Source organism: Bradyrhizobium sp. CCBAU 11430 (genome assembly GCF_028128855.1).
GTDB classification, from domain to species: Bacteria; Pseudomonadota; Alphaproteobacteria; order Rhizobiales; family Xanthobacteraceae; genus Bradyrhizobium; species Bradyrhizobium ottawaense.
Map to the genome: position 1 here is coordinate 1 of NZ_LBJV01000050.1, position 57424 is coordinate 57424.

Below are 57424 nucleotides of genomic sequence, written 5' to 3' on the forward strand. Positions count from 1 at the left end.
CCGCCGCCGGTGGCTCGACCGGCACCCCCGCCGCAGCCGCGTATGGCCGTTGCACCACCACCCCCGCCGCGCCCGGCCGCGCCTCCACCGCGCCCCGCACCCCCACCGCCGGCGGCCAAGAAGTGCCCGCCGAACCAGCCCAGGTGCTAGTCAAGTGTTAGTCACGTGCTAATCAAGTGCTAGTCGGGCGTTAGGGAGCGGCCCGGTCTCCAGGGAAAGGACCTCTCGCGGGCGAAATCCGCCCCCGAAAGGCCCTTATTTCCTTGCTTCTGGCCGAAATGGCGCTATACAGCGCCGCATCTCACACGGAAGCATGGCTCACAAGGCCGTCCGGTGGCAGCCGGGGCGACAACGCTCCGTTTTGCTCACACGCTTCCGGAGGAACCAACCGGAGAACTAGAACGATGGCGCTACCCGATTTCACCATGCGTCAGCTGCTTGAAGCTGGCGTGCACTTTGGTCACCAGTCTCACCGCTGGAATCCGAAAATGGCTCCGTTCATTTTCGGCGCTCGCAACAACATTCACATCGTCGACCTCGCGCAGACCGTGCCGATGCTGCACACGGCCTTGCAGGCGGTCAGCGACACCGTCGCCAAGGGCGGCCGCATCCTGTTCGTCGGCACCAAGCGCCAGGCGCAGGACGGCGTCGCGGACGCTGCCAAGCGCTGCGCGCAGTATTTCGTCAATTCGCGTTGGCTCGGCGGCACGCTGACCAACTGGAAGACGATCTCGGCCTCGATCAAGCGCCTGCGTCACCTCGACGACGTGCTGTCGGGCGGCGATGCCAGCTCCTACACCAAGAAGGAGCGTCTGACGCTTCAGCGCGAGCGCGACAAGCTCGACCGCTCGCTCGGCGGCATCAAGGACATGGGCGGTCTGCCCGACCTGATCTTCGTGATCGACACCAACAAGGAAGACATCGCGATCCAGGAAGCCCAGCGGCTCAACATCCCGGTCGCCGCGATCGTCGACACCAATTCGGACCCGAAGGGCATCACCTATGTGGTGCCGGGCAATGACGACGCCGGCCGTGCGATCGCGCTTTATTGCGACCTGATCGCGCGCGCTGCCATCGACGGCATCTCCCGCGCTCAAGGCGATTCGGGCATCGACGTCGGCGCCTCGGCCCATCCGCTCGCTGAAGAGCTGCCGGCAGCTTCGTCGAGCGGCTTCCAGGGCCTCGCAGGTCCGCGCGGCACCGCCGACGACCTCAAGAAGCTCCCGGGCGTGTCGGGTGCGATCGAGAAGAAGTTCAACGACCTCGGCATCTTCCACTTCTGGCAGCTCGCCGAGCTCGATCACGACACCGCGCACACGATCGGCGAAGAAGTCGGTCTGCCGAGCCGTGCGGACGCCTGGGTGGCCAAGGCCAAGGCGCTGACCGCGGAAGCGGAATAGTCAAGAGAGCGATGGGTTGGCCGGACAAGTTCCGGCCACCATTTCAGTTGACGCGAATCCCTGAGATGGACCGCGGCGGGGCGCTTCGATGCCACGCCGCGGCGAACCAGCAGGCACAAAGGATTTTCAACGATGGCAACGATCACAGCTGCGATGGTCAAGGACCTGCGCGAGTCGACCGGCGCGGGCATGATGGACTGCAAGGCCGCGCTGACCGAAAACGACGGTAACATGGAAGCGGCGCAGGATTGGCTGCGCAAGAAGGGCCTGTCCAAGGCTGCCAAGAAGTCGGGCCGCGTCGCGGCCGAGGGCCTGATCGGCGCCCTGACCAAGGGCACCAAGGGTGTCGTGGTCGAGGTCAACTCCGAAACCGACTTCGTCGCGCGTAACGGCCAGTTCCAGGGCCTGGTCAAGATGGTCGCCCAGGTCGCATTCGACGCCGGCTCCGATGTCGAGAAGATCAAGGCCGCCAAGGTCGGCGACGTCACGGTCGAAGCCGCCATCAATGACGCGATCGCCACCATCGGCGAGAACATGACGCTGCGCCGCGCAGCTTCGCTCGAAGTGAGCCAGGGCGTGGTGTCGAACTACGTCCACGGCGCGGTCGTCGAGGGCGCCGGCAAGATGGGCGTGATCGTAGCGCTGGAATCGCCCGGCAAGGCCGACGAGCTCGCAACGCTCGGCCGCCAGATCGCGATGCACATTGCCGCCGCGAACCCGCTGGCGCTCGATCCGTCCGGCCTCGATCCGGCGGTCGTCAAGCGCGAGAAGGACGTGCTCGCCGACAAATATCGCCAGCAGGGCAAGCCCGAGAACGTGATCGAGAAGATCGTCGAGTCCGGCCTCAAGACCTACTACAAGGAAGTCTGCCTGCTCGAACAGGCCTTCATCCACGACACCGGCAAGTCGGTGGCGCAGGCGTTGAAGGAAGCCGAGGGCAAGGTCGGCGGGGCCCTGAAGATCGCCGGCTTTGTGCGCTATGCTCTTGGTGAGGGAATCGAGAAGCAGGAAAGCGACTTCGCGGCCGAGGTCGCTGCGGCCAGCGGCAAGAAGTAAGCGCCGGAACACCTCCTTCCGGCGTGCCGCCGGAAGCGGCGCCCGGACAAGGAAAGTGCTCATGTCTGATCCGGTCTATCGTCGCGTCGTGATCAAGCTGTCCGGCGAATATCTCGCGGGACAGCAAGGCTTTGGCATCGATCAGCCGACCGTCGACCGGGTTGCGGACGACCTGATTGCGGCCCGCAAGCTCGGCACCGAGGTCGCGGTCGTGATCGGCGGTGGCAATATCGTGCGCGGCGTCGAGGTCTCCGCCCGCGGTGTGTCGCGCCCGACCGGCGACACCATGGGCATGCTCGCCACCATGATGAACTGCCTCGCGCTGGAAGCGGCGATCGAGCGCAAGGGCACGCCGGCGCGCACACTGTCGGCCTTCGTGATGCCCGAGATTTCCGAGCTGTTCACCCGCACTGCGGCGCACAAATATCTCGCCGAGGGCCGGATCGTGCTGCTTGGCGGCGGGACCGGCAATCCGTTCTTCACCACCGATACGACCGCGGTGCTGCGCGCCGCCGAGATCGGCGCCCAGGCGGTTCTGAAGGCCACCAATGTCGACGGCGTCTACTCGGCCGATCCGAAGAAGGATCCGGCCGCCACGCGGTTTGACCGGCTGACCCATTCGCAGGCGATCGAGGGCGGCTACAAGGTGATGGATGCGACCGCCTTCGCGCTTGCCCGCGAGACGTCTCTGCCTATCATCGTATTCTCGATCGCGGAGCCGGGTTCGATCGGCGCGATTCTACGTGGCGTCGGCCACGGAACCATTGTCGCCGGCTGACCGCTCATCTGTCGCGCGCCTTCAGGGAAGGTCGCGGGAGCGGTCGCCGGGATCTTGAAGGAGAAACGTGATGTCCACGGGTACTTTCGACCTCAACGAAGTGAAGCGCCGCATGCAGGGCGCCGTCCAGTCCCTCAAGCACGAGCTCGGCGGCCTGCGGACGGGGCGCGCCTCCGCCTCGATGCTCGATCCGGTGCAGGTCGACGCCTATGGCAGCCACATGCCGCTCAACCAGCTCGCCACCGTCAGCGTGCCGGAGCCACGCCTGATCTCGGTGCAGGTCTGGGACAAGTCGATGGTCAAGGCGGTGGAGAAGGCGATCGTCGATTCCAACCTCGGTCTGTCGCCCGCGACCGAAGGCCAGGTGCTGCGCCTGCGCATCCCCGAGCTGAACGAGGAACGGCGCAAGGAACTGGTGAAGGTCGCGCATAAGTATGCGGAGGCCGCCAAGGTTGCCGCGCGCCACGTCCGCCGCGATGGCCTCGACGTCCTCAAGAAGCTCGAGAAGAACCACGAGATGTCCGAGGACGACCAGAAGCGCCACGCCGACGAGGTGCAGAAGGCGACCGACGGTACGATCACGGAAATCGACCAGTTGCTGGCCGCCAAGGAAAAAGAAATCCTCACCGTTTAAGGCCACCTTCAATGTCCAACGCCGCCGCGCCCGCAACGGAAGGACCCGACCGGTCCGAGGCGCCCGCGCACGTCGCCATCATCATGGATGGCAATGGGCGCTGGGCGGCCGCGCGCGGTTTGCCGCGTGCGGAGGGGCATCGCCGCGGCGTCGAGGCTCTGCGCCGCGTCGTGCGTGCCTCGCACGAGCTCGGCATCCGCTACCTCACCATCTTCTCCTTCAGCTCGGAGAACTGGTCGCGTCCGGCGAGCGAGATCGGCGATCTCTTCGGCCTGCTCCGCCGCTTCATCCGTAACGATCTCGCCAGCCTGCATCGCGACGGCGTCAAGGTCCGCATCATCGGCGAACGCGATGGGCTCGAGAGCGACATCTGCGCGCTGCTCAACGAGGCCGAGGAGCTGACGCGTGACAACACGCGCCTCACGCTCGTCGTCGCCTTCAATTACGGCTCGCGGCAGGAGATCGCGAAGGCGGCGCAGAAGCTCGCGCGCGAGGTCGCCGAGGGCACGCGCAATCCCGATACGATCGACGCCGAGACGCTGGGAGCGCATCTCGATGCGCCCGACATTCCCGATCCCGATCTCATCATCCGCACCAGCGGCGAGCAGCGCCTGTCCAATTTCCTGATGTGGCAGGCGGCCTATAGCGAGCTCGTGTTCGTGCCGATCCACTGGCCCGATTTCGACAAGGCGGCGCTGGAAAGCGCGATCGCCGAATTCGCCAGGCGCGAGCGCCGTTTCGGCGGCCTGGTCGCGAAAACCGCCTCGTGAGCGAACAAGACGCCGCACCGGCGGGCACCAAGCCTGCCCCGAGCAATCTGGTGATGCGGGTCCTCGCAGCGCTGGTGCTGGCGCCGCTGACCATCGCGGTCGCTTATGCCGGCGGCTGGTTGTGGGCGCTGCTCGTCACCCTGGTGTCGATCGGGCTGTTCGCGGAATGGCTGACGGTGGTGGGCGCGGGCTCGGCGGCGCTGACCGGGGCAGGGACGATCGTCATCGCGATGATGGGAGCTGCGGTCGCTTTTGGCGGGCTGAAGACGTCCGTCGTCGTCGGCCTCGTCGGCGGCGCGATCGTGACGCTGATCGCGCGCGGCAAGTTCATCTGGGCTGCGACGGGCTTTGCTTATGCAGCGGCAGCGCTGCTGGCCTCGATCCTGGTGCGAAAGGATCTCGTCAACGGCTTCTCCGCGCTGATGTTCGTGCTGCTGGTGGTGTGGGCGACCGACATCGGCGGCTATTTTGCCGGTCGCAGCATCGGCGGGCCGAAGCTCTGGCCGCGCGTGAGCCCGAAAAAGACCTGGTCCGGGGCGCTGGGCGGCTTCGTCGCAAGCCTTCTGGTTGCGGTGGGCTTTGCGGCTTGCGGGTTCGGAAAGATGGGGCCATTGCTGCTGGTCAGCGCCATCCTTTCGGTGGTGTCGGCATTGGGCGATCTGTTCGAATCCGCGGTCAAGCGGCGCTTCGGTGTCAAGGATTCCAGTCACTTAATTCCCGGCCATGGCGGGCTTATGGACCGCCTGGACGGTTTTGTCGCCGCCATCCTGGCGGCATGGATTATCGGCTTTCTCCGCCATGGTGTGCATAGCGCCGGAAGCGGTCTTATGGTTTGGTGAGGATATGAGCGCGGTCCCATTGCGTAATAACAAGGCTGCGGCGTCCAGCGTCCGCAGCGTCACAGTTCTCGGCGCTACCGGCTCGATCGGCGACAGCACGATGGATCTGCTGCGCGCTTCGCCCGAGCGCTATCGCGTCGAGGCGCTGACGGCGAACGGCAATGTCGAAGCGCTGGCAAAGCTCGCGAAGGAATTTTCCGCGCGCTTCGTCGCGATCGCCGACACCTCCAAGCTCGCCGAGCTCAAGGCCGCGCTCGCCGGGACCAGCACCGAATGCGGCGCCGGCGAGAGCGCGGTGATCGAGGCCGGCGCGCGTCCGGCCGATTGGGTGATGGCGGCCGTGAGCGGCGCTGCCGGATTGAAACCGGCGCTGGCGGCGGTCGATCGCGGCGCGCATGTGGCGTTGGCCAACAAGGAATGTCTGGTCTGCGCCGGCGATTTCTTCATGCAGCGTGCGGCCAAGGCCGGCGCCTGCATCCTGCCGGCCGATTCCGAGCACAATGCGCTGTTTCAGGCGCTTGCTTCGGGCAATCGGGATGAACTCGTCCGTGTCATCATCACCGCCTCGGGCGGCCCGTTCCGCACCTGGAAGCCGGCTGACATCGAGCAGGCGACGCTCGAGCAGGCTCTGAAGCACCCGAACTGGAGCATGGGCCAGAAGATCACGATCGATTCCGCGTCGATGATGAACAAGGGGCTCGAGGTGATCGAGGCGTCCTATTTGTTCGCGCTGTCGCCTGACGAGATCGACGTCCTCGTGCATCCGCAGTCGATCATCCACGGCATGGTCGAGTTCTCCGACCGTTCGGTGATGGCCCAGCTCGGCGCGCCCGACATGCGCACGCCGATTGCGCATTGCCTCGGCTGGCCCGACCGGATCAAGGGGCCGGCGGCCAAGCTGGACCTCGCCAAGATTGGCCAGCTGACCTTCGAGGCACCGGACTTCGAGCGCTTCCCCGGATTACGGCTGGCTTTCGATTCGCTCCGGACCGGGAAGGGGGCGACCACCGTCTACAACGCGGCCAATGAGGTCGCGGTCGCCGCCTTCATTGCCGGCAAGATCCGGTTCGGCGCGATCGCCCGGCTGGTGGAGGCAACATTGGATGACTGGATCCGCAGCGGGAACCAGGCGCCCCTGGCGTCGGCCGATGATGCAATCTCTGTTGACCATGTTGCTCGAAATAGAGCTGCCGCCCTATTGCCTCAAATTGCCTTAAAGGCATCCTAGATGGTTCGGGGCCAGGGCCTTGCGGCGCTGGATGAGGGAATTCGATGATCGACTTTTTTGTCCATAGTTTCAATACGTTGAGCCATGGGCTCCTCGGCTACGCGGTTCCCTTCCTGTTCGTCCTGACGATCGTCGTGTTCTTCCACGAACTCGGCCATTTCCTGGTCGCGCGCTGGGCGGGCGTTCGCGTGTTGACCTTCTCGCTCGGTTTCGGACCTGAGCTGGTCGGTTTCAATGACCGCCACGGCACCCGCTGGAAGATCTCGGCCATCCCGCTCGGCGGCTACGTCAAGTTCTTCGGCGACGAGAGCGAGGCCTCGACCCCCTCGGCCCAGACGCTCGCGGCCATGACGACCGAGGAGCGCGCCGGCAGCTTCCACCACAAGAAGGTCGGCCCGCGCGCCGCCATCGTCGCGGCCGGACCCATCGCCAATTTCATCCTGGGCGCGCTGATCTTCGCGGGCATGGCGCTGTATTACGGCAAGCCGAGCACGATCGCGCGGGTCGATGGCGTCGTCGCCGATGGCGCCGCGGCTGCGGCCGGCTTCAAGATCGGGGACGTCGTCGTCCAGATCGACGGCAAGCCGATCGAGAGCTTTGCCGACATGCAGCGAATCGTTGCGATGAATGCGGGTTCGGCGCTTGCCTTCCAGGTGAAGCGGGACGGCGCCATCATCTCGCTGACCGCAACGCCGGCGCTGCTCGAGCGCAAGGATCCGTTCGGCAACAGCCACCGTCTCGGTGTGCTCGGTGTGGAGCATAAATCTCAGGCCGGCGAGGCCTCGACCGCCCCGGTGGGCATCGGCGAGGCGCTCAAGATCGGGGTTGAGCAGGTCTGGTTCATCATCACCAGCACCTTCAAGTTCCTGGGCTCTCTGTTCGTCGGAAACGGCAATCCGAACGAGGTCAGCGGCGTTCTGGGCATCGCGAAGATGTCGGGGCAGGCGGCCAGCGCCGGGTTCCAGTTCGTGATCAATTTGTGCGCGGTGCTGTCGGTGTCGATCGGCCTGCTGAACCTGTTCCCGATCCCGCTGCTCGATGGCGGCCACCTGATGTTCTATGCGGCGGAGGTCGTCCGCGGCCGACCCCTGTCCGAGCGGACTCAGGAGATGGGGTTCCGAATCGGGCTCGGTTTAGTGCTGATGTTGATGGTGTTTGCGACCTATAACGACATCCTGCGGATGGCGGCATCTTGATGGAGGCTTTTTTGTGGCGTTGCTGATGAGCAACGTCTTGGAATGAAATTGAAATTACGGCGCTTTCGGCCGTTTGCGGCGTCGGTGAAATTGGCTACAAGCGGCCTGAACTTGGGGAATCTTCCAGACCGGCGTTGGGGTTGGGTCTGGCTCGGAATGATAAGGGCGCGTTGCGCGATGAAGTTTGGACTGCGACTCCGGGGGGGCTTGATCGCAACCCTGATCATGTTCGGCGCGCCGGTGATTGCCCCGGTCGGGGCTGTTTTTGTGTCTTCGTCTGCGCTCGCTCAGACCGTGCAGTCGATTTCCGTCGAAGGAAATCGCCGGGTCGAGGTGGAGACGATCCGCTCCTATTTCAAGCCGGGTCCGGGCGGGCGCCTGGATCAAGGCGCCATCGACGACGGCCTCAAGGCCTTGATCGAGACCGGCCTGTTCCAGGACGTGAGAATCAACCGCGGCGGCGGCGGCCAGATCGTCGTCTCCGTGGTGGAAAACCCGGTGATCGGCCGGATCGCCTTCGAGGGCAACAAGAAGATCAAGGACGAGCAGCTCACCACTGAAGTCCAGTCCAAGGCGCGCGGCACCTTCTCCCGCGCCATGGTGCAGTCCGACACGCTGCGAATCGCTGAAATCTATCGCCGGTCCGGCCGCTACGACGTGCGCGTCACGCCCGAGGTCATCGAGCAGCCGAACAACCGCGTCGACCTCATCTTTACGATCGAGGAGGGCGCCAAGACCGGCGTCAAGTCGATCGAGTTCGTCGGCAATGTCGCATTCTCGTCCTATCGCCTCAGGGACGTCATCAAGACCCGCGAATCGAACCTGCTGAGCTTCCTGGCCAGCGGTGACATCTATGATCCCGACCGCGTCGAAGCCGACCGCGACCTGATCCGCCGCTTCTATCTCAAGAACGGTTTCGCCGACGTCCAGGTGGTGGCCGCGCTCACCGAATACGATCCGGAGAAGAAGGGCTTCAACGTCACCTTCAAGATCGAGGAAGGATCGCAGTACCGCGTCGGCGCGCTCGACTTCCGCTCCAGCATTCCGAACTTCGATCCCTCGTCGATGCGCGCCTATTCGCGCGTCAATGTCGGCTCGCTCTACAACGTCGAATCGGTCGAGAAGTCGGTCGAGGAGATGCAGATCGAGGCCTCGCGCCGCGGCTACGCCTTCGCCGTGGTCCGGCCCGGCGGCGACCGCAATTTCGAGGCGCACACCGTCTCCGTCGTGTTCAACATCGACGAAGGTCCGCGCACCTATATCGAGCGCATCAACCTGCGCGGCAACACGCGTACCCGCGATTACGTGATTCGCCGCGAGTTCGACATCTCCGAGGGCGACGCCTACAACCGCGCCCTGGTCGACCGTGCCGAGCGGCGCCTGAAGAACCTCGACTACTTCAAGAGCGTGAAGATCACGACGGAGCCGGGCTCGTCGAGCGATCGCGTGGTCCTGATCGTCGACATGGAAGAGAAATCGACCGGCGACTTCTCGATCTCGGGCGGTTACTCCACCACCGACGGCGCGCTGGCCGAAGTCTCGATCTCCGAGCGCAACCTGCTTGGCCGCGGTCTGTTCGCCAAGGCGTCGGTGACCTACGGCCAATATGCACGCGGTTACTCGCTGTCGTTCGTCGAGCCGTATCTGCTCGACTACCGCGTCGCGCTTGGCCTCGACCTCTATCAGCGCCAGCAGCTGTCCAACAGCTACATCTCCTACGGCACCAAGACGCTCGGCTTCTCGCCGCGCCTCGGCTTCTCCTTGCGTGAAGATCTGGCGCTGCAGCTGCGCTACTCGATCTACCAGCAGGAAATCACGCTGCCGTACTACCTGGCGAACTGTAACAACAATCTGGGTACGTCGGCCTTCAATCCGAGCCCGGCCTTCGTCAATGCCAATGGCGGCGTTCCGGATCTCAGCTCGACCAACGGTCTCGGCTGCTACAGCGACGGCGAAGCTTCGCTGCCGGTGCGCAGGGAGCTCGCCAACGGCAAGACCCTGACCTCGGCGCTTGGCTATACGCTGACCTACAACACGCTGGACAACAACAAGAACCCCACCGACGGTCTGCTCGTCGACTTCCGTCAGGATTTCGCCGGCGTCGGCGGCGACGTCTCCTACCTGAAGTCCGTCATCGATGCGAAGTACTATACTCCGCTGGTGTCTGACATCGTCGGCCTCGTCCGCGTGCAGAGCGGCATGCTGAACAAGATGGGCAGCGATCTGCGCATGCTCGATCACTTCCAGATGGGTTCGAACCTCGTCCGCGGCTTTGCCCCGAACGGCATCGGCCCGCGCGATTTGAACCCCTTCGGTACGCAGGACGCCCTCGGCGGCACCAAGTACTGGGGCGCTTCGCTCGAACTGCAGATGCCGTTCTGGTTCCTGCCGAAGGAAGTGGGTCTGAAGGGCGCGGTCTATGCCGATGCCGGCGGCCTCTACGACTATAAGGGACCGACCGGCTGGACGACGACCAACGAAGTCAATGTACCGGGCTGCATCCCCTCGAGCATCAATCCGTCGTCTGCGGGCACCTGTACCGGCCTCGTCTACGACGACAGCAAGGTCGTCCGCTCGTCGGTTGGTGTCGGCCTGATCTGGCAGTCGCCGTTCGGTCCGCTGCGCTTCGACTACGCCGTGCCGCTCAGCAAGGGCAAGTACGATCGCACGCAGGAGTTCCGGTTCGGCGGCGGCACCACGTTCTAATTCGATCAGCACGGCACGATCCGGATCACTGGAACCGGTTTCCGAAAGGGATCGTGCCGATCCAAGAGATGGAGCATGATGCGGCTCGACCGCTTCATGCCGAAGCCGGACCGCGACGGGGTGGAATGGCGCAGCCGACCTTCTTCATAAAGCCGCCTGCCTCAACGCTGGCTGACATTGCCACGCTGACCAAGGCGCAGCTGGTCGATCCCGCCAGGGGCGACCACATCATCACGGGCCTTGCTTCGCTTGACGAAGCGGGCCCGATGCATCTGGCGTTCTTCGACAACCTCAAATACGCCGACGAGATCAAGGCGACCAAGGCCGGCGCTTGCCTGGTGAGCCCGCGCTTCGAGCCCCAGGTGCCCGCGCACGTGGCCGTGCTGCGGGTGGCGCAGCCGTTCCGGGCCTTTGTCAGGATCGCGCGGGAATGGCACGGCGAAGCGCTGAGGCCCCAATCCTGGGTCGGCAATGACGGCATCGCGCCGTCGGCGATCATCGATCCCTCGGCCCGACTCGAGGACGGCGTGATCGTCGATCCCCTGGCCGTGATCGGCCCGGATGTGGAGATCGGCAGCGGCACGGTGGTCGGCGTCGGGGCGGTGATCGGGCCCGGCGTCAAGATCGGCCGGGACTGCAATGTCGGCGCGCGCACCGCGATCCAGTGCGCCCTGATCGGCAACAACGTGCTGATCCATCCCGGCTGCTCGATCGGCCAGGACGGCTACGGCTTCATTTTTTTCGGCCCCGAGGGTCATCTGAAGGTGCCTCAGACCGGGCGGGTGCTGATCCAGAACGATGTCGAGGTCGGCGCCGGGACCACGATCGACCGCGGCAGCTTGCGCGACACCGTGATCGGCGAAGGCACGAAAATCGACAATCAGGTCCAGATCGGTCACAATGTCACGATCGGCCGGCATTGCCTGCTGGCCGCCCAGATCGGGCTCGCCGGCAGCCTGTCCATTGGCGACAACGTGGCACTCGGAGCGAAGGTTGGCATCAACAACCACCTCAAGATCGGGGACGGGGCCCAGGTGACCGCGATGAGCGGCGTCAAGGACGACATCCCGCCGGGCGGACGCTGGGGTGGTTTTTTCGCCAAGCCGACCAAACAATGGTTCAAGGAGATCATCGCGGTGGAGCGCTTGGTACGCGACAGCAGGGCTGATCCGAAGGATGAGGGACGGGAATGACGGGGGAATCACCTGTTAAGTTCGAGCTGGTGGACATCAATGCCATCCTCCAGACGCTGCCGCACCGCTTTCCGATGCTGCTGATCGACCGCGTGATCAACATCCGGGCCGACTACAGCGGCATCGGCATCAAGAACGTCACCTTCAACGAGCCGGCCTTCCAGGGGCATTTCCCGGAGCGACCGGTCTATCCCGGCGTCATGATGATCGAGGCGATGGCGCAGACCGCGGGCGTGATCGGCATCAAGTCGGTCGAAGGCACCGAGAAGCCGCGGGCGGTCTATTTTCTCACCATCGACAAGTGCAAATTCCGCAAGCCCGTGCTGCCCGGCGATACCATCGAGTATCACATGCGCTCGCTCGGCCGCCGCAAGGCCATGTGGTGGTTTCACGGCGATGCCAAGGTCAACGGGCAGGTGGTCGCGGAAGCCGACGTCGGCGCCATGCTGACGGACTGAGCGGCACGCGGCCCTCGCGACGGGCTCACGCGCCGCAATCGTAGCGGCCACCGGGGGCCTCGCGCTTAATGTTTTGGTTGAAGAACTGACCCATGGATGGCGCGCCCAGGAGACGGTCGGCGGTCTCGGCCGCGACGCCGCAATAGCGCGCATAGCTGCCGCCAGTCGCGACGATGAGGTCGTGATGCGCGCGGTCGTAGCAGACCCGCTGAAGCACAGTGCTGCGGCTGATGTCGCGGCATTCGAATGTCGCGAGGTCGATGCGGCGGCGTTCGCCGGTCTCGACCGTCTCGGACACGATCGGTGCGGCCGCGAGCTGTGCGAGCAGAAGTGCCAGGGCCCTGACCATGAAAGCTGAAGCTCCGCATGAAGTTGTTGAGGAGCCGGGACGACCGCCTCATCCGGCACTTGAAACCGGCAGAGATGATACGTCACTGGACAGATCGGGCATAGTCGCGCTAACCACCGGAAATCTGAGCGACTTCAACGCATAACCAGACCTTCTTGAAGAGTAAGATTGCTTGATGAGCAAGATTGATCCCACCGCACGGGTCGCGGACGGCGCCGTGATCGGCGAGGGCACCGAGATCGGGCCCTATTGCATCATCGGCCCGAATGTCGTGATCGGCGCGAACTGCAAGCTGATTGGGCATGTTACCGTCATCGGCCATACGTCGATCGGGGACGGCGGCGTGATCTCGCCGTTCGTGGTGCTCGGCGGCGCGCCCCAGGATCTCAGCTACAAGGGCGAGCCGACGAAGCTCGAGATCGGCTCTGGCTGCGTCATCCGCGAAGGCGCGACGATGAATGTCGGCACCATCAAGGGCGGCGGTCTGACGCGCGTCGGCAACGGCGGCTACTTCATGAACAACAGCCATGTGGGCCATGACTGCATGGTCGGCAACAACGTGATCTTTGCGACCTCGGCGACGCTCGGCGGCCACTGCGAGATCGGCGACGCCGTCTATATCGGCGGCCTCTCCGCAGTGCACCAGTTCACGCGCATCGGCCCCTACGTGATGGTCGGCGGGGTCTGCGGCGTACGCGACGATGTCATCCCGTATGGGCTCGTTAACGGCCAGTATGCGGTGCTCGAGAGTCTCAACCTGATCGGCATGAAGCGGCGCAAGTTCACCAGGCAGCGACTGGCGACGGTGCGCGGGTTCTACCAAAAGCTCTTCCATGGCCCCGGCACATTCGCCGAGCGGTTAGAGGCGTCCAGGCCGCTTGCAGGCGAAGATCCGGCGATCGCCGAAATCCTCGACTTCATCGGCAAGGGCAAGCGCCCGCTCTGTCTTCCTGCCCTCGCGAAGTGATTTTGGGATGGCCGCGGACATGACATCGGCGGCGTCGGACATCTCATCGCCGGTCGGCATCGTCGCCGGCGGCGGCGCGATGCCGTTCGCAGTCGCCGACTCGCTTGCCGCGCGCGGCATCACGCCGGTGCTGTTTCCGCTGCGCGGGGCCTGCGATCCCGCGCGGGTGGAGAAATTCCGCCATCGCTGGATCTCGGTCGGCCAGCTCGGTCGCGCGATGCGACTGTTCCGCGAGGAGGGCTGCCGCGACCTGATCTTCATCGGCACCTTGGTGCGGCCCTCGCTCTCCGAGATCCGGTTCGACGTCAAGACGATGCGGCTGCTCGGCAATGTCATCCGCGCCTTTCGCGGCGGCGACGATCATCTCTTGTCCGGCGTCGGCCGCATCCTCGAGCAGGATGGCTTTCGCATGGTCGGCATCAAGGACCTCGCCCCCGATCTCCTGATGCCCGAGGGCTGCATCAGTCGCGCCTGGCCCAGCGATACCAGCAAGACCGACATCGCGCGCGGCCGTGCGGTGCTGACTGCGCTTGGTCCGTTCGACATCGGCCAGGCTGCGGTGGTGATTGACGGCCATGTGGTCGCGGTCGAGGACATCGAGGGCACCGATGCGCTGCTCGCGCGCGTCGCGCGGCTGCGCGAGGAGGGACGCATTCGCGCGGCCGCCGGCCGCGGCGTGCTCGTGAAGGCGCCGAAGAGCGGCCAGGATCTGCGTTTCGACCTGCCGACGATCGGCCCGCGCACCATCGAGGGCGTCGCGGCGGCCGGCCTTGCGGGCCTCGCCGTCATCGCCGGCAACACCATCGCCGCAGAGCCGCAGGCGATGATCGCCCTCGCGGACGCCAAATATCTCTTCGTCATCGGTCTGCCGGCGTGATGCAGTCGCGCGATCCCAAGCGCAAGATCTTCCTGATCGCCACGGAGGAATCCGGCGACCGGCTCGGCAGTGCCTTGATGAAGGTCCTGCGCCAGCGCCTCGGCGACGGCGTGCAGTTCGTCGGCGTCGGCGGACGTACCATGGCGCGCGAAGGGCTGGAATCGCTGTTTCCGATCGAGGAGCTGTCAATCGTCGGATTTGCCGCGGTGGTGCAGCAATTGCCGAAAATTCTGCGGCTGATCCGCGAGACGGCCGACGCCGTGGCCGACGCCGCGCCGGACGCGCTCGTCATCATCGACAGCCCCGATTTCACCCATCGCGTCGCCCGCCGCGTGCGCGCGAAGAATCCTGCGATCCCGGTCGTCGATTACGTCTCGCCGCAGCTCTGGGCGTGGCGGCCGGGGCGGGCGCGGACCATGCTCGGTTATGTCGACCATGTGCTCGGTCTGCTGCCGTTCGAGCCGGAGGAATACCGCAAGCTTGGCGGACCGCCATGCAGCTATGTCGGCCATCCCTTAGTCGAGCAATTGCCCTCGCTGCGGCCGAACGCGGAGGAGCAGGCACGTCGCGACGGCGAGCCGCCGGTGCTTTTGGTGCTGCCCGGCAGCCGCCGTAGCGAGGTCAGGCACCATCTCGATGTCTTCGGCGGAGTGCTCGGCCGCTTGCAGGCGGAAGGCCACGCCTTCGAACTGATACTGCCGACCATGCCGCATCTCGAGGCCACCATCCGCGAGGGTATCGCGAGCTGGCCGGTCAAGCCAAGGGTCGTGACCGGCGAGAACGAGAAGCGCGCCGTGTTCCGCATCGCGCGTGCGGCGCTGGCCAAATCCGGTACGGTGACGCTGGAGCTCGCACTGTCGGGTATTCCAATGGTGACGGCCTATCGCGTCGGTGCGATCGAGGCCTTCATCCTGCGCCGCGCGATCCGCGTCTCCTCGGTGATCCTTGCCAATCTCGTGATCGGCAAGGATGTCATTCCGGAGTACCTGCAGGAGGAGTGCACGCCGGAGAAACTGGCGCCGGCACTCGCCGAGGTGCTGACGGATTCGCCGCTGCGCAAGCAGCAGGTCGAGGCCTTTGCCCGGCTCGACCAGATCATGTCGACCGGCAACAAATCGCCAAGCGTGCTCGCCGCCGACATCGTGCTCGAGACGATGCGCAAAGGACGGCGGTAACGGAGGTCTCGTAGGGTGGGCAAAGGCGCGTCGCGCCGTGCCCACGATTCGTCGCGATGAGAAGAATTCGTGGGCACGCTTCGCTTTGCCCACCCTACGAGACCGTGAACGTTGCGCCATTATGGCCGGATCAAGTTCTACGCAAGTCCTGCATCCACCCGAAAACACTGGCTGGTGATGCGCTGGCTTTCGTCGGAGGCGAGGAACAGCGCCATGTTGGCAATGTCCGCCGGCGTCACCGCGTCGGGCACGGCCTGACGCGAGCGCATTTCGGTGATGACCTGCTCGTCCGGATACCACAGCCGACGCTGGCGCTCGGTGATGACCATGCCTGGCGCAATCGCGTTGACGCGGATGCGGTCGGGGCCGACCAGCCGGGCCAGCGAGTTGGTGAAACCGACGATCGCCGCCTTTGCCCCGGCGTAGACCGGCAGCGCCGGTGCACCGCGCATCCAGGCGATCGACGACATGTTGATGATCGAGCCGCCGCCGCGCGCCTGCATCTGCGGCACCACCGCTTGCGCCGCAAAGAAGACGTGCTTGAGATTGAGGCCGATCATCCAATCGAACTCTGCCGGCGTCACCTCGGCCAGCACCTGGCGTTGATCATTGGCGGCATTGTTGACGAGGACCGCGGCATCGCCGAGCGATCGCTGCACCTGCGCCATTGCGGCCCGCAAGGCCTCGATGTCCAGGAGGTCGCATGGCACGAACAAGGGCGCGGCTTCGGACGCAGCGCTCACCTCCGCGACCAGCGCCCCGCCGGCTTCTTCATCCACATCGAGGAACGCGACGCGCGCTCCCTGGGCCGCGAAGGCGCGCACGAAGGCGGCCCCGATGCCGCTGGCGCCGCCGGTGATCAGTACGACGCGGTCCGCAAGTCCGGCATAGCTCGTCTTTGTCATGCGATCAGTCGCTCCGTCTCGGGGTCGAACAGGCAAATGCGGCGCGTGTCGAGCGCGAAGGGGGCTGCCGTCCCCGGCGGGGGGCGGATGTCCGGCGTGATGCGCGCCAGCGCGGACTCGCCGCCGAGCCGCAGCAGCACGATGGTTTCGGCGCCGGTGGGCTCGACCATCTCCACCGGCGCGTGGACGACGATGGGTGCACCGCCGGAGAACACGCGGTTGCCCTCCGCGATGCATTCCGGCCTGATCCCGAACACCACCTCGCGGCCAAGATAGGGTGCCGCCGAATCGTATCCCTGCAGGCGGAGGCGAACTTCGTCCGGCCGCCCCGCGCCGATCACGACCACGGGGCCGCCGGCGTCGGCCTCGAGCCGCGCCGGCATGGTGTTCATCGGCGGGGAGCCCATGAAGCGTGCGACGAACAGATTGGCGGGATAGCGGTACACGGTATCGGGATCGGCAAACTGCTGCACCACGCCGCGATGCATCACGGCGATCCGCGTCGCCATCGTCATCGCTTCGATCTGGTCGTGGGTGACATAGATGATGGTCGCGCCGATGCGCTGGTGCAGCCGCTTGATCTCCATCCGCATCTCGACGCGCAGTTTTGCGTCGAGATTGGACAGCGGCTCGTCGAACAGGAAGAGCAGGGGATCGCGTACCAACGCACGGCCCATCGCCACGCGCTGGCGCTGGCCGCCGGAGAGCTGCGACGGCTTGCGGCCCAGCAGCGCCTCGATCTGGAGCAGTTTGGCGACATTCGCGACCGCAGAGTCTTGCTCCGCTTTGGGTACGTGACGGCATTCCATGCCGAAGGTGATGTTCTGGCGTACGGTCATGGATGGGTAGAGCGCGTAGGACTGGAACACCATGGCGATGTCGCGATCCTTGGGCGGGACGTCATTGACCACGCGTCCGCCGATCTCGACGGTCCCGGCGCTCGGATGATCGAGCCCGGCGACGATGTTGAGCAGCGTGGACTTGCCGCAGCCGGATGGCCCGACCAGCACCGTGAACTCGCCGCTTTCGATGTCGAGATCGACGCCCTTCAGCACCTCCAGATTGGCGTAGCGCTTCGACAGGGTTCGAATGCTCAGTGCTGCCATGACAACTCCATCATTTCACGGCCCCGGCAGTCAGGCCGCGGACGAAGTATTTGCCGCCGAGGAGATAGATCAACAGCGTCGGTAGCGCCGCGATGATCACCGCGGCGCTCTGCACGCCGTGCTGCGGGATGTCTGCGACTGCAGCGGACAGCGCGATGAGAGCGGCGGTGACGGGTTGCTGCTGGCCGCTCGTGAATGTCACGCCATAGAGGAATTCGTTCCAGATATGCGTGAACTGCCAGATCATCGCGGCGGTCATGCCGTTTTCCTGCGCCATGTTGTGCGCGAGGCTCAGGACCGCCTGGTTGCTGGCGATTGCGTCCTTCAGAGCTGCCGCGGTGCGCCGCTGACCGTCCGACCAGCCTTCGCCGGACAGATCGACGTCGGTACGCACGGGGATCGATCCCGTGATCTGCGAATACATGGTCTGGATCGCCGGATCCATGACGAGCTGGGCCATCAGCGTCTGGCCGGCCTGCAGGTCAGGCTCCTTGCGCTGCCAGAAGATGAAGGCATCGGCGTTCAACAGGAACACCGGCTTGCTATTGTCGCTCGGACCTGGCGCGATCATGAAGTCCTCGAACTTGAAACCGGCATTGCGCAACACGCCCTGCGCCCAGCCGCCCATGATCATCATGCCCATGTCGCCGTCGATGAAGCGCTTCAAATTGGTCGAGAAGTGCTGGGCGCCGACGTTGGGGTCCATCCAGTCGGCGATCTTGCGCACCTGTGCGAACGCAGCCTTGATCTCGGAGCCCTCCAGGGCCTTCTTCTCGAGATTCATGATGGCGGCGCGGTATGCGAGGGGACTGATGCCGGCCAGAGCGGCTTCGAATTTTTGCCCGTCGTCGGGGCGGGTGCCGCCGTTGGCGACGGGATAGGGGACGCCGCCCGATTTCATCTTGTCGGCGAGCTCGTTGAAGTCTGCCCAGGTGACGGGGATCTTGTCGGCCTTGGCCTTGTCCATCGCGCGTTTGGAGAGAAACAGCATGTTGGTGCTGTAGATCTGCAACGGCAGTGCGATCCATTTGCCGCCCGGCTTGTGCAATTTCGCAAGGTCCGGCGCGACCACCTTCTCATAGCCGGCGGCAGCGACGACGGCGTCGAGATCGACGGTCGGGGCAATCTTCGACCAGGCTGCGATCTCGGGACCCTTGAGCTGCGAGCAGGCCGGCGGATCGCCGGCCATGATCTGGGCGCGCAGCTTGTTCATCATCTCGGTGGTGAACCCGGGGACGGGCGAGTGCTGCCAGACGCCGCCCTTCTCCTCGAACTTCTTGCCGAGCGCGGTGATGGCTGCCCCATCGCTGCCCGCGGACCATTGCGAGATTGCGGTCAGGCGCGGCTTGACCGCGCCTTGCGCGCGGGCAAACGCCGGCAGTGCGAGCGCGGCAGCGGATCCAGCGAGCAGACGGCGCCTTGTTGTCGTGATCGGCATGGCAGTTCCTCCCGGTGTGAACTCTCTTGCGCGCGAGCCGCGCAGCTTCAGGCCGTCTCAGGCGGCCTCCGTCGACGCGGCCGGCATGCCGCCGCGGCAGGCGAGGCAGAACGCGGCGAAGGCCAGCGCGGCCCTGGGATCATTGCCGTTCGACGGCGGCACGAAAGCCAGCGACACCTGCGCATGCTTGCGGCCGCCGAGCAGGCAGGCATCGACGCCGTCGACCAGCGCTTTCCGATCGCCTTCCGCAAGGAGCGAAGGCCAGCCGGAGATGGCGACGCCGTGACAGGGCTTGACGTTCAGCGTGTTGCCGATCGCGAGCCCAAGGCGATACAGGCGATGCCGCAGCTCCTGACGCACGCGCGAGGAGATCGGGATCGCGCTGACCCAATCGCTGCCGAGCTGGAGCAACTCCGGCTCGGGCACGCCGAGAAGCTCGGCCAGCGCCGGAAGCGAAGTATAGGCCTCGACACAGCCGAGGTGGCCGCAGCGACAGCGCGGCCCGCCTTCGCCAAACACCATGTGACCGAGCTCGATTGGCTGGAGCGCGTCGGTCTCGACGGGATCATCCATCCAGGCGCCCGCAACGCCATGGCTGACAAAGACGAACAGGTGCGTGTCATTGAATGGATAGTTTTCGGTGCGACAGCGATGGAATGTGGCGTGCGCCACGACCGAATTGGTAAATTCGACGGGCACGTCGGCGAACATCTCGCCGAACATGTCGCTGATGCGCCCGACGTCACAGGGAATGATGGGGTTGCCCGCGGCGCTGAGCCGGCCGAGGCCCGGAATGGAGACGCCGACCTGAGAGAGGACGACGCCGCGGCGCCGCGTCCAGTCGCGCAGCAATGTCATCGCTTCGCGAAACGCCCGGTCGACGGTCTCGACGGTCGGCGACTTCGGCAGGGGGCACGCGCTCGGTGTAGTGCAGCTCGCCCGACAGGCCGCCGACGCCGAGGCTGAGGTGCTGAGCGGTCAGTTCGAAGGCTGCGAGGGCAACCGAGCCGTCGAGCGACACGAGTCCGGTCGGGCCGCCGACGTAGGGGGCAGGGCGCCGCACTTCCTCGATCAGGCCTTCGGTCTTCAGGTCAAGCAGGATGCGCGACAGGCTCGCTTCGGACAGGCGCACGGCCTTGGCCAGCGGCGGGCGAAACGAGCCACCCGACTGAAGCAGGTGAGTCAAAATGGCAGCGCGCGTCTGCCGCCGACTTCTCGGCTGCTCCGGCATTTCCATCCCTGTCGTCATTCTTACTTAGTGTAAGAATTTGCGCGCGGAGCGCTCTGACTGTCAAGGCGTTTGCGGCCGCAGGTGTGGACTTTGTTGTTGTGCGCGGCAGCAAGCGTGTCACGGCCCGATTGGTCTCGTAGGGTGGGCAAAGCGAAGCGTGCCCACGACTTCGTATCTGTTGCGGAGAGGTGGTGGGCACGCTGCGCTTGCGCACCCTACGGCACCTCCATAAACAAAAACGGCGCCATCTTGCGATGGCGCCGCTTCGAAAGCCGTATCGGCTTGGAGTTTACTTGCGATCCCTGATCGCGACGTAGTCGCGGCGGGTGACGCCGGTGTAGAGCTGGCGCGGACGGCCGATCTTCTGCTGCGGGTCCTCGATCATCTCGCTCCACTGGCTGATCCAGCCGACGGTGCGGGCGACCGCGAACAGCACGGTGAACATCGAGACCGGGAAGCCCATCGCCTTCAGCGTGATGCCCGAATAGAAGTCGACGTTCGGGTAGAGCTTGCGGTCGATGAAGTACTGGTCGCTGAGCGCGATCTTCTCGAGTTCGAGCGCCACCTTCAGCATCGGATCGTCGCCATGGCCGGTCTCCTTGAGCACGGCGTGACACATCTTCTGCATGATCTTGGCGCGCGGATCGTAGTTCTTGTAGACGCGATGACCAAAGCCCATCAGGCGGACTTCGGAGTTCTTGTCCTTCACCTTGGCGATGAATTCGGGAATCTTGTCCACGGAGCCGATCTCGGCGAGCATCGCGAGGGCTGCTTCGTTGGCGCCGCCATGCGCCGGACCCCACAGGCAGGCGATGCCGGCGGCGATGCAGGCGAACGGGTTGGCGCCGGACGAGCCGGCGATGCGCACCGTCGAGGTCGAGGCGTTCTGCTCGTGGTCGGCATGCAGGATGAAGATCTTGTCCAGCGCGTCAGCGAGCACCGGGTTGATCTTGTAGTCCTCGCACGGCACGGCGAAGCACATGTGCAGGAAGTTCTCGGCGAACTTGAGCGAGTTCTTCGGGTACACGAAGGGCTGGCCGACCGTGTACTTGTAGGCCATCGCCGCCAGCGTCGGGATCTTGGCGATCATGCGCATGGAAGCGATCATGCGCTGCTTCGGATCGTTGATGTCGGTGGAGTCGTGATAAAACGCGGCGAGCGCGCCGACCGCAGCCACCATGATCGCCATCGGATGCGCGTCGCGGCGGAAGCCCTGGAAGAAGCGGGCCATCTGCTCGTGCACCATCGTGTGATGGGTCACGCGGTCGTCGAAATCCTTCTTCTGCGCGGCGGTCGGCAGATCCCCGAACAGCAGGAGATAGCAGGTCTCGAGGAAGTCGCCGTTCTCGGCGAGCTGCTCGATCGGGTAGCCGCGGTATTCCAGCACGCCCGCGTCGCCGTCGATATAGGTGATCTTCGACTGGCAGCTCGCGGTGGAGGTGAAGCCGGGATCGTAGGTGAACAGGCCGGACTGGCCGTAGAGCTTGCCGATATCGACGACATCAGGCCCGACGCTGCCGCTGTGGATCGGGAGATCGTAGTTCTTGTTTCCGACCGTCAGCGTAGCGGTCTTATTGCTCGGTTTTGCGTCCATCGTAGGTCCCCGATGAAATGTGAAGCGGGCCGGAGCCGGAGGCCCCCTTTGCGAGATGATGGGGCAGGCCGGATGTTCCAGAAGGTACGGGGGAGATGGGTATATTATTGCTGTGTGCGCTGCAAGATCACCGCACGCATGCTCGACTTACGTCTTAGTCTGGTCCTTGGACTGATCCTCAAGCCGGCCGAGGCTTTCCTGGCGTCCCAGGACGTCCAAAACCTCAAATATACCAGGCGACGTCGTCCGCCCGGTCAGCGCGGCCCGCAAGGGTTGGGCGACCGCGCCGAGCTTGAGACTATTTTCCTCGGCAAAAGCGCGTAGCGCGGCTTCGGTGGTGGCGCCGCTCCATATCTCGACTTTCTCCAGCGCGGAATGAAGCTGGCCGATCAGCTTGCGGTTCTCTGGCGTCAGCAGCGCTTGTGCCTTGGGATCGAGCTCCAGCGGCCGGTCGGCGAAGATGAAATAGGCGCTGTCGATCAGCTCGATCAGCGTCTTGGCGCGCTCCTTCAGGGCCGGCATGGCCTTGAGAAGCTGGGCGCGCGTAGTGTCGTTTAATTTGGCCTTAATCTCGTCGCGTGCGGGCACGAGATGGTCGAGCACGTCCTCGAACATCTTCACGAGTGATTGATCGTCGGCGTGGCGGATGTAGTGGCCGTTGAGGTTTTCCAGCTTGGCGAAATCGAAGCGGGCAGCGGCGCGGCCGACGCTGGCGAGGTCAAACGCCGCGATCATCTCCTCGGTCGAGAAGATCTCCTGGTCGCCATGGCTCCAGCCGAGCCGGACGAGGTAATTGCGTAGCGCGGCCGGCAAATATCCCATGGCGCGGTAGGCATCGACGCCGAGCGCGCCGTGACGCTTGGAGAGCTTCGAGCCGTCCGGGCCGTGGATCAGCGGAATGTGGGACATGCTCGGCAGAGCCCATCCCATCGCATCGTAGATCTGCTTCTGGCGCGCGGCGTTGATCAGATGGTCGTCGCCGCGGATCACATGGGTCACGCCCATGTCGTGATCGTCGACCACCACGGCGAGCATGTAGGTCGGGTTGCCATCGCCGCGCAAAAGCACGAGGTCGTCGAGGTTCTCGTTCTGCCAGACCACGCGGCCCTGGACCTGGTCCTCGATCACGGTCTCGCCGGTCTGCGGCGCGCGCAGGCGGATCGTCGGCTTGACGTTGGACGGGGCTGTCGCGGGATCGCGGTCGCGCCACATCCCGTCATAGAGGCGGGTGCGCCCTTCCGCGCGCGCCTTCTCGCGCATGGCGGCGAGTTCCTCGGCGGTGGCGTAGCAGCGATAGGCCTTGCCGTCGGCGAGCAACTGCTCGGCGACCTCGCGGTGGCGCGCGGCACGGCTGAACTGGTAGATGACCTCGCCGTCCCAGCCGAGCTCCAGCCATTTCAGACCATCGAGAATGGCGCCGATCGCCGCCTCGGTGGAGCGCTCCCGGTCGGTGTCCTCGATCCGCAGCAGCATCTTGCCGCCGTGCTTCTTCGCGTACAGCCAATTGAATAGCGCTGTGCGGGCGCCCCCGATATGGAGGAAGCCGGTCGGCGAGGGAGCGAAGCGCGTGACGACGGAATTGGTCATTCTTGGCAGGGCCTATGCTTTGGAGGCGGTGGTGTATAGCAGGAACGGGACATAAACAAAGCCCGTCGGCGGACCTGCCAGGCCCCGCTTGAGGCCTGCTTAAGCTCTTGGCTCAGCCTCCCGAATTTGGCAGAAGAACCGCTGATTTCCCGACAGGATTTTCGTAATGACAGAACCGGTGGCAGCTGAGGTTGGGCGCGATTTCATTCGTGACATCGTCCAGGCCGACCTCGACCAGGGCAAATACAGGGAGATCGTGACCCGGTTCCCGCCGGAGCCGAACGGCTATCTGCATATCGGCCATGCCAAGTCGATCGCGCTGAATTTCGGCATCGCCCAGGAGTTTCCGGGCCGCTGCCATCTGCGTTTCGACGACACCAACCCGGTCAAGGAAGAGCAGGAATATATCGATTCCATCCAGGCCGACGTGCGCTGGCTCGGCTTCGACTGGGGCAAGAACCTGTTCTTTGCCTCCGACTATTTTGACCGCCTGTACGAATGGGCGGAGCAGCTGATCCGCGACGGCCTCGCTTATGTCGACGACCAGACCCAGGAGGAGATCCGCCTCTCGCGCGGCACGCTGACCGAGCCCGGCAAGAACTCGCCGTTCCGCGACCGCAGTGTGGACGAAAACCTCGGCCTGTTCCGCCGCATGAAGGCCGGTGAATTCCCGAACGGCACGCGGGTGCTGCGGGCCAAGATCGATATGGCAGCCGGCAACATCAATCTGCGCGATCCCGTGCTGTACCGCATCCTGCATGCGCATCATCCGCGCACCGGCACCAAGTGGCACATCTATCCGAGCTACGATTACGCCCACGGCCAGTCGGACGCCATTGAAGGCATCACGCATTCGATCTGCACGCTGGAGTTCGAGGACCACCGGCCGCTCTACGACTGGTTCATCGAGAAGCTGCCGGTGCCGTCGCAGCCGCACCAGTATGAATTCGCGCGGCTCAACCTGACCTATACGCTGCTGTCCAAGCGCGTGCTGACCCAACTCGTCCGCGACGGCCACGTCGCGGGCTGGGACGATCCGCGCATGCCGACGATGGCGGGGATGCGCCGCCGCGGCGTGCCGCCGGCCGCGCTGCGTGAATTCGTCAAGCGCATCGGCGTTGCCAAGGCCAACAGCGTGGTCGACGTCGGCATGCTCGAGTTCTGCATCCGCGAGGAGCTGAACCGCACGTCGCAGCGACGCATGGGCGTGCTGCGCCCGCTCAAGGTGGTGATCGAGAACTATCCGGAAGGGCAGACCGAGGAGCTCGAGGCGATCAACCATCCGGACGATCCCTCGGCGGGCACGCGGAAAATCACGTTCGGCCGCGAGCTCTATATCGAGCAGGACGACTTCATGGAGAATCCGCCGAAGAAGTTCTTCCGCCTGTCGCCGGGCAACGAGGTGCGACTGCGCTACGCCTATTTCGTCAAGTGCACCGGCGTGATCAAGAACGACAAGGGCGAGGTGGTGGAGCTGCGCTGCACCTATGATCCCGCGACCAAGGGCGGCAACGCGCCCGACGGCCGCAAGGTCAAGGCGACGATGCATTGGCTGCCGGCGGCGGCGTCGGTGCCCGCGGAGATCCGCATCTACAACCAGCTGTTCGCCAATCCGAGCCCGGACGCCCAAAACTTCGCGGCCGATCTCAATCCGAACTCGCTGGAGATCCTCAGCGACGCTCGGATCGAGGCATCGGTCGCAGCGAGCAATTCGACCGAGCCGATGCAGTTCGAGCGGCAGGGCTATTTCGTCCGCGACAAGGACTCGACGCCGGGCAAGCCGGTGTTCTCCCGCACCATCGGCCTGCGCGACACCTTCGCGAAGGAAGTCGCAAAAGGGTGATGCGCATATGAGCAACGAAGCCAACGCCATCGTTTCCGCCATCATCGCGAAATGGTGCGCCGGCTTCGCGACGCTCGACGCCGCCGCGCTCTCGTCGCTCTATGCGAAAAACGCGTTCTTCTTCGGTTCGAACCCGAAACTCTATCGGGGCAGGGACGGTGTTGCCGATTACTTCAACGGCCTGCCGCGCTGGCGCAAGCCGAGCGCCGTATTCTCCGACGTGAACGCAGCGCAGGCCGGCCCCGATCTGATCAACATGGCCGCGACCATCTCGTTCGACCTCGCCGGCGAGCGCCCTGATCTCGTCGTCAAGATGAGCTGGGTCATCGTCCGCGAGGACGGCGACTGGAAGATCGTCAATCACCACGCTTCGGCGAAGGCGCCGCTGATCTGATTGGCGCTCTTCATCAGTTTGTCATTCCGGGATGGCCCGAAGGGCCAGGCCCGGAATCCATAACCCCAGCTTGTGGTTATGGATTCTCCGATGCGCAATTGCGCATCATAGCTCGCGCCAAGTGGCGCGCCCCGGAATGGCAGCAGAATACGAACCGAAGCTCTCTCCGCGCGTTGAGGTGGCTCCAACCAAGGATCCCACCATGCAGAACATTGCAGAGCATATGGAAGTCATCGGCGCCGACGGCGTTCATGTCGGCACGGTCGACAAGGTCGAAGGCAATCGCATCAAGCTGACCAAGAAGGACAGCGGCGAGGGCAGCCACAAGGGCCACCATCATTTCATCGACAAGGGCCTCGTCGCCGGTGTCGAGGGTAACAAGGTGCGGCTGTCGGCCAAGGCGGATGTCGCCGTGACGATGGAAGAGGAAAAGTAGGGGGGAGTCCCTTCGTTCTCGATTTGTACCGCTATTCGCGCGGCCGCACGTTCCGGTAGCCTTGGCGACAATCGCGTCGCGTAGGGTGCAGGGATATGGCGGAGCCGGGCCGGCCAGCACGGTCCCACGGTATAGCCGGGACGTGGCCGGTCGGTCGTGCTGCGCAGGCGGGCGGCTTGGTGCCGGCGGGCTTTGGCGCCTGGTCGGCAATCGTCGAGACGCTGCGTGAATGGGCCCGCGCGGAGGCCGGCGCCGGGCGACTGTTGCCGTGGGTGCCTGTCGCCTTTGGCGGTGGCATCGCACTCTATTTTGCCGCCGATCATGAGCCGGTGCTGTGGGTCGTTGCCGCGACGGCTATCGCGCTCACGTTTGGCGCGGTGCTGTTGCGGCGGAGCCGGCTGTTTGCGCCTGCGATCATGATTGCGGCGGTCGCTTCCGGCTTTGCCGTGGCAACCTGGAAGACGGCGCGCATCGCCCACCCCGTGCTGGCCAAGCCGCTCTATTCAGTGTCGCTGGCGGGTTTCGTCGAGGCCCGCGATATCCGCGAGCGAACCGATCGTTTCGTGCTGCGCGTCACGGCCATGGAGGCGCAGCGCAGCGAGGTCAAGCTGGAACGCGTCCGCCTGTCGGTGCGCAAGGGCACTGCGCCCGAGGTCGGCAGCTTCGTGCAGCTCAAGGCGCGGCTGATGCCGCCGCTCTCGCCGGTGCGCCCCGGCAGCTACGATTTTTCGCGCGACATGTTCTTTCAGGGCATCGGCGCCTCCGGCTTCGTGATGGGCGCGATCACGGCTTCAGTCCCGCCCGATGCCGGCGGCCTGCGGCTGCGTTATGCCGCCTTCATGCAGGGCCTGCGCGATGCGATCGACGCCCGCATCCGCGCCACGCTCGAGGGCGACAACCGCGCGATCGCGACAGCGCTGCTCACCGGGCGGCGCGATGCGATTTCCACGCCCGTCAATGACGCGATGTTCATCTCGGGGCTCGGCCATGTGCTCTCGATCTCCGGCTATCACATGGCGGTCGTCGCCGGCGTCGTCTTCTTCGCGGTGCGCGCACTGCTGGCCTTGATCCCGGGACTGGCGGCCGGCTTTGCCATCAAGAAATGGTCGGCGGCCGCAGCGCTGGTGGCGGCTGCGTTCTATCTGCTCTTGTCTGGCGCGGAGGTCGCGACGCAACGTTCGTTCTTCATGACGGCGGTGGTGCTGATCGCCGTGATGGTCGATCGCCGCGCCATCACCTTCCGTACGCTCGCGGTGGCGGCGCTGATCGTGCTCGCGGTCGCGCCGGAAGCGCTTGTGCATCCGAGTTTCCAGATGTCCTTTGCCGCGACGCTCGGTCTCGTCGCGCTGGTACAGATCGGCATGCCGAACCTGTTTGCCTCACCCGATCATTCGGCGACCGCGCGCGTCGCGATGTGGGGCGGCCGCGAGATCGCGATGCTATTCCTGGCCTCGCTGATCGCCGGGCTTGCGACCACGCCCTACGCCGCCTTCCACTTCCACCGCGTCACGCCCTACGGCGTGCTCGCCAATCTCGGTGCGATGCCGGTGGTCTCGGCGCTGGTGATGCCGGCGGGGCTGCTGGGATTGCTCGCAGCGCCGTTCGGGCTCGACGGCGTGTTCTGGTGGCTGATGGGGATCGGCATCGACTGGATGGTCGCGGTCTCGCGCTGGGTGGCGGCATTGCCGGGCGCGGTCGGCCGCATCCCGGCGTTCGGCATCGCGCCGCTGATCGCAGCGAGCCTGGGGGTCATCGTGATGGGCCTGTTGCGTACGCCGTTGCGCTGGGGCGGTGCCGTCGTGCTGCTGGTTTCCATCGGCTGGGGGCTGTCGGTGCGCCAGCCCGATATCCTGATTGCCGGGGACGGCGCGAGCGTCGCGGTGCGGGGCGGGGACGGGCGTTTGCATCTGATCAGGGCAGGCAAGGACAATTTCGTGCTGAGGGAGTGGTTGGCTGCCGACGCCGATCCGCGCGATGCCGGCAGTAGCGCGCTGGCGAGCGGCATATCGTGCGACGAGTCGGGCTGCGTAACGCCGCTCGCAGACGGACGGCTGGTCGCGCTGGCCTCGCGCATCGACGCGTTGGCGGACGATTGCAACCGGGCTGCACTGGTGGTGACGTCAAGGCCCGCGCCGCCCGTTGTGCGGCGATGGTGGTGGATCGGCAGCGGCTCGCTCGCCAGGGCGCGCTGGCATTGACCCGGCGTGGCGACGGCTTTTCGGTTCAGGCGGTGAGGGCAAGAGGCACGAACCGCCCGTGGTTACCGGCCGGTGCGGGCGAAGGTGACTTCGACGGCAGCCTTGCGCAGAAGGCGGCTCCCCGCAGCCGCGACGCAACGCCATCGGAGACCGACTTGCAGGCCGACGATTGACGCCATCGATTACAGATACCAGGCCAGCACGGCTTCGAGCTTTGCCTTGCCGATGACCGGCAGGGCCACCATTCGGCTCAGCCCGGCTGCGCAGGCCTCAGAGCCCGCGATCGAGCCGTCATGAGTGAGATCGTCGTTGAGCGCGGGCATGCCGGCGGCCCAGGCGCCGCCGATGCTGCCTTCGCCCCTGGCAATGGAATTGGCGGCATAGCGGGCGGCAAGGTCGGTCTGCGCGCTGCAATCGCCGGCGCGAAAGACCAGCGCCGAACGGGCCTCGTTCGGGACCCAGATCTCGAAGCGTCGCGCAATCGGCGTTGCCTGAGCGGAGAGGAAAGTCAGGACCCAGGTTTGGTCGGTGCCGGTTCGGTAGGGCACGCCGACACCCAGATTGATCCCGACCTTGGCTGCGTCCTCCCAGCGCAGGAAGCTCTTGGCGTCGTGCAGGTCCTTGATGATCAGCGGCAGGCCCGCCTTCCAGGTGCGTCCGGGAAGTCCGAAGCCGCGAGGAAATTTAGTGTGGCGCGAGTTGAATTCGAACATGTCCGCCGCGCCGTAATAGCCGTCGACGAGGCCCATCTCGTGGGAGAGATCAGGATCGTTGTGCCAGAGTTCGATCGCGCCGACATGCGCCTCGTCGTCGCCGCAGAACAGCACCATCACGGCTTGCAGAAATTCGCCTGCAAACACCGGCACCGCCACGCCGCAGGTGAGGCCGGCGGCGACGGCCTGATCGGTCCGCTTGAAATAGGAGTTGGCGAATTTCGTGAGGATGACGGGATGGCCGCAGGCCCAGGCCTTGCCCGGAAGCCCCTCGTCATATCCGAAGTGCAGCTCTTCGCTGACGGCCTTGAACGCGGACAGCCCTTCATCGTAAAGGCCACCGCCGAATTCCAGCCGCATGCGCGTCCGGTCAGGCACCCAGAGTTCAACGACGCGAATAAAGGTTTTCATCGAGCGTGTCCGCCGCCTCAGACCACGACAGCATCGGTCATTTGGCTGCGGAGCGGAGGTTCAAAATTCAGGCAGGACGGCCCAAACTTCATGCGGCGACGAGGTGCGGCGGCGCTCGCCGATCGAATTTCGTGAAACAAAAACCCACCGGGCTCGCCGGCATCGGCCGGCGACGGCATTTCAATCCTGGCCCCGGACCCGCCGGGCCGGAGGGCGTCAGCCGATCGGCAGTCGCGTGACCGTCGGGCGACTGTCGGCGATGATCTGCGGCTTGTGCTCGCGCTCGCCGATCGGCTGGGTCACCGGCAGTTGCAGCACGGTTGCGCGCTGGCCCTCGACGAGCTGCGTCACCAGCACGGATTTGCCGTCCGGGAATTCGATCGCATCATGATGGCGATCGGGAATGTGCGGATCGATCTTGCCGAACTTGCCGACGCGGGAGTTGACGGTGCGCGTCCAGATCCAGCGGTTGTCGTAACGGACGTTATCGGCGAAGGCGAGCTCCGTTCCCGGCAGCAGGCAGACCGCGACGGAGAGATCGGCTTCGGAGGCGAAGCCGCGCGTCGAGGTGCCGCGGAATGTTGTCGTGACGATCGTCTCGCCGACTTCTGCGGGGCGCGTCGCGACGGCATGCAGGCTGTAGTCACACATCGGGTGCTCCTCTATGCAGAGATAGCGACCCGCACCCCTTTTGGAGGCGCAGGCCCCTACCAGAGTGGAAGCACGTGACGGTCTGCTTGGTTGTAGGCAAATCTGCGGCTGGGATCCGCGAGCCCCGATCACATTATCTTTTCCATCTTTTCCGAATTCGATAGGAACAAAGTCGGCTTCCGTGCATTTGGCAGGCGCGCGTCAACGACCGGCGAAACCAGCCAGCCCGAGTATCGTCAGCTCGGCTGCGTGCGCGCTGCATTGCGGTTGTTGCGGATTTTCTGGATCACGGCCGTGTCCTAGCCGACATGATGATGCGACCAGCGTTGCTGCGGCTGCGCTCAAACGATCCGGCGCATTTGGGCTGTCCCCCTCGAACTCGCAAGGCCGCGAAGCGATGTTGCTTCCCGCGGCCTGCCGAGGATGTCGCGAAAGGGGGAGGGGCCGGACAATCTGTGCAGAACCAGAAAGACTATCCAGCCGGAGCGGACCATCATCCGCTCCAATCTCTGATCGGCGATGCCGACCGAAGGCGCGCGCGAGGCGCTGAAGACTCCGGTATCAGTACTTGCGGTAAAGCCCGATCAGCTTGCCCTGAATCTTCACGCGGTTCGGCGGCAGGATGCGCACCTCGTAAGCGGCATTGGCGGGCTCCAGCGCGATCGAGGCGCCGCGGCGGCGGAAGCGCTTGAGCGTGGCTTCCTCGTCGTCGATCAGCGCCACCACGATGTCGCCGGTATCGGCGCTCTCGTTGCGCTGGATCAGCGCCATGTCGCCGTCGAGGATGCCGGCCTCGACCATGGAATCGCCGCGCACTTCGAGCGCGTAATGCTCGCCGGAGCCGAGCATGTCTGGAGGCACGCTGATGGTGTGGCTGCGGGTCTGCAACGCCTCGATGGGGGTGCCGGCCGCGATGCGGCCCATCACGGGCACCGCAACGGGCCGCTCGCCCTCGTCCGCGGACGGGCTGGAGCTCGCGCGCAGCTTGCCGAGATTGCCCTCGATGACGCTTGGCGTGAAGCCGCGTCGGTTGCCGGCGGCAGCTTGGAGCTCCGGCAGCTTGATCACTTCGATGGCCCGGGCGCGGTTGGGCAGCCGGCGGATGAAGCCGCGCTCCTCGAGTGCGGTGATCAGGCGGTGGATGCCTGACTTCGAGCGCAGGTCGAGCGCATCCTTCATCTCGTCGAAGGACGGCGGCACGCCGCTTTCCTTCAAGCGTTCGCTGATGAACCGCAGAAGCTCGTATTGTTTGCGCGTTAACATCTCGACCAAAGTCCCCCGGTTGATGTCGTTCGATTCCGAGACGATGAGTTCAGCGATAAGCCGCTACATCCTCGAAACAAATCATGAACGGACACTATATGTTCGATACATGTTCCGCAACTGCTTAATTTACCGTGAACAGAGCGAAACTCGCCGAATGCGTGTGGCCGCGCAGTTCAGACGGGGAGCCGCAGCACTTCGCAGGGGCTGCCGGCCTCGGCCTTTGGCGCAAGCGGTGCGCGCACGAGAAGTACCTGTGCTGCAGCAAGATTCGCAAGCAGAGAGGAGTCTTGATGGCTGACGGGAAGGGCGACGAGCGTGCCGTCGTCGCGCGGCTCCAGGCGCGCGCGCAGATAATCCTCGCGCTGGTCATTGGCGCCGAGATCGCGGCCCAGCACGGCGCGCTCGCGATGGTGATGAATCACCGAACGGCCCGACAGCGCGCGAATCAGCGGCACCATGAACAGGAAGGCGCACACGTAGGACGACACGGGATTGCCGGGCAGGCCAATGACTCCCATCGTCCCTAAGCGTCCGTGCATCATCGGTTTGCCGGGCCGCATCGCGATCTTCCAGAACGCCAACGCGATGCCTTCGTCCTTCAGCGCCTGCTGGACCAGATCGTGGTCGCCGACCGATGCGCCCCCGGTCGTGACCAGGACGTCGGCGCCGCTTTCGCGCGCGCGGCGGATGCCGGCGGTGGTGGCCTCCAGCGTATCGGCGGCAACACCGAGGTCGATGGTCTCGGCGCCCTCGCTGCGGGCGAGCGCGTGCAGGGCATAGCCGTTGGAATAGACGATCTGGCCGTGCCCGGGCGTTGAGCCCGGCATCACCAGTTCATCGCCGGTGGCGAGGATCGCGACCTTCGGACGACGGCAGACGGCGAGTTGCGGGTGATTCATTCCAGCGGCGAGGGCGAGATCGCGCTCTGTCAGACGGGTTCCCTTGCGCAGGAGGACGTCACCCTCGCGGAAATCAACGCCGGCGGGGCGGATGTGCCGACCCACGATCGCGGCTTCCTTGATCGTTATGTGCTTGCCCTCGGCGATCGTGTCCTCCTGGATCACGACTGCGTCGGCGCCGTCGGGAACGACGCCGCCGGTGAAGATCCGCACGGCTTCGCCGGCGCCGACCCTTTCCGTGAACGGACGGCCCGCTGCGACCTCACCGATCATCGTCAGCCTGGAATCGATCGTTGCCGCATCGGCCGCGCGCACGGCGTAGCCGTCCATCGCCGACATCGCCTGGGGCGGTTGGGTGCGCCGCGCAGCGACGTCCTGCGCGAGCACGCGATGGTAGGCTTCGTCGAGTGAAACCATCTCTGCAGGCAGCGGCTCTGCACCCGCCAGCACCGCAGCAAGGGCGTCGGAAACCGGCATCAAGGCCACGGCGAAACTCCTGCTCGGCACGTTCGGACGAAATGTTCCGACAGTCTTCTAGCCGAGCGCGGGGGCAGAGGCAAAAATGCGGAGCGGGCACGATTTATCTTGCCGCTTTCCGGCCCTGGATCGAAGGCAGGCTCAGGCTCAGGCTTGGCGTGGCATGATCCAGAGAACGAGGCCGATCGGCAGGAGGGTGGCGATGGATGACGAGTGCCACGGCCGGCATCGCTCAACTCCCGCTCGGCCGGTCCGGCCCGTCGTCCAGCGCGACGTCGGGAGCCTTCGGCCCTTGATCCTTGTCGGGCAGCGGATCGGCCTGGGATTTCAGGTCGGCGGCCTTGCTGATCAGCTTGGCGGAAAGGTCAGAATCCGAGGTGGTTCTTGCGAATTCAAGCAGGAGAGAGGCTTGCTTGGTGAGATAGGTTTTGCCCAGCACGTCCATAAGTCCGGTGTAGAAGTCCCAACGGACTCAAGAGTCCGGAAGGGGCCATTCCGTTCCCGGAACTCCGTACAAAAATGCACAAAGCGCTCTGGTTCCTCATTTTGGGCAAAATTGGCTCCGGGAGGGCTGCCCCGACGTTGGCGCCTCCCGATGAGCGGAGATCGTCAGATGCCCAATGCCTTCAAGGCGTTCTCGACGTCGCGCGGCGACGTCACATGCACCGCCGTCAGCCCGCGCGACCGCGCGCCTTCGATGTTCTCGGCGAGGTCGTCGAAGAACACGATACGTGCTGCGGGCACGCCGATCGCGGCGACGACATGGTCGAAGGCTTCCGCGTCGGGTTTGCGCAGGCCGATGCTGGACGACAGATACAGCGCGCGGAAATGGCCGAGCAGTTCGCCATATTCCTTCGAGAAATAGTCAACATGCGGCCGGTTGGTGTTGGAGAAGGCATAGAGCGGCATCTGTTTCGCCGCGCGCGGCAGCAGCTCGGCGATATCAGGCATCTCGCCGGCGAAGATCGCGTTCCAGCCTTCCAGGAACTGGGCGTCCGAAATGCCGATGCCGAGCGAAGCACGCAGCGAAGCGAAATAGTCCTCGTCGCTGATCTTGCCGACCTCGTGCAGCCGGTAAGCCTCGTCACGCACATAGCGCGCGACGATGGCCTCGGGCTGGCAGCCGGCATGTCCCGCCCAGCAGGCGATCGCCTTGGAGAAGTCGATGTCGAGCACCACGCGCCCGAGATCGAACAGCAGCGCATCCGCGCTGCCGGGAGAGAGCGATGTCATTACGTCCTTTTCACTCAGTATCGATACGGATCGTGGTCGAACAGCGGGAATGCGCTGAACACGCTCGGCGCGTTGGTGGCGGTCGCCGGATGCAGGCAGGATTTGTCGACCTCGGCAAATGACGTGGCGCCCAAAAGGCCGAGGCAGCGCAGCACCTCGTCCTCCAGCAGCTCCAGCATCCGCGCGACGCCGGCCTCGCCAGCCGCCGCCAGCGCCCAGCATTGCAGCCGGCCGATCCCGACCAGGTCCGCGCCCGCCGCGATCGCCTTGACGATGTCGGTGCCGCGACAGATGCCGCCATCGACCATGATCTTGGCGCGGCCCTTCACGGCCTCGACGATCTCGGGCAGCACATGCATGGCGCCGCGGCCATGGTCGAGCTGGCGGCCGCCATGGTTGGAGACGTAGATCCATTCGACGCCGTGATCGACCGCGATCTGGGCGTCCTCGGCGGTGGCGATGCCCTTCAGGATCAGCGGAATCCTGAACTTGTCCTTGATCATCTTCACGGTCCGCCACTCCAGGCCCTTCTGGAAATCGCCGCCGGTGGCACGCAGGCGGCTCTCGCGAACGTAGCGCTTGGCGATGTCACGCTCACGACGGCTGTAATGGGCGGTGTCGACGGTCAGGCAGAAGCCGGCATAGGCGTTCTTCTCGGCCCGGCTGACGACATCCGCGACAAAGGCATCGTCGCCGCGGACATAGAGCTGATAGAGCCGCAGCGCATCGGGTGCGGCTTCGGCGGTCTGCTCCAGGCCTGGCTCGGACACCGAGCTCAGCATGTGCGCCGCGCCGAAGGTGCCGGCAGCGCGCGCGACGCTCGCCGCGCCATCCGGGTCGAAGATCTCGAGCGCGCCGACGGGGGCGAGCACCACCGGCAGGCGCATTTTGCGGCCGAACTGCTGAACCGAGCCGTCGACCTTTCGGACGTCGCGCAGCACCCGCGGCCGGAAGGCGATCTCGTCCAGCGCCATGCGGTTGCGGCGCATCGTGGTTTCGGTCTCGGCGGCTCCGACGATGTAGTCCCAGGCGTTCTGGTTGAGGTTGGCCCGCGCTTTCCGAATGAATTCGTGCAGGTTTTGGAACGGCTCGTTGCTGGCGCCGAGCTCGACGTTCCGTTCCGGCCGGATCCGGGGTGCTTCGTTCATTGTTATCCTCCCGAGAATTTGAAGCCTTGTGTCATCGCCTAACCCGTCCAGCGCTCCAAAACCATCCTAAAATGGCATGGCTGCGCGGCGTGGACGGACGCACCGATTCCCCCTTTAGGTCCCTTTGGGGGCGGGCCAGTCCTGCAACGTTGCCAAAAGTTTAGGCCCGAACGAAGCGATTTTTGCGGTGTACCGGTCGGCGGTGCATCCCGGCCTTGAAGAAACCAGAATGGTATTGTGAGAAGTGGACTGGATCGCCAATTGCATGGCGCCTCCCAAGTGTGCTTCCCAAGTCTCGAGAGACGAGCCCAAGCAAGCTCAAGCGAACCGCCAAGCAAAAAGGCAAGCCCATCCATGCGGAAAACCCTGCTGTTCCCTCTGGGCGCGCTCACCGGAGCGTGTCTCACCCTTCTGGTCGCCAGCCCGCACGGTGGTGTATGGGCGGCACGGGCGGCAGCGAGCGCGGACGATGCCTATTCCCAGCTCAACCTGTTCGGCACGGTGTTCGAGCGCGTCAAGGCGAGCTATGTCGAGAAGCCCGACAACGCCAAGATGATCGAAGGCGCGATCACGGGCATGGTGACCTCGCTCGACCCGCATTCGCGCTACATGAACGCGAAGGCCTGGACCGAGATGCAGGAGACCACCTCCGGCGAGTTCGGCGGCCTCGGCATCGAGGTCACGATGGAAGACGGCCTCGTCAAGGTCGTTTCCCCGATCGACGATACGCCCGCCTCGAAGGCAGGCCTGATGTCCGGCGACCTCATCAGCAAGATCGACGGCGAGGCCGTGCAGGGCATGACGCTCGAGCAGGCCGTCAACAAGATGAAGGGCCCGGTCGATACCAAGACCAAGCTCACCATCGTGCGCAAGGGCGCTGACGCGCCGCTCGATGTCGCGATCACGCGCGAGATCATCCATGTGCGCCCGGTGCGCTTCCACGTCGAGAACGGCGACATCGGTTATATCCGCGTCACCTCGTTCAACGAGCAGACCACCGACGGCCTGAAGAAGGCGATCGCCGCGATCGCCAAGCAGGTGCCGCAGGAGAAGCTCACCGGCTATGTGATGGACCTGCGCAACAATCCGGGCGGTCTGCTCGACCAGGCCGTGTCGGTGTCGAGCGCCTTCCTCCAGCGCGGCGAGGTCGTTTCGACCCGCGGCCGCAGTCCGGAAGAGACCCAGCGCTTCACCGCGCATGGCGGCGACCTCACCAAGGGCAAGCCGCTGGTGGTCCTGGTCAATGGCGGCTCGGCCTCGGCTTCCGAGATCGTGGCCGGCGCACTGCACGATCACAAGCGTGCGACCATCATCGGCACGCGCTCGTTCGGCAAGGGTTCGGTGCAGACGGTCATTCCGCTCGGTGCCGGCAATGGCGCGCTGGCGCTGACCACGGCGCGCTACTACACGCCGTCCGGCCGCTCGATCCAGGCCCAGGGCATCGCCCCCGACATCGAGATCCTGCAGGACGTGCCGCCGGAGCTGAAGGGCCGCATGGACACCATGGCGGAGTCCCAGATGCGCGGGCATCTCTCAGCCGGCGAGGGCGGCGAGCAGACCGGATCGCAGTCCTATGTTCCGCCGAAGGAGGAGGACGACAAGGCCCTGCATGCCGCGTACGACTTCCTGCACGGCGTCACCGCCAACGCGGTGGCCGCCAAGCCCGCGTCGAAGGCCGCGGTGCCGAACTAAGGTCTTCGACTTTCAGAGATCGATATCGCCCGGGAGTGGATGTTCGCTCCCGGGCGAATTCGTTTTGGGCGTTCGCGAGCGGCGGAATCACTGCGCGATCGTCATTGCTGCTTCTTCGGACCCGTGTGATGCGGGACTTCGGTCTTCGGTCCGCGGCCGTAATGGTGGCTGCCGCCAGATCCGCTGGTCGTCCCGCCGTCGCTCTCTTTCTTGCCCATATGGTGAGGGACCTCGGTCTTCGGTCCGCCCGAGTAGTGATGGCCGTTCTTCTCATCGGCCGTGCTCGTCTGTGCCATGGCGGGCAACGCAACGAACGACATGATCGCGGCGGCGACGATCAGCTTGCGGTGACTCATTCTGGTTTCTCCTGTTGATCTCGTCGAGTTGGTGTCAATCAAGTCCCGGTGGCTCGATCGAGCAGCAACCAAACCCGGAGCTTGATTGTGTAGGTTGAGCAAGATCAAATGTCGACGCGCGCACTCGCGAGCGTCGTTGCGCGGATCGCCGTGTTGCCGCAGGCGACGAGAAACGTCGATCTTCTTACAGAGAAAAATTCTCGCCGCTGCGAGAAATCGCAGGTCGCGCGCAAAGCCCGCGAGCATGCCGAGAGATATCGTGGCCGATGACTCTTCCGGTGGAGGACGACGGGCGCCTCGATTCATTACGCGCTTGAATCACAAAAAGATTTGGCTGGTGCGCCGATCGGGTTTGATGTCCGTCAAACCTGCGTCGATGACGCAACCTAGCGTGCCGCGCGAATGAGCGGCGACACGGTTGCGATCCGACAAAAATTGACCGCAGAGATGGAGAACGCACCGTTGACTGACGAGACCATTCACGCCCCCGGTCGGCCCTTGCAAGTTGCGTTTCTCCGGTTGTGGGAAGCGATCACGATCAGGTCGGTGCTGGTCAAGCAACGGCGCGATGTGCGACTGGATCTGTTTCGCGGTCTGGCGAACTGGTTGATCTTTCTCGGGCACATTCCAGATTCTGCGCTCGCCTGGTTCACGACGCGAAACTACGGCTTCAGCGATGGCGCCGATCTGTTCGTGCTGATCTCCGGCTACACCGCGACGTTCGTATTCGGCTCGATGATGATGGAGCGTGGCTTCGTCATCGGCGCAACCCGGCTGCTGCGGCGGGTGTGGCAGCTCTATGTCGCTCACCTGCTGTTGTTCCTGGTCTATCTCACGGCCGTGCACTACATCGCGCACAGCTTTGACGATCTTCATCTGATGGATCAGTTCAACGTCGCGCCGCTCATGAACTTTCCCGTCGAGACGCTCTCGCAGGGCCTGATACTCAAGTTCAAGCCGCTCAATCTCGACGTTCTGCCACTCTACATCGTGCTGATGGCCGCGTTTCCCGTCGTGCTCTGGTTCATGCTGCGATGGCGCAATGCAGTGATGATCGGCTCGCTCGGTCTCTATCTGGCCGCCCGACATTACGAATTGAATCTGCCGTCCTATCCGGCCGGAGTCTGGTATTTCAATCCGTTCGCCTGGCAATTGCTTTTCGTATTCGGAGCCTGGCTGGCGTTGGGAGGGGCGGCGGCAAGCCGCTGGCTGCTGTCGTCCCGCACGCTGCTCGTCCTCAGTAGCGGCTTCCTGATCCTTGCGCTCGCGATGACGCTGGCGGAACGAGTTCCGGGACTGCGGGACTACATTCCCGAGGGGCTCGCCGCCGTCTTCATTCCAAACGACAAGACCAATCTGGGGCCTTATCGCGTCATCCATCTGGCGAGCCTGGTGTTCATCGTCGTCTCGCTCATTCCGATCGACTGGCCCGGTCTGAGGTCACCGGTGCTCCAACCCTTGATCAGATGCGGTCAGCAGTCGCTGTCCGTGTTCTGTGTCGGCCTCTTTCTGTCGTTCGTCGCGCATTTCGTGCTCGAGTCCGGATCCGAGGGGTTGTGGGCCCAGCTGCTGGTCGGTGCCGCCGGCCTGTGGATCATGACGATCGTCGCTTACTACCGGACGTGGTCGAAGGGCGTGGACAGAAGCCGATCGTCCGAGCAGCGCGGGGAGGCTGGCGAATGACGACCTCCGAGTTGGTCGCAGCGGCCTTTGACACCTCCGTGCGTAAGAGTTGCCGGCGCTTCGCGTCTATATGGCCTGACCCGCCCCACGCTGTCCTCATCGCAGATCTCGATGAGCAGAGAACCATCCGAATCAAACCCCTGGAGAAAGACCATGGACCTTTCGAGAAAATTCGCCATGAGCGCAGCCGCCTTTGCCGTCCTTGCCCTGGGGCTGGTTGGGCCGTCGTCCGCGATCGCCGCTGGCCATACGCAGTCCGCGATGATGGATGACGACAAGATGTCGAAGATGCCGGCCCCGTCGGATTCCAGCGACAAGATGAACATGGGTCAGCCAGCGGGGCAGCCGCAGAACATGAGCGGCGGTCGGATGAACGACGACAACAAGATGAAGATGCCGCCGCAAGGCCAGGACAATTCCGGCATGATGCAGATGATGCAAATGATGGAGAAGATGATGCGCGGCCAGATGGGTTCGTCCGGCAGCAGCGGTGCGATGAGCGGCCCCGTGGATGTGACAGAGCGGATCGAGGGGCGGATCGCCTTCCTGAAGGCCGAGCTGCAGATCAGCGATAAGCAGGCGGCCGACTGGAACGGTGTCGCCGACGCCTTGCGTTCGAGCCGGCAGCACCTGCTGGAAGCGCGCAAGATGCTCGCGATGGATGACAGGTCGGGAAGCGCCGATCGTCTGGAGCATTACGAGCGGCATTTGTCCGAGCGTCTGGAGGCCATCAAGTCGGCCCGCCAGGCCTTCACGCGGCTCTACGCGTCATTGAACGAGAGCCAGAGGCAGACGGCCGACACGATCCTGCTGCCCTTGATTGCGTCGTTCTGATCGTCGAGGTGAGCGCGAGATATGTTCGGTCTGCCCCTTCGTTGTCGAGTCGGCCTGTCTGCGCTCGTCGTCCTGACGAGCCAGCTTGTGGCGAACGCCGCGCCCGAATCGGACTTCGGCCTCGGCCGCGCGCATCCGACGGGGCAGGTCGCTCAGCGTTGGGAGCTGGCGCAGGCAGAGGACGACCACGCCGCACATCATCCCGCGGCGTCCGGCTCCGCAGGCGGTGCGGCCGATGTGCCGCCCAGCGGCACCGCGCCGGGGATGATGGGTGGAATGGACGGCATGATGGGCCGGCCGCGCAAGGAGTTCTACCCGGCATTGATGGACATGCCGGCGCTGTCCGCCGAGCAGCGGAGCAGGCTCGAGGTTCAGGCGCGCGAGCGGATCAGCGCAGAGGCCGATCGCCTGGCGGCTGCCGAGATGGAACTGCGGCACGCTATCGCCGGAGGCGATAGCGTCGCGGCGGATCAGGCGTCGCGGCGGCTTCGCGAGTCCCTGAACGCGGTTCAGAGCGGCGTGGTCGCGCTGCGTTCGTTGCACGAGGGCAAGCCGCCGCAGCAGATCGCGCAGGCGTGGTTCAAGTCGCAGATGAACCTGCTGCCCCAACGCGGTGCCATGGCTGCGGATGACGGCACGCACGGAATCTCCTGGTTTCACGTCACGACCATGGCGCTGCTGGTGCTGTTCTCGCTCACGCTGATTGCCGTCTATGTCGCGCGCATGCGCCGGGCGAACGCGCTGGTCGATCGGCTGACGCGTGCTGCGGCCGTTCCGGCTGTTGCCGCGGCCGTCCCATCCGCGACGGCCGTCAGCTCGCCGGACGAGAAGGCCGTGGTGACACCTGCGCAACAGACAAATCGCGACACTGCACGAGTCGAACCGGGCCGCTCCTGGAAGGGCAGACTGAAGATCTGCGCGATCTATCAGGAGACGCCGAACGTGAAGACCTTTCGTCTGCAAGCACCGGACGGCGGCGCGATTCCTTTTGCGTTCCTGCCGGGACAGTTCCTGACCTACGCCATCGAGATCGACGGACAGATCGTCAGGCGCTCCTACACGATCGCGTCGTCCGCGGCCCAGACCGCTTATGTCGAGACCACGATCAAGCGCGAAGACGGCGGGCTTCTGTCGGACTACATGCATGACCAGCTGAAGGCGGGAGACCTCATCGAGGTTGCAGGCCCCTCCGGCGCCTTCACGTTCACCGGCGCGGAAGCCGACAGCGTCGTCCTGATCGGCGGCGGGGTCGGCATCACGCCACTGATGGCGGCGATCCGGTATCTCTCGGCCATCGCGTGGCCCGGCCAGATCTACCTTGTCTATGGCGCTCAGACGACCGAGCAATTCATCTTCCGGGACGAGCTGGAATATCTCCAGCGCAGGATGAACAATCTGCACGTCGCGGCCACGATGGTGCGGGCCGCGGGCACGTCGTGGATGGGAAGCGAGGGGCAAATCACGGCCGAGTTCCTGACGCAGGCTGTGCCCGATCTCACCAGACGACGCGTTCATTTGTGCGGTCCGCCCTGCATGATGGACGCGCTCAGGAAAACCTTGATCGGGCTCGGCGTGCCGCGCGTGCAGATCAAGACGGAGGCCTTTGGGCCGGCCCGCGGCGCCGTTCCACCTCCCGGCAAAGTCGCGGCCGAAGCGCAAATGCCGGCGACTGAGGCGAGCAATCAAGGGGCTGCAACAGTCGGTCCTGCAACGGCGACCATTCGCTTTGCGACATCCGACAGGGTTGTGGCGCTGCCTCCGGACAAAAGCGTCCTGGAGGTGGCCGAAGGTGCGGGCGTTTCGATCGATTATTCCTGTCGGGTCGGGGTCTGCGGCGTCTGCAAGACACATCTGTTGCAAGGAAACGTCACGATGGAAGTCCAGGACGCCCTGACCGCGGACGACAAGGGGAACGGTCTGATCCTGGCCTGCCAGGCGAGATCGGTCGGCGATCTGGTCGTCGAGGCCTGACATGATGGATCGGAGAGGGCGCCTGATCGCCGACGTCACTCTGGCGGCCCTGTTGTTGCTGGTGCCGGCGTTCCTGCTGCACTCCGATATCAGGTTCGCAGGAAGCCTCGCCGGCTTTGTCCTCGGGGCCGGTGCGGCCGTGCTGATCATTCTTCTTCTCGTCTATCCCATGACGAAATACAGCGTGGGTTTGAAGGCCCTGGTCACGCGATGCGTGTCGATGCCGACGCTCCTGGCATTTCACGCCTATGCAGGAATCGTCGCGGCATTTTTCGCGCTTCTGCACACGGGCCACAAATTTCAAAGTCCGCTCGGGATCGCGCTGGTGGCCAGCATGCTGGTCGTAGTCGTCACCGGATTTGTCGGGCGCTACTACCTGCCGCAGACCGCGATGGAACTCCGTCAGCAGCAGTCGCATCTGGCGACCTTGAGGTCGGCCTATGAGCACATGGCGTCGGCTATGTCGTTGCCCGATCGGGGGGTGCGTGACGGGGCCGCCGTGCCTGCATCGGCGTTGCAGAATGTGCCCGTGCTGCAGCTCGTCGATGGCATTTCCGACCTCGAATCGGCGATCGGATCGAGCGAAGCAATCAAGAGAATCTTCCTGCAGTGGATCGGGCTGCATGTCATGGCGGCGATCGTCATGTATGCGTTGCTCGTGGTGCATGTGGCGGCCGAGGTCTACTACGGGCTGCGGTGGCTCGCGTGACGATCAGGGGCGTGCTCTACGCCGTGGTCGCGACACTGGTCGTCGCGAGCGCGGCGGTTGTGTTGATCGCTCTCTATCGGGGCAGCTCCGAGGTCGTTCCGGGGTGGACGAGGCTTGTGACGCCAGGGCCGCTTTCCGAGAAGCATGCATTTCTGTCCGACAAATGCGAGAGCTGCCACACGCCGGTCAGAGGCGTCGATCCGGTGGCCTGTATCTCCTGTCATGCGCCTTCCGCCGGGGATCTCGCCAAGCAATCGACGGCGTTTCACGCCGCGGCGGGCGGTCAATGTTCCGGCTGCCATCTTGAGCACATCGGCGAGCGGCGGCCGATCAGGATGGATCACGCCTCACTTTTGCAAATCGCAAGGCCTCCACCCGGCGGGGCATGGTTCGACCGGGCCGCTTCCGACCAACTGACGGCGGACCTGAAGACATTTCTGGGCCTGCCAAAGTCCGACCGGCGGGAAAGGGCGGAGCTCGATTGCGTCGGCTGCCACAGCAACCGGGAGCCGCACCGCGAATTGTTTGGACGGGACTGCGCGGAATGCCATGGGCTCGCGTCCTGGAAAATCGCAGGCTTCCTGCACCCCTCGCCAACGTCGAGGGACTGCGCCCAATGCCATCAGGCGCCGCCGAGCCACTATATGGGCCACTTCGTCATGATGGACCGGATGATCACGGGGCAGGAGCACGCATCGGTCAATCAATGCTTTCTGTGCCACAGGACCGACTCGTTCAATGACATCAAGGGCGTCGGCTGGATGAAGCATCATTGACCGGTTCGAGCGTGCGACGGAGATGGGTGCTGCACATTACAGAATTCGGCAAAAAAAATATGAGGCTCATTTCGCGATGAATCGCGCGGCCGGATAGAGGCGCCGAACCTTGAAATCCTGCGCAGAGCACGACGCTCATCGTCGCTCTTGCATTGACGATGCCGCGCGTGTCGTTTTCTGTTGGCCGTCCCTTCAACCAGAGCTATATGTTCCGGGTCGAGGCAGTAGGTGCACAGATGATTGGCTTGAGAAAGCCAAGGCGAAGGTGGTGGGGATGGCTTGTCGCCATCGCATATCTGCTTGCCTCGATGACACCGTCGCTTGCGATCTCGACCGCTCTGGATGCATCGATTCAATGCGAGCATCCGGCCGATCAGCCTGCGCATGAGCACGCGCACGATGAAGGTGCCACTGTGCATTCGCATGACGTTGCGATGGCCGGGGATTGCGACGACGATCAGGGCCGGCCTGGCGACCGGCATGCCACCTGCTGCGGCTCGGTGCTGTGCTTCAGCGCCGTGTCGCCTCAAGCTCCCGCGATTGCGGAGTTCGTCGTGCCCCATGCGCGCTGTGAAGCGCAGCCTGATGTGATCGGCGACGCGGGTGCGTTCCGCCGTCACTACCGGCCCCCCATCGCCTGAGATAGCTCCCGAAGATCGAACTGCGTCGCTCCAGGTTTGAGCGCGGATCGGCACGTCTGCGAGGGGCGCCATGCCCCGGCGGATGACGGCGATGCGCACCCAGACTTCGCACACCGCGATGCGACAGGACCGGTCTCGGTCGTTGATCGCGTGCGCTGCGTGTTGAGCGGAAGAACGCCGACGTCGCGATCATCGGCTTGCGGAAGGCGAGGTGACCGCGTGAGCGACGTTCGAGCGGTGATCTTCGCGACTCTTGTTCGGGGGCTGCCGCATCCGCGGATCGCCGCCGTGACCGATTTGACGCGTTCCCGCTCCAACGAAGCAATCTACCGAATGTCACGCAAGGACGATGCGTCATGAAATCGCCGAACGAGAGTCTGCCAGTGCGGACAGTCGGCTCCCCGGATGCGCAGGACGCCGTCGTTCGTGCCGCCCTCGTCGGCAGTTACGATCGCCTCCGCAGCTATCTGCAGCGACGCTTTGGCGGGAAGGCGGAAGCGGAGGAGGTGCTCCAGGCGTTCATGCTGCGCGCGCTGGAGCGGTCCGGCGACATTCGCGACGCGGATTCGGTCCGAGGCTGGTTGAGCAGGGTCCTGGCGACCACCATCGCCGATTTTCACCGTCAGATATCAAAGAGCAGAACGCGGGAGATGCCGTTCCCGCATGAGCTCAACGAGCGTCTCGCAGCCGATCCGGAGGCCGCGGCGAATGCCGCGGTCTGCGAGTGCCTTCATACCCATCTATCCCTGCTGAAGCCGGAGCATGCCGAAGTGATCAGAAGGGTGGACCTCGGTGGTGAGTCGCGGGAGCTCGTCGCGGCCGATCTGGGCGTGACCGTCAACAACCTGACCGTTCGCCTTCATCGCGCGCGACACGCCCTGAAAGAGCGTCTCGAGCAGACATGCGTTGTATGTCTCGAGGAAAGCTTCTGGGAATGCCGCTGTGCCGACAACCGAGGTCCGACCTAGCTCGCCTCGCGGCGACGGGCTTTCGCGCCGCCGCGCTGGGCGAGCCGGCTGCGATGCAGCGCGAACAGCTCCAGCACCTTGTCGGCGGGCTTCGCGGCGCTGAACAGATAGCCCTGCATCTCGGAGCAGCCGAGCGCGCGGAGCAGACGCTGTTGCTCCTCGGTCTCGACGCCCTCGGCCGTGGTGGTCATGCGGCGCGCGGCCGCCAGGTTGACGACGGCCTGGACGATGCTGGCCGAGCCGTCGGGGCCGCCGATGTCGTCGACGAAGCAGCGGTCGATCTTGATCTTGTCGAACGGGAAGCGGTGCAAATAGCTCAGCGACGAGTAGCCGGTGCCGAAATCGTCGAGCGCGATGCGCACGCCGATGGCGCGGAGCTGGTGCAGGATCGCCAGCGCCGTGTCGTCGTCGCGGATCAGCACCGCCTCTGTAATCTCGAGCTCGAGCCGGCTCGCCGGCAGGTTGGAAGCAGCGAGCGCCGCCATGATCTTCAGCGCCAGCGTGCCGCTCTTGAACTGCACCGGCGAGACGTTGACGGCGAGGCGGATGTCGTCGGGCCAGTTCGCAGCGTCCCGGCAGGCGGTCGCCAGCACCCATTCGCCGATCTCGTTGATCAGGCCGGTATCTTCGGCGATCGGGATGAACTCCGCCGGCGAGACCATGCCGCGCGCGGGATGACGCCAGCGCACCAATGCCTCGCAGCCCGTGATGCGATCATCCTTCAGGCTGAGGCAGGGCTGGTAATAGACCTCGAGGCCGCCATCGCGCCGCCCTTGGGCGATGGCGTGGCGCAGGTCGCTCTCGAGCTGCCGGCGCTCGCGGATCTTGGCGTCCATCTCCGGCTCGAAGAAGCGATAGGTGCGGCGTCCGGCGGACTTGGCGGCGTACATCGCCATGTCCGCGTTCTTGAGGACCTGGTCGAGCGCCGTGCCGTGTTCCGGCGCAAGCGCAATGCCGATGCTCGCGTCGGTGGTGAGATGATGGCCCATGCAGTCGAACGGCGCGCGGATGGCCGCGAAGACCCGCGCGACGAGCTCGTTGACCTGGTCGAGCGACGTCACCGCGCTCTGGACGATGGCGAACTCGTCGCCGCCGAGCCGCGCCACGAAATCCGCCGGGCCGGCACAACGGCGCAGGCTTGCGGCAATCGATTTCAACAGCTCGTCGCCGACGAGATGGCCGAGCGCATCGTTGACGCCCTTGAACTCGTCGATGTCGATGTAATGCACCGCGATCTGTTCGTCGTTGCCGACTGCGGCCAGCTCTTCGCGCAGATGCTCGTGGAACATGGTGCGGTTCGGCAGGTCGGTCAGCGCGTCGTAATGGGCGAGGTGGGTGATGCGCTCCTCGATCCGGCGGCGCTCGGTGATATCCTCGTGGGTCGCCACCCAGCCGCCGTCCGTGAGCGGCTCGTTGAGGATGTGGATCGAGCGGCCGTCGGAGGTGTCGACCACCATGGAATTGCGCGTATGGACGCCCTTCAGCACGCGCACGACATAGTCGTCGATGTCGCCCGTGAACGAGCCGGTCGCCTTGCGATGGGCGATGATGTCGTGGAAGCTCGAGCCGGGCTTCACGATCTCGGCCGACAATCCGTACATTTCGAGATAGCGCTGATTGCAGACTACCAGCCGCTGCTCGGCGTCGAACAGCAAGAGGCCCTGCGTCATGTTGTTGACGGCGCGATCGAGCCGCTGCTTTTCCAGCGTCAGCCGTTCCCGCGAGAGGCGGTGCTGCTCCAGAAGCTTGCGCACGACCGCGATGAGCACGCCTGCGATGGCGAGTGCGGAAGAGGCGGCCACCGAGATCAGGATGCCGATCTGCTCGCGCCAGTCCGTCAATGCGGAGGCGCGCGTCGTGGTGGCCATCATCAGGATCGGGAAGTGGGGCAGGGCGCGCGAGGAGATCAGCCTGTCTTCGCCGTCGACGGGGCTCATGAATCGTCCGGCGAAGTGATCGAGGCCGAAGACTCTCTGCTGCGCGGGCGTCCCGTTCTTGAAATTCCGCCCCATCAATTCGCTGGAATGGGGATAGCGGGCGAGCAGCGTGCCGTCCCGATGCAGCATCGAGATCGTCGCGCCTTCGCCGAGCACGACGGAGGCGAAGAACTTCTCGAAATTGGCGGGCTCGATGCCGCGCCCGACGACACCCAGGAACTCGCCGTTCGGCCCGACGATCCTGCGCACGATCAGGACGGTCCAGGCGCCGGAGATGCGACTGTGCAACGGCTCGATCAGGACATCCGGCGAATAGGGATCGTATTTGAAGGTGCGAAAATAGGCGCGGTCGGCAACGTTCACTTTCGGAGCCGGCCATGCCGTCGATGAATTGATCAGATTGCCTTCGGCATCGATGATGTTGACGCCGCCGATGTAGGGCAGGGCCTCGATCTTCGAGCGCAACATCCGGTGGACGTCCTCGCCGGCGAGGCGCTTGCGATAGTCCTCCACGGTCCTGATTCCGGTCGTGCGGACGTGATCGACGAAGTCCTTCTGGATGACCGCGAAATCCTGCAATTGCTGATCGAAATGATGGGCGAGCAGCAGCACGGTGTTTTCCAGCTCGCGGCTGGAGTTGCGCAGCGCCCGCTCGCGGAAATTCTGCGCCATCAGGACCGAGCCAATGGCGATGGCCGCGATCAGCAGGGCGCCGCCCACCACCAGCCAGCGGATCGGTCCGCTGCGCACGAAGGCGTGGTCAAAGAGGCGACTGCCGAATCTCGTCATCATGCTGGATCATTGCCGTGCACACGTCAGGATCAATTCTTGGCCCCGAAGACACCCGTTGGTTTACGGGAACGGTGTGGAGGCGAAGTTAGGAAGCGCGGTTAACGCTGTGTGAACGGCCGCGCGCAAATGCAACCGAGGTCCGCGATACAGCGGGCAGGAATTGCCGAAGGCGTTCGAGGGTGCCGGTCAGTTCCTGCCGGCTATCCCACAATCAACCAAGGCCTAACCATCTAACGTGTTGAGGATCCTCGCCTCGGCATTGGCACGTGATTTGCGAGATGCCCGCTGACGACACAGAGAGGACGCAACGATGAAGAACACCCTGAAGAACTTCCTTGCCGACGAGCGTGGGGCAACCGCGATCGAGTACGGCCTGATCGCGGCCGGCATCGCGCTGGCCATCATCACCGTCGTGAACGGCATGGGCGCCAAGCTCAACAGCAAATTCACCGCGATCAGCGCGTCGCTGCGCTGATCGCGCGGGTGCCGCTGCGCGCCAGTATCGCCACCACGATCAGCGCCGCGACGATGTTCGCGGCGGCACTGATCAGGATCGGCATCGTGTAGCTGTGGTTGTCGTCGTAGGCGAAGCCGGCCGCGCTCGGGCCAATCAGCGTGCCGAACGCCACGCTGGTATAGAGAATGCCGATGATTCCGCCGACATTGCGTCCGCCAAAATAGTCCATGACCACAGAGGGCAGCACCGCGACCCAGCCGCCGTAGAACACGCCGTAGATGAAGGCAAAAGCGGCGAGGGTCCAGACATCAGCGGCAATGGCCCAGATCGTCATCGCGAGCGCCATTCCGGTCAGGACCATGATCAGCGCGCGGTCGCGGCCCATCCGGTCGGCGAGTGCGCCGAGAAAGAAGCGGCCTGCGGTGCTGCCGGCCCCGATCACGCCGAGCAGCAGCACAGCGGAGGATGCCGCGACCCCGTGGTCGCGGGCATAGGGCGCGAGGTGGACGAACGGGACGAAGGCTCCGAACGAGCAGACCAGGCACGATAGGTAGAGAGCGACAAACCGCGTCGACCGGATGGCCTCGCGCACGGATGCGCCGCCGGCGTTGTTGGCGCCCGCGGCATCGCGAGGCGGATCACCGTCGGGTCCGAGCCCGCGGTGCTTCGGATCGTTCTCGATGAGCAAGGACATCCCGCCGCCCAGCACCAGCGCAATCGCGCCCAGCACCAGATAAGCGCCGCGCCAGCCCACCGAGGCGATCAGCAATGAGGCGAGCGGCGGCATCGCCAGCGTACCGAGCCCGATGCCGCTCACCGCGAGCCCGGAGGCAAAGCCGCGGCGTCTGACGAACCAGCGTTGCACCGCGCCGATGGCTGGGACATAGGCGCAGCCGACGCCGAGACCGACGCCGAGCCCGTAGGCGAGATAGACCTCGACGACGGACCGGGCAGCGCTCGCGGCGGCAAGTCCGACCGCGACCAGGATCATGCCGGCGACGGCCAGCGGACGCGAGCCAAACCGGTCGGCGAGTGGACCGCTGACGAGGCCGAGCGCGAAGTACAGAAAGCCCGCGATCGAGAACACCAGCGAGATCGAACCGCGCGAGGCGCCGAAATCGCGCTGGAGCGGCTCGAGGAATGCGCTGAACGTGTAGGCGGAGCCGAAGCCGACGAACATGACGGCAAATGCCGCCGCGACGACGAACCAGCCATGGAAAATGTTTCGCTGAGCGAGCGTGGATCGAGTGGTCAATGCTGCCTCCGCGAGGTGAGGGAAGGATGGCGGCGATGCCAGGACGTGACCCGCTGGAAGGCCGCGCCGGCGCGCACGAGCGTGGCCTCGCCCAGATGGGCGGCGACGAGTTGGAACGCGATCGGCAGTCCGTCCGCGGACGCACCACCTGGCAGCGTGATGGTGGGATGACCGGTCATGTCGAACGGGCATGTGTAGCGCTGCAGCTTCGCGATCAGATCCGGCTGTTCGCCGAGCGTCTGGATCATGGCAAGCGTCACTGGCGGGAACGGGTGCACCGGGATCAGCAGCAGGTCGATGGTCTCGAACAGCGCAGTCACCCGGCCGCGTAGCGCCAGCCGTCGCAGCAGGATCTTCTGATAGTCGAGAGCAGAGAGAGCGCGGCCGGTCTCGAGCACGGAGGCGAGGATCGGACCATACTCATCCTTGCGGGCGGGATAGGTCGCCTCGTGAGCGACCGCAGCTTCCACCGCACAGTTCGGCGTCCAGTCGGCGATCGCCTGCGTGACGTCGGGAAATCGGACATTGACGGTGTCGGCGCCAAGCGCGCTGAAAGCATCGATGGTATCCGCCAGCATGCGCTGGGTCGCAACGTCCACGTCGTCGCTGTTCCAGGCGGGATCGACGCCGATCCGCAAGCCCCGCACGTCCTGTGCGGCGGCGGCCAGATAGTCGGGGACCGGATCGACCAGCGACGTCGGGTCGTTCGGATCGTGTCCGGCGATGACGCCGAGCAGCGCGCCGGCGTCGGCGGCGCTACGGCCGATCGGTCCGACATGGTCGAGCGTCGCGGCAAGCTCGAAGGTGCCGTGGCGGCTGACGCGGCCCCAGCTCGGTTTCACTCCGGTCAGGCCGTTGGCGGCGCAGGGCCAGCGGATCGAACCGCCGGTGTCGGAGCCGAGCGAGCCGAAGCAAAGTCCGGCAGCCGTTGCGACCGCCGAGCCGCTGGACGAGATGCCCGGCCAGTAGCTTGCATTCCACGGATTCTTCGGCGGTTTCACCAGCGGATGGTGATCGGCATAGGCACCCTCGGTGAGTTGCGCCTTGCCGAGGATCACGGCGCCCGCGCTCTTGAGCCGGCGCACGACGGTTGCGTCTTCACTGGGACGAAAGTCGCGATGAAGCGTGGTGCCTGCCGCCGTCGGAACGCCCTCGGTCCAGAACAGGTCCTTGAGCGCAATCGGCACGCCATGCAGGGGCCCCCGATACCGGCCCTGCGCGATGTCGGCGTCCGCGGTTTCCGCCTCGGCCATGGCCGTTTCCGCCATCACGTGAACGTAGCTGTCGAGATCGCAGTCGATGGAATCGATCCGGTCAAGTTGCGCGCGCGTCACCTCCAGCGCCGAGATTTCGCGCGCCTTGAGGCGTGCCGCGAGCGCGGTGAGTTCGAGATAGTGCAGGGCGTCGGCCACGGCTCGATTCTCCATTCCGATGATTGGAGGCGCTCGACCCCGAAGGATCGTTCGACACCAGTATAGATAAGATACAGGTGTTGATTGCTGTCAACCGGTAAATCTGTTTTACTGGTGTTCAAAATCTTTGGAGTTCCGATGTCGAAAGAGTCGCGCAAATTCCAGGTTCCGGACGCGTTGGCGAACCTCTACGATTTCGCCAACACGCTCGATGTTCGCCACTTCACGCATTTCGGCGTGGAGCACCCGGAGAGCGATGCGCTTGGCGGCCCGAAGGACCTGGCGGACTGGATGCGGGAACGCGGCCTTGGCGCCAAGGGCAGCCATGTCACGCCCGCAATGTTCGAGACTGCGCTGAGGATGCGCGAGGCCTTGCGTGCCTATCTGCAGTGTGAGCCGAGCGAGCGGCTCCGGAACAAGAGCGTTCTCGGCACGCTCAATGACGCGCTGGCGCCGTTTCCGTTGCGGGTGGAGGCGCACGCAGGCCGTGGCGCGACGCTGTCAGCAGCGCGCGAGGATGCGCTCGCCGGCCTGTCGGCCATCGCGATCGAGCTTCATGACGCAACCCTCGTGGGAACGCTGGACCGGCTGAAGATGTGCGCGTCGGAGGAATGCCGCCGGTTGTTTTTCGACCGGTCGAAACCATCGACGCGGCGGTGGTGCATGTCGACGCTATGCGGCAACCGGATGAAGACGCGCGCTTATCGCGAGCGGCAGCGCGAGGCGAAATAGAGCGGATTGCGCAGTCAGGCGCGGTAGTGGCCGGACTTGCCGCCGAGCTTCTCGACCAGATGGATGCCCTCGATGCGCACGCCGCGCTCCACCGCCTTGATCATGTCGTAGATGGTGAGGCAGGCGACCGAGACGGCCGTGAGGGCCTCCATCTCGACGCCGGTCGGACCCGTTACCTTGACGCTGGCGCGGACGAGGCAGCCCGGCAGTTTTGCGTCGGGCTCGATGTCGAGCGTCACCTTCGACAGCGCCAGCGGATGGCAGAGCGGAATCAGCTCCGAGGTGCGCTTGGCGGCCATGATGCCGGCGATGCGGGCGGTGCCTAGCACGTCGCCTTTCTTGGCATTGCCGGATACGATCAGATCGAGCGTCGCCTTGGTCATGACGACCCGGCCTTCCGCGACCGCAAGCCGCTCGGTCGCCGGCTTGTCCGACACGTCGACCATGCGCGCCTCGCCGGAGGCGCCGATATGGGTGAGGGCCGGGACGGCCTTCTTGGCCGGATTACGCGCCATATCAGCGCGTGCCCGTCGCGCGCGCCGTCGTCTCGCGCGCGAGCAGCGTGCGCGTCGCGGCGGTGACGTCGGCCTGCCGCATCAGGCTCTCGCCGACCAGGAAGGTCGACATGCCGACGCGCTCGAGCCGGGCGAGATCGGCGGGCGTGAAGATGCCGCTTTCGCCGACCATCAGCCGATCCCCGGGGATCAGCGGCGCCAGGGTCTCGCTGGTCGCGAGCGTGGTCTCGAAGGTGCGCAGGTTGCGGTTATTGACGCCGATCATGGGCGAGCGGAGCTTGAGCGCGCGGTCGAGCTCGGCGCGGTCGTGGATCTCGATCAGCACATCCATGCCGTAGGCGAGCGCGGCGTCCTCGAGGTCTTTTGCCGTGGCATCATCGAGCGCGGCCATGATGATCAGGATGCAATCGGCGCCGTGCGCGCGCGCTTCGGTCACCTGGTAGGTGTCGAACATGAAATCCTTGCGCAGCACCGGAAGTGCCGTCGCTGCACGCGCCGCCACCATGAAGTCGAGATGGCCCTGGAACGAGGGCGTGTCGGTCAGCACCGACAGGCAGGCCGCGCCGCCGGCCTCATACGCCTTGGCGAGCTGGGGCGGATCGAAATCGGCGCGGATCAGCCCCTTCGACGGCGAGGCCTTTTTCACCTCCGCGATCAGCGCGTAGTCGCCATTGGCGTGCTTGGCCTTGATCGCGCGCACGAAGCCGCGCGGTGCGGCTTGCGCCTTGGCCTTCGCCTCGACCGCCGACAGCGGCTGCGCGCGCTTGGCGGCGGCGATCTCTTCGCGCTTGTAGGCTTCGATCTTGGTCAGGATGTCCGACATGTCAGGCTCAGCCGTTTGAGATCGCGATCAGGTGCTTCAGCTTCGCGTTGGCGGCACCGCTGTCGATCGATTTCATGCCGATCGCGACGCCCTCCTTGAGGTCCTTGGCGCGGCCGGCCACGACCAGCGCGGCGGCGGCGTTCATCAGCGCGACGTCGCGGTAGGCGCTCGGCTTGCCGTCGAGCACGCTCTGCAGGGCGATTGCATTGGCGTCGGCGTCACCGCCTTTGAGCGCACCGGCCTCGCAGCGCGGCAGGCCCGCGTCCTCCGGCGTCACCTCGAAATTGCGGATTTCGCCATTGTGGAGCGCGGAGACGAAGGTCGGGCCGGTGAGGGTGATCTCGTCGAGACCATCGGAGCCGTGCACCACCCAGGCGGATTCGGAGCCGAGGTTCTTCAGCACCTGCGCCAGCGGCTGCACCCATTGCCGCGAAAACACGCCGACCATCTGCCGCTTCACGCCGGCCGGGTTGGACAGGGGGCCGAGCAGATTGAAGATCGTGCGTGTCGCAAGCTCGACCCGGGTCGGGCCGACGTTCTTCATGGCCGGGTGATGGGCGGGAGCGAACATGAAGCCGATGCCGCATTCGCGCAGGCAGTGGCCGACCTGATCGGGCCTGAGGTCGATTTTCACCCCGAGCGAGGCCAGCACGTCGGCGGCGCCCGAGCGCGACGACAGCGCGCGGTTGCCGTGCTTGGCCACCGGCACGCCGGCGCCCGAGACGATGAAGGAGGCGCAGGTCGAGACATTGACCGAGCCGGAGCCGTCGCCGCCGGTGCCGACGATGTCGACGGCTTCAGGCGGTGCCGTCACGCTCAGCATCTTGGAACGCATCGCCGTAACGGCGCCGGTGATCTCGTCCACGGTTTCGCCGCGCACCCGCAGCGCCATCAACAGGCCACCCATCTGCGAGGGCGTGGCCTCGCCCGACATCATGGCGTCGAAGGCGGAAGCCGCTTCCTCGCGCGACAGGCTGGCGCCGGTCGCCACTTTTCCAATGATCGATTTCAGGTCGTCCATCGCGTGCTTTCAACTTACTGCTGGTTCGCGCCGGTCACCTGCGCGAAGGCGGCCTGATTAATGGTGGTCCCGATGTCGGTTTCAAGCTTGTTGACGTAGGAAGCGACCTGCTCCTCGGTCTGGGCACGGTCGAGGCTTTCCTTCAGCTTCTTGACCGCGTCGGAGGCGGCGTCGACCGCGGGTTCGACGATGTCGGTGACGCGGAAGACGATCACCTCGGTGCCCCCCGTCACCGGCGTCTGTCCGACGCCGTCCTTGGCGGTGCGGAAGGCAGCCGCCACGACGGCTGCGGGCACGCTGGCGGGCGTATCGTCGCGCTTGAAGCCGGTTGCTGTCTCGACCTTGGTGCCGATCGCTGCCGCTTCATCGGCAAGCTTGCCGCCTGCTTCGAGCTTCTGCACCATCTCGGTCGCCTTGGCCTTGAGCTTGGTGGCGATCTGGTCCTGGCGCCAGCGCGCCTCGACCTGGTCGCGGACCTCGTCCAGATTGCGGTCGCGCGACGGCGTGATGGCGAGCACGTCGTACCAGACATAGCCGCCCTTGAACGAAATCGAGTCGTTGTCGACGCCCACATCGGTGTTGAAGGCTTGCGACACCACGTCGAGGCCCTGCGGAATGTTGGCGACCGGCTGGCCATTGGGGGCGCGGCCGGAGCGGTCGACCGCGTCGATGGTCACGGCGGTGAGGCCGAGCTTCTGCGCCGCGTCGATCACGCTGGCGCCGCCGCCGCGCTCGTCTTCCATCTTGTCGCGGAGATCGGCGACCTTGACGCGCGCGCGCTCGGTGGCGATCTCGCGCTTGATGTCGCCGGCAAGGCTGGCGTAGTCCGCCTCTTTGCCCGGCTCGATCTTGTCGACCCTGACGATTGCGACGCCAAGCCCGCCCTGGATCGGCTGGCTGATCTCGCCGGCGGGAAGCGCGAAGGCGGCATCGCCGACGGCGGCAGCGAGCGAAGACTTGGTCACGAGGCCGAGGTCGACGTCGGAGGCGCTCAGCCCGCGCTCCTTGCCGAGATCCTCGAACGACATTCCGCCGACGAGGCGCTCGCGTGCGGCCTGCGCGTCGGTCACGTTGGGAAACACGATCTGCTGGATTTGGCGCTTCTCCGGCGTGCCGAGCCGGTCCTTGCGCTGCTCGAACACCTTCTTGGCGTCCTCGTCGGAGACCTCGCTCCACTTGCCGATGTCTTCCGGCGAGACCACGACGAAGGAGATCTTGCGGTATTCGGGCGCGCGGAACTGGACCTTATGATCCTCGAAATAGGCGGCGAGCGTCTCGGGCGAGGGCGCGTCGATCTGGCCGGCCTGGGCGGCGTCGAGCCTGACGAATTCGATGGCGCGCTGCTCGTTCTGGAAGCGCGTCAGCACGTCGATCATGGCCTTCGGCGGCTCGAGGCCGGCGCCGATCGTGCCGGTGATCTGCCGGCGCAGCGACACCTTGCGCTGCTCGGCGACGTAGCGCTGCTCGGTATAGCCGAAATTGCGGATCACGGCCTGGAACCGGTTCGCATCGAAGCTGCCGCCGACGCCCTTGAAGTTGGGGTCGTTCATGATGACCTGGCGGATCTGGTCGTCGGACTGGCCGAGCCCCAGCCGGCGCGCCTCTTCGTCGAGGGCGGCTTCGGCGATCGTCTGCTGCAGCACCTGGCGGTCGAGGCCGAAGGCACGCGCCTGGTCGGGCGTCAGCGGACGGCCGAACTGGCGGCTGATCTGTTGCAGGCGGTCCGTGTAGATCTGGCGGAACTCGTTCAACGAAATCTCGGTGCTGCCGATCTTGGCCACCGTGGACTGCCCGAAGCCCTTGAAGATGTCGGCGATGCCCCAAATGCCGAAACTGACGATCAACACGCCCATCACCACGGCCATAATGGTCTTGCCGAGCCAGTTTGATGAGGCCTTGCGCATTCCTCGAAGCATTTGGTCCAACTTGTTTGAGCAGGAGGGGAACGGGAGCGCGTCTTAATGCAGATTCAGCAAAAGCGCGTCACCAAATTGATCAATCATCATAAAGTGGTGGCTTTCCCCCCGCAACCTCGGGTCCGGCGACCGTTTGCGGCTGCGGTTAAAAGCCTCTGGTCTCTGGAACTGCAGCAGGTCCTCTGCTAGCGCATGCACAAACCTCATTTTGCTGGAAATTGACATGACCGACGCCATCCGCCCCCTGATCGCCGGCAATTGGAAAATGAACGGCCTGAAGGCCCAGGCTGCCGAGTTCGACGCCATGCTCAATGGTGCGGCCGGGGTGAGCGGCAAGGCCGATCTGCTGGTCTGCCCGCCTGCGACCCTGATTGCCACCTTCGCCGACAAGGCGCGCGGCAAGCAAGTCGGGGTCGGCGCCCAGGATTGCCACCCCAAGGCCTCCGGTGCCCATACCGGCGATATCGCCGCCGAAATGCTGGCTGATGCCGGGGCAACGGCCATCATCGTTGGCCATTCCGAGCGCCGCGCCGACCACGGCGAGGGCGATGCCCTGATCCGGCAGAAGGCCGAGGCCGTCTGGCGCGCCGGTGCGACGGCGATTGTTTGCATCGGCGAGACTCAGACCCAGCGCGACGCCGGCCAGACCCTGGACATCCTGCGCGGGCAGCTCGCCGGCTCGCTGCCTGAGGGCTCGACGGCCGCGAATCTCATCGTGGCCTATGAGCCGGTCTGGGCGATCGGCACCGGGCTCACCCCCACAGCCAAGGATGTCGAGCAGATTCATGGGTTTATCCGGGAGGTCCTGACCTCCCGGTTCAAGGCCGATGGGGCGAAGATGCGCATCCTCTATGGCGGCTCGGTCAAGCCCTCGAACGCGGCCGAGCTGATGGCGGTCAAGAACGTCAACGGCGCCCTGGTCGGCGGCGCCAGCCTGAAGGCGGCTGATTTCCTTGCGATCGCCAAGGGCTGCCCCTAGCTAACCTCAAAGCGGCTGATCCGGACCCGATCGGGGGTGGCAATGCCCCCTCTGATCGTGTAACACCGCGCAACTTCAGGAAAACCCGCGAAGCGCGATCGGCCGCCGTCAGGCGCCGCCCGCTTGTGACGGAAGGATACTATGCAGACCGTTGTCATCGTCATCCACCTCATGATCGTCGCCGTCATGATCGGCGCTGTCCTGCTGCAGAAGTCGGAAGGCGGCGGCCTCGGCATGGGCGGCGGCGCAGGCTTCATGTCGAGCCGCGGCACCGCGAACCTCTTGACGCGGACCACAGCGATCCTCGCCGCTGGCTTCTTCCTCACCAGCATGTTCCTCTCCTGGCATGCGGGCTACAGCCGCGCGCCGTCGTCGATCATCGGCACGCCGGCGTCGCAGGGCCAGCCGGCCGGCGGATCGCCGATCGCGCCGCCGACCTCGGGCGGCATCCTGGATTCGCTGAAGAAGGCCGACGAGCAGCAGCAGGCGCCGGCTCCGAGCGGCCCGCAGGTGCCTCGTTCGCAATAAAGCAGGGGGGCCATGCAGGGCGGTGGCTACCGTCCTGCATCAACAATCCCCATCAAGGCACTGTCACCACTCTTAGTTTTGGCTCACCCACAGGCCCGCAGAATCTTTGGGGCGGAATACGAATCGCTTTGGCGAATCGAATTCGAGGGATTAGAGGTTAAGTCCCATGGCGCGGTACATATTCATCACCGGCGGCGTGGTTTCTTCGCTCGGCAAGGGTCTGGCTTCAGCGGCACTCGGTGCGCTGTTGCAAGCCCGGGGCTACAAGGTC

The 57424-nt window shown here is 64.9% G+C and carries 51 protein-coding genes and 2 pseudogenes (1 of these 53 cut by a window edge); 31 read left to right on the top strand and 22 right to left on the bottom strand.

The genetic code is table 11. From position 1 onward, the window contains the following. The first annotated feature begins 404 nt into the window (after positions 1-404). From XI04_RS13570 to fabZ, 11 genes are all read left to right on the top strand, one after another. Positions 405-1400, top strand: a complete 996-nt coding sequence (locus XI04_RS13570; protein WP_271610102.1) for a 30S ribosomal protein S2 — start codon at positions 405-407, stop codon at positions 1398-1400. Positions 1401-1532: 132 nt separating this feature from the next. Then, a complete protein-coding gene (gene tsf, locus XI04_RS13575; protein ID WP_028141513.1) occupies positions 1533-2456 on the top strand; it encodes a translation elongation factor Ts in 924 nt (307 codons plus the stop codon). Positions 2457-2517: 61 nt separating this feature from the next. Continuing rightward, positions 2518-3234 carry a UMP kinase gene (pyrH, locus tag XI04_RS13580; protein WP_028141514.1) on the top strand — a complete coding sequence of 239 codons (717 nt, stop codon included), beginning with the start codon at positions 2518-2520 and terminating at the stop codon, positions 3232-3234. 70 nt (positions 3235-3304) lie between these two features. After that, positions 3305-3868 carry a ribosome recycling factor gene (frr, locus tag XI04_RS13585; protein WP_028141515.1) on the top strand — a complete coding sequence of 188 codons (564 nt, stop codon included), beginning with the start codon at positions 3305-3307 and terminating at the stop codon, positions 3866-3868. A gap of 11 nt (positions 3869-3879) precedes the next feature. After that, a complete protein-coding gene (locus XI04_RS13590) occupies positions 3880-4638 on the top strand; it encodes an isoprenyl transferase (RefSeq protein WP_028141516.1) in 759 nt (252 codons plus the stop codon). Continuing rightward, entirely contained in the window at positions 4635-5477 is an 843-nt protein-coding gene (locus tag XI04_RS13595; protein WP_271610101.1) for a phosphatidate cytidylyltransferase, read from the top strand. The genes XI04_RS13590 and XI04_RS13595 overlap by 4 nt, the downstream gene beginning before the upstream one ends. A 4-nt stretch (positions 5478-5481) precedes the next feature. Next, positions 5482-6705, top strand: a complete 1224-nt coding sequence (dxr, locus tag XI04_RS13600; protein ID WP_271610100.1) for a 1-deoxy-D-xylulose-5-phosphate reductoisomerase — start codon at positions 5482-5484, stop codon at positions 6703-6705. Positions 6706-6749: 44 nt separating this feature from the next. Then, the gene (rseP, locus tag XI04_RS13605; RefSeq protein ID WP_271610099.1) at positions 6750-7901 is read left to right on the top strand and encodes an RIP metalloprotease RseP; all 1152 of its coding nucleotides are present in this window, start codon (positions 6750-6752) and stop codon (positions 7899-7901) included. Positions 7902-8078: 177 nt separating this feature from the next. Continuing rightward, a complete protein-coding gene (gene bamA / locus XI04_RS13610) occupies positions 8079-10607 on the top strand; it encodes an outer membrane protein assembly factor BamA (RefSeq protein ID WP_271610098.1) in 2529 nt (842 codons plus the stop codon). 125 nt (positions 10608-10732) lie between these two features. After that, a complete protein-coding gene (lpxD, locus tag XI04_RS13615) occupies positions 10733-11800 on the top strand; it encodes a UDP-3-O-(3-hydroxymyristoyl)glucosamine N-acyltransferase (protein WP_028141521.1) in 1068 nt (355 codons plus the stop codon). Continuing rightward, entirely contained in the window at positions 11797-12258 is a 462-nt protein-coding gene (fabZ, locus tag XI04_RS13620; protein WP_271610097.1) for a 3-hydroxyacyl-ACP dehydratase FabZ, read from the top strand. Before lpxD ends, fabZ begins: the two co-directional genes overlap by 4 nt. A gap of 25 nt (positions 12259-12283) precedes the next feature. Here fabZ and XI04_RS13625 read toward each other — a convergent pair whose 3' ends face one another. Beyond that, a complete protein-coding gene (locus XI04_RS13625) occupies positions 12284-12607 on the bottom strand; it encodes a KTSC domain-containing protein (RefSeq protein WP_271610096.1) in 324 nt (107 codons plus the stop codon). Positions 12608-12782: 175 nt separating this feature from the next. Here XI04_RS13625 and lpxA point away from each other — a divergent pair, with 175 nt between their 5' ends. Genes lpxA through lpxB form a run of 3 tightly spaced genes read left to right on the top strand, consistent with a single transcriptional unit; the run spans position 12783 to position 15626 of the window. Beyond that, positions 12783-13574, top strand: coding sequence for an acyl-ACP--UDP-N-acetylglucosamine O-acyltransferase (gene lpxA / locus XI04_RS13630; RefSeq protein ID WP_028141524.1), 792 nt, complete (start codon positions 12783-12785; stop codon positions 13572-13574). Positions 13575-13593: 19 nt separating this feature from the next. After that, positions 13594-14451 (top strand): LpxI family protein, encoded by an 858-nt coding sequence (locus tag XI04_RS13635; RefSeq protein WP_049806649.1) that lies wholly within the window; start codon positions 13594-13596, stop codon positions 14449-14451. Continuing rightward, positions 14448-15626: a lipid-A-disaccharide synthase gene (gene lpxB / locus XI04_RS13640; RefSeq protein ID WP_271610095.1), complete on the top strand. Its 1179-nt coding sequence runs from the start codon at positions 14448-14450 to the stop codon at positions 15624-15626. Before XI04_RS13635 ends, lpxB begins: the two co-directional genes overlap by 4 nt. Before the next feature lie 137 nt (positions 15627-15763). Here lpxB and XI04_RS13645 read toward each other — a convergent pair whose 3' ends face one another. The 6 genes and pseudogenes from XI04_RS13645 to gltX form a co-directional block, all read right to left on the bottom strand. Continuing rightward, positions 15764-16531, bottom strand: a complete 768-nt coding sequence (locus tag XI04_RS13645) for an SDR family NAD(P)-dependent oxidoreductase (protein WP_212476778.1) — start codon at positions 16529-16531, stop codon at positions 15764-15766. Next, on the bottom strand, positions 16528-17637 hold the full coding sequence (locus XI04_RS13650; RefSeq protein ID WP_038971461.1) for an ABC transporter ATP-binding protein: 1110 nt from the start codon (positions 17635-17637) through the stop codon (positions 16528-16530). Before XI04_RS13650 ends, XI04_RS13645 begins: the two co-directional genes overlap by 4 nt. Positions 17638-17647: 10 nt before the next feature. Further along, positions 17648-19075: an extracellular solute-binding protein gene (locus tag XI04_RS13655; RefSeq protein WP_271623709.1), complete on the bottom strand. Its 1428-nt coding sequence runs from the start codon at positions 19073-19075 to the stop codon at positions 17648-17650. Positions 19076-19132: 57 nt separating this feature from the next. After that, a pseudogene (locus tag XI04_RS13660) lies at positions 19133-20312 on the bottom strand (ROK family transcriptional regulator). Positions 20313-20595: 283 nt separating this feature from the next. Continuing rightward, the gene (gene gltA / locus XI04_RS13665) at positions 20596-21900 is read right to left on the bottom strand and encodes a citrate synthase (protein WP_095424074.1); all 1305 of its coding nucleotides are present in this window, start codon (positions 21898-21900) and stop codon (positions 20596-20598) included. 147 nt (positions 21901-22047) lie between these two features. Continuing rightward, entirely contained in the window at positions 22048-23487 is a 1440-nt protein-coding gene (gene gltX / locus XI04_RS13670) for a glutamate--tRNA ligase (protein ID WP_095424075.1), read from the bottom strand. A gap of 166 nt (positions 23488-23653) precedes the next feature. On the opposite strand from gltX, the gene XI04_RS13675 reads away from it, so the two are divergent. The 4 genes and pseudogenes from XI04_RS13675 to XI04_RS13690 all read left to right on the top strand — a co-directional run bounded on the left by XI04_RS13675 (position 23654) and on the right by XI04_RS13690 (position 28531). Beyond that, on the top strand, positions 23654-25330 hold the full coding sequence (locus XI04_RS13675) for a glutamine--tRNA ligase/YqeY domain fusion protein (protein WP_028141535.1): 1677 nt from the start codon (positions 23654-23656) through the stop codon (positions 25328-25330). A 7-nt stretch (positions 25331-25337) separates the two neighbouring features. Further along, positions 25338-25724, top strand: a complete 387-nt coding sequence (locus XI04_RS13680) for an SgcJ/EcaC family oxidoreductase (protein WP_271610094.1) — start codon at positions 25338-25340, stop codon at positions 25722-25724. A 202-nt stretch (positions 25725-25926) separates the two neighbouring features. Further along, positions 25927-26160: a DUF2171 domain-containing protein gene (locus XI04_RS13685; RefSeq protein ID WP_015685840.1), complete on the top strand. Its 234-nt coding sequence runs from the start codon at positions 25927-25929 to the stop codon at positions 26158-26160. 95 nt (positions 26161-26255) lie between these two features. Continuing rightward, positions 26256-28531 (top strand): annotated as a pseudogene (locus XI04_RS13690) (ComEC/Rec2 family competence protein). A gap of 9 nt (positions 28532-28540) precedes the next feature. On the opposite strand, the gene XI04_RS13695 reads toward XI04_RS13690, so the two are convergent. The 7 genes from XI04_RS13695 to XI04_RS13725 all read right to left on the bottom strand — a co-directional run bounded on the left by XI04_RS13695 (position 28541) and on the right by XI04_RS13725 (position 35156). Beyond that, positions 28541-29482, bottom strand: coding sequence for a GAF domain-containing protein (locus XI04_RS13695; RefSeq protein WP_212476773.1), 942 nt, complete (start codon positions 29480-29482; stop codon positions 28541-28543). A gap of 216 nt (positions 29483-29698) precedes the next feature. Next, a complete protein-coding gene (locus XI04_RS13700) occupies positions 29699-30133 on the bottom strand; it encodes a hypothetical protein (RefSeq protein WP_028141557.1) in 435 nt (144 codons plus the stop codon). 561 nt (positions 30134-30694) lie between these two features. Continuing rightward, positions 30695-31396, bottom strand: a complete 702-nt coding sequence (lexA, locus tag XI04_RS13705; RefSeq protein ID WP_026202323.1) for a transcriptional repressor LexA — start codon at positions 31394-31396, stop codon at positions 30695-30697. A 176-nt stretch (positions 31397-31572) separates the two neighbouring features. Next, positions 31573-32784: a molybdopterin molybdotransferase MoeA gene (locus XI04_RS13710; RefSeq protein ID WP_271610092.1), complete on the bottom strand. Its 1212-nt coding sequence runs from the start codon at positions 32782-32784 to the stop codon at positions 31573-31575. Between the two features lie 223 nt (positions 32785-33007). Next, positions 33008-33214 carry a hypothetical protein gene (locus XI04_RS13715; protein WP_091965798.1) on the bottom strand — a complete coding sequence of 69 codons (207 nt, stop codon included), beginning with the start codon at positions 33212-33214 and terminating at the stop codon, positions 33008-33010. Between the two features lie 170 nt (positions 33215-33384). Next, entirely contained in the window at positions 33385-34008 is a 624-nt protein-coding gene (locus XI04_RS13720) for an HAD-IA family hydrolase (protein ID WP_028141560.1), read from the bottom strand. Positions 34009-34022: 14 nt separating this feature from the next. Beyond that, positions 34023-35156 (bottom strand): alpha-hydroxy acid oxidase, encoded by a 1134-nt coding sequence (locus XI04_RS13725; protein WP_095424081.1) that lies wholly within the window; start codon positions 35154-35156, stop codon positions 34023-34025. 354 nt (positions 35157-35510) lie between these two features. Here XI04_RS13725 and XI04_RS13730 point away from each other — a divergent pair, with 354 nt between their 5' ends. Beyond that, a complete protein-coding gene (locus tag XI04_RS13730) occupies positions 35511-36848 on the top strand; it encodes a S41 family peptidase (RefSeq protein WP_028141562.1) in 1338 nt (445 codons plus the stop codon). Positions 36849-36949: 101 nt separating this feature from the next. Here XI04_RS13730 and XI04_RS13735 read toward each other — a convergent pair whose 3' ends face one another. Beyond that, entirely contained in the window at positions 36950-37204 is a 255-nt protein-coding gene (locus XI04_RS13735) for a hypothetical protein (RefSeq protein ID WP_271610091.1), read from the bottom strand. 462 nt (positions 37205-37666) lie between these two features. Here XI04_RS13735 and XI04_RS13740 point away from each other — a divergent pair, with 462 nt between their 5' ends. The 7 genes from XI04_RS13740 (at position 37667) to XI04_RS13770 (ending at position 44786) form a co-directional block, all read left to right on the top strand. Then, positions 37667-38887, top strand: a complete 1221-nt coding sequence (locus XI04_RS13740) for an OpgC domain-containing protein (RefSeq protein ID WP_097668910.1) — start codon at positions 37667-37669, stop codon at positions 38885-38887. Between the two features lie 153 nt (positions 38888-39040). After that, on the top strand, positions 39041-39721 hold the full coding sequence (locus tag XI04_RS13745) for a Spy/CpxP family protein refolding chaperone (RefSeq protein ID WP_179879959.1): 681 nt from the start codon (positions 39041-39043) through the stop codon (positions 39719-39721). A gap of 21 nt (positions 39722-39742) precedes the next feature. Then, positions 39743-41692: an FAD-binding oxidoreductase gene (locus XI04_RS13750; protein ID WP_271610089.1), complete on the top strand. Its 1950-nt coding sequence runs from the start codon at positions 39743-39745 to the stop codon at positions 41690-41692. Position 41693: 1 nt separating this feature from the next. Further along, positions 41694-42401 (top strand): iron reductase, encoded by a 708-nt coding sequence (locus XI04_RS13755; protein ID WP_212428622.1) that lies wholly within the window; start codon positions 41694-41696, stop codon positions 42399-42401. Next, positions 42398-43177 (top strand): cytochrome c3 family protein, encoded by a 780-nt coding sequence (locus XI04_RS13760; protein ID WP_038971485.1) that lies wholly within the window; start codon positions 42398-42400, stop codon positions 43175-43177. Before XI04_RS13755 ends, XI04_RS13760 begins: the two co-directional genes overlap by 4 nt. A gap of 167 nt (positions 43178-43344) precedes the next feature. Next, entirely contained in the window at positions 43345-43818 is a 474-nt protein-coding gene (locus tag XI04_RS13765) for a hypothetical protein (RefSeq protein WP_131233093.1), read from the top strand. 356 nt (positions 43819-44174) lie between these two features. After that, complete coding sequence (locus XI04_RS13770) at positions 44175-44786, top strand: RNA polymerase sigma factor (protein WP_028141570.1); 612 nt, start codon at positions 44175-44177, stop codon at positions 44784-44786. Here the strand turns inward: XI04_RS13770 and XI04_RS13775 are convergent. Next, on the bottom strand, positions 44783-47515 hold the full coding sequence (locus XI04_RS13775; RefSeq protein ID WP_271610088.1) for a bifunctional diguanylate cyclase/phosphodiesterase: 2733 nt from the start codon (positions 47513-47515) through the stop codon (positions 44783-44785). The two genes, XI04_RS13770 and XI04_RS13775, sit on opposite strands and share 4 nt — an antisense overlap. Before the next feature lie 310 nt (positions 47516-47825). Between XI04_RS13775 and XI04_RS13780 the strand changes: the two genes are divergently transcribed. Beyond that, positions 47826-47990 carry a Flp family type IVb pilin gene (locus XI04_RS13780; RefSeq protein ID WP_018320265.1) on the top strand — a complete coding sequence of 55 codons (165 nt, stop codon included), beginning with the start codon at positions 47826-47828 and terminating at the stop codon, positions 47988-47990. On the opposite strand, the gene XI04_RS13785 is transcribed toward XI04_RS13780, so the two are convergent. Together XI04_RS13785 and XI04_RS13790 are read right to left on the bottom strand one after the other, a co-directional pair. Beyond that, positions 47971-49227 (bottom strand): MFS transporter, encoded by a 1257-nt coding sequence (locus tag XI04_RS13785; protein WP_097668903.1) that lies wholly within the window; start codon positions 49225-49227, stop codon positions 47971-47973. The two genes, XI04_RS13780 and XI04_RS13785, sit on opposite strands and share 20 nt — an antisense overlap. Further along, on the bottom strand, positions 49224-50639 hold the full coding sequence (locus XI04_RS13790; protein ID WP_097668911.1) for an amidase: 1416 nt from the start codon (positions 50637-50639) through the stop codon (positions 49224-49226). The genes XI04_RS13785 and XI04_RS13790 overlap by 4 nt, the downstream gene beginning before the upstream one ends. A gap of 138 nt (positions 50640-50777) precedes the next feature. Here XI04_RS13790 and XI04_RS13795 point away from each other — a divergent pair, with 138 nt between their 5' ends. After that, entirely contained in the window at positions 50778-51371 is a 594-nt protein-coding gene (locus XI04_RS13795; RefSeq protein WP_097668904.1) for a CGNR zinc finger domain-containing protein, read from the top strand. 14 nt (positions 51372-51385) lie between these two features. On the opposite strand, the gene moaC is transcribed toward XI04_RS13795, so the two are convergent. The 4 genes from moaC to XI04_RS13815 are packed head-to-tail and all read right to left on the bottom strand — an operon-like array spanning position 51386 to position 55646. Beyond that, the gene (gene moaC, locus XI04_RS13800) at positions 51386-51886 is read right to left on the bottom strand and encodes a cyclic pyranopterin monophosphate synthase MoaC (protein WP_028141576.1); all 501 of its coding nucleotides are present in this window, start codon (positions 51884-51886) and stop codon (positions 51386-51388) included. Position 51887: 1 nt separating this feature from the next. After that, entirely contained in the window at positions 51888-52709 is an 822-nt protein-coding gene (gene trpC / locus XI04_RS13805) for an indole-3-glycerol phosphate synthase TrpC (RefSeq protein ID WP_095424087.1), read from the bottom strand. 7 nt (positions 52710-52716) lie between these two features. After that, complete coding sequence (trpD, locus tag XI04_RS13810; protein ID WP_095424088.1) at positions 52717-53730, bottom strand: anthranilate phosphoribosyltransferase; 1014 nt, start codon at positions 53728-53730, stop codon at positions 52717-52719. 14 nt (positions 53731-53744) lie between these two features. Beyond that, positions 53745-55646 carry a SurA N-terminal domain-containing protein gene (locus tag XI04_RS13815; RefSeq protein WP_271610087.1) on the bottom strand — a complete coding sequence of 634 codons (1902 nt, stop codon included), beginning with the start codon at positions 55644-55646 and terminating at the stop codon, positions 53745-53747. Positions 55647-55869: 223 nt separating this feature from the next. Here XI04_RS13815 and tpiA point away from each other — a divergent pair, with 223 nt between their 5' ends. The 3 genes from tpiA to XI04_RS13830 form a co-directional block, all read left to right on the top strand. After that, positions 55870-56625 carry a triose-phosphate isomerase gene (gene tpiA / locus XI04_RS13820; protein WP_271610086.1) on the top strand — a complete coding sequence of 252 codons (756 nt, stop codon included), beginning with the start codon at positions 55870-55872 and terminating at the stop codon, positions 56623-56625. A gap of 141 nt (positions 56626-56766) precedes the next feature. Beyond that, positions 56767-57153: a preprotein translocase subunit SecG gene (gene secG / locus XI04_RS13825; RefSeq protein WP_018320274.1), complete on the top strand. Its 387-nt coding sequence runs from the start codon at positions 56767-56769 to the stop codon at positions 57151-57153. A 166-nt stretch (positions 57154-57319) separates the two neighbouring features. Next, positions 57320-57424, top strand: partial view of a CTP synthase gene (locus XI04_RS13830; protein ID WP_028141581.1) — the start only. Its footprint extends 1527 nt past the window's final position; the window shows 105 of its 1632 coding nt (coding positions 1-105); the start codon lies at positions 57320-57322; its stop codon lies beyond the right edge, outside the window.

Excerpts from the sequence above, each read along its gene's own strand:
- XI04_RS13755 (WP_212428622.1), top strand. The coding sequence starts at position 41,694 with ATGATGGATCGGAGAGGGCGCCTGATCGCCGACGTCACTCTGGCGGCC.
- XI04_RS13700 (WP_028141557.1), bottom strand. The coding sequence starts at position 30,133 with ATGTGTGACTACAGCCTGCATGCCGTCGCGACGCGCCCCGCAGAAGTC.
- XI04_RS13795 (WP_097668904.1), top strand. The coding sequence starts at position 50,778 with ATGTCGAAAGAGTCGCGCAAATTCCAGGTTCCGGACGCGTTGGCGAAC.
- XI04_RS13590 (WP_028141516.1), top strand. The coding sequence starts at position 3,880 with ATGTCCAACGCCGCCGCGCCCGCAACGGAAGGACCCGACCGGTCCGAG.
- lpxA (WP_028141524.1), top strand. The coding sequence starts at position 12,783 with ATGAGCAAGATTGATCCCACCGCACGGGTCGCGGACGGCGCCGTGATC.
- XI04_RS13635 (WP_049806649.1), top strand. The coding sequence starts at position 13,594 with ATGACATCGGCGGCGTCGGACATCTCATCGCCGGTCGGCATCGTCGCC.
- XI04_RS13780 (WP_018320265.1), top strand. The coding sequence starts at position 47,826 with ATGAAGAACACCCTGAAGAACTTCCTTGCCGACGAGCGTGGGGCAACC.
- XI04_RS13735 (WP_271610091.1), bottom strand. The coding sequence starts at position 37,204 with ATGAGTCACCGCAAGCTGATCGTCGCCGCCGCGATCATGTCGTTCGTT.
- tsf (WP_028141513.1), top strand. The coding sequence starts at position 1,533 with ATGGCAACGATCACAGCTGCGATGGTCAAGGACCTGCGCGAGTCGACC.
- trpC (WP_095424087.1), bottom strand. The coding sequence starts at position 52,709 with ATGTCGGACATCCTGACCAAGATCGAAGCCTACAAGCGCGAAGAGATC.
- XI04_RS13815 (WP_271610087.1), bottom strand. The coding sequence starts at position 55,646 with ATGCTTCGAGGAATGCGCAAGGCCTCATCAAACTGGCTCGGCAAGACC.
- XI04_RS13625 (WP_271610096.1), bottom strand. The coding sequence starts at position 12,607 with ATGGTCAGGGCCCTGGCACTTCTGCTCGCACAGCTCGCGGCCGCACCG.
- XI04_RS13685 (WP_015685840.1), top strand. The coding sequence starts at position 25,927 with ATGCAGAACATTGCAGAGCATATGGAAGTCATCGGCGCCGACGGCGTT.
- XI04_RS13770 (WP_028141570.1), top strand. The coding sequence starts at position 44,175 with ATGAAATCGCCGAACGAGAGTCTGCCAGTGCGGACAGTCGGCTCCCCG.
- rseP (WP_271610099.1), top strand. The coding sequence starts at position 6,750 with ATGATCGACTTTTTTGTCCATAGTTTCAATACGTTGAGCCATGGGCTC.
- XI04_RS13570 (WP_271610102.1), top strand. The coding sequence starts at position 405 with ATGGCGCTACCCGATTTCACCATGCGTCAGCTGCTTGAAGCTGGCGTG.
- moaC (WP_028141576.1), bottom strand. The coding sequence starts at position 51,886 with ATGGCGCGTAATCCGGCCAAGAAGGCCGTCCCGGCCCTCACCCATATC.
- XI04_RS13680 (WP_271610094.1), top strand. The coding sequence starts at position 25,338 with ATGAGCAACGAAGCCAACGCCATCGTTTCCGCCATCATCGCGAAATGG.
- secG (WP_018320274.1), top strand. The coding sequence starts at position 56,767 with ATGCAGACCGTTGTCATCGTCATCCACCTCATGATCGTCGCCGTCATG.
- trpD (WP_095424088.1), bottom strand. The coding sequence starts at position 53,730 with ATGGACGACCTGAAATCGATCATTGGAAAAGTGGCGACCGGCGCCAGC.
- tpiA (WP_271610086.1), top strand. The coding sequence starts at position 55,870 with ATGACCGACGCCATCCGCCCCCTGATCGCCGGCAATTGGAAAATGAAC.
- pyrH (WP_028141514.1), top strand. The coding sequence starts at position 2,518 with ATGTCTGATCCGGTCTATCGTCGCGTCGTGATCAAGCTGTCCGGCGAA.
- XI04_RS13745 (WP_179879959.1), top strand. The coding sequence starts at position 39,041 with ATGGACCTTTCGAGAAAATTCGCCATGAGCGCAGCCGCCTTTGCCGTC.
- XI04_RS13655 (WP_271623709.1), bottom strand. The coding sequence starts at position 19,075 with ATGCCGATCACGACAACAAGGCGCCGTCTGCTCGCTGGATCCGCTGCC.
- XI04_RS13720 (WP_028141560.1), bottom strand. The coding sequence starts at position 34,008 with ATGACATCGCTCTCTCCCGGCAGCGCGGATGCGCTGCTGTTCGATCTC.
- XI04_RS13695 (WP_212476773.1), bottom strand. The coding sequence starts at position 29,482 with ATGAAAACCTTTATTCGCGTCGTTGAACTCTGGGTGCCTGACCGGACG.
- frr (WP_028141515.1), top strand. The coding sequence starts at position 3,305 with ATGTCCACGGGTACTTTCGACCTCAACGAAGTGAAGCGCCGCATGCAG.
- lexA (WP_026202323.1), bottom strand. The coding sequence starts at position 31,396 with ATGTTAACGCGCAAACAATACGAGCTTCTGCGGTTCATCAGCGAACGC.
- gltA (WP_095424074.1), bottom strand. The coding sequence starts at position 21,900 with ATGGACGCAAAACCGAGCAATAAGACCGCTACGCTGACGGTCGGAAAC.
- bamA (WP_271610098.1), top strand. The coding sequence starts at position 8,079 with ATGAAGTTTGGACTGCGACTCCGGGGGGGCTTGATCGCAACCCTGATC.
- XI04_RS13650 (WP_038971461.1), bottom strand. The coding sequence starts at position 17,637 with ATGGCAGCACTGAGCATTCGAACCCTGTCGAAGCGCTACGCCAATCTG.
- dxr (WP_271610100.1), top strand. The coding sequence starts at position 5,482 with ATGAGCGCGGTCCCATTGCGTAATAACAAGGCTGCGGCGTCCAGCGTC.
- fabZ (WP_271610097.1), top strand. The coding sequence starts at position 11,797 with ATGACGGGGGAATCACCTGTTAAGTTCGAGCTGGTGGACATCAATGCC.
- XI04_RS13675 (WP_028141535.1), top strand. The coding sequence starts at position 23,654 with ATGACAGAACCGGTGGCAGCTGAGGTTGGGCGCGATTTCATTCGTGAC.
- gltX (WP_095424075.1), bottom strand. The coding sequence starts at position 23,487 with ATGACCAATTCCGTCGTCACGCGCTTCGCTCCCTCGCCGACCGGCTTC.
- lpxD (WP_028141521.1), top strand. The coding sequence starts at position 10,733 with ATGGCGCAGCCGACCTTCTTCATAAAGCCGCCTGCCTCAACGCTGGCT.
- XI04_RS13750 (WP_271610089.1), top strand. The coding sequence starts at position 39,743 with ATGTTCGGTCTGCCCCTTCGTTGTCGAGTCGGCCTGTCTGCGCTCGTC.
- XI04_RS13775 (WP_271610088.1), bottom strand. The coding sequence starts at position 47,515 with ATGATGACGAGATTCGGCAGTCGCCTCTTTGACCACGCCTTCGTGCGC.
- XI04_RS13645 (WP_212476778.1), bottom strand. The coding sequence starts at position 16,531 with ATGACAAAGACGAGCTATGCCGGACTTGCGGACCGCGTCGTACTGATC.
- XI04_RS13725 (WP_095424081.1), bottom strand. The coding sequence starts at position 35,156 with ATGAACGAAGCACCCCGGATCCGGCCGGAACGGAACGTCGAGCTCGGC.
- XI04_RS13730 (WP_028141562.1), top strand. The coding sequence starts at position 35,511 with ATGCGGAAAACCCTGCTGTTCCCTCTGGGCGCGCTCACCGGAGCGTGT.